Origin of the sequence: Sphingomonas sp., from assembly GCF_029239295.1 — a bacterium.
Taxonomy (GTDB): Bacteria; Pseudomonadota; Alphaproteobacteria; order Sphingomonadales; family Sphingomonadaceae; genus Sphingomonas.
On sequence record NZ_JAQZBC010000009.1, the window covers coordinates 1 to 57287 of the forward strand.

Genomic DNA, 57287 nt, shown 5'->3' on the forward strand with positions numbered 1-57287 from the left:
ACGGCGTGCGTGGTCGTGGCGCACCCATGACGAACCTGTCCCATACGGCTTCCTTCCATTCCAACGAAAGGATCGCACCATCAAATCGTGGGATCAAACTAGGTCGCGCGCTTACCGGCGAAGCGGCTGACGCTCGCTCAGCTCGTTGCGGATCGTCGTTGCCGCAACCCCGGCCTGACCCATGGCGTGGCTGATCTGATCGAGCCCCTTCACCACATCGCCGGCAGCATACAGACCGGGCAGGGTGGTGCGTTGATGTTCGTCGGTGACGATGCAGCCATCGTCGGTGCCCCGCGCGCCCGCGGCGAGCGCCAGTTCGGAGCGGATCTGGGAGCCGAGCGCCGGATAGACGCTATCGAAGCTCATCCTGCCGCGGGCGGTGTCAAAGGCGAGCTGATCGCCCTCCATCGAATAGTTGCCGCACGGCCCGTCAATGCGCGCGATGCCGGCCCTGTCCAGCGCATCGGCGCAGGAGGCGTCGAGCATGTGCTCCGCCTCTGGTGCGATCAGTGTGACGTCGCGGGTATAGCCGCGCAGGAATAGCGCCTCTCGCATTCCATGGGCGCCGGTGCCGATAACCCCCACTCGCTTGTCGGTCACTTCATAGCCGTCGCAAATGGGACAGTAGCGCAGCAGGCCACGCTGAAGCGCCTCGTCATGCAGCTCGTTCGGCATCTTGGGCCGGTTGTTCACTACGCCGGTCGCGAGGAGGATGGTCCGCGCCCTCGTCGTGCCCTCCGCCGTACGGACGACAAAGGTATCGTCGCCGGGCTCAATCGCGGTGACGACGGCGTTGTGCGATCTGGCGCCAAAGGCGGCGGCCTGCTGTCGCATACGGGCGAGCAAGTCCTTTCCGCTGATCCCGCCGGGGAAGCCGGCGTGATTGTGTGTGCAGGGGATCAGGGCCGCCCGGCTGTCGCCGCTGTCGAACAAGGCGATGTCGAGGTGGAAACGCGAGAGATAAATCGCTGCGGTGAGGCCCGCCGGCCCGCCGCCGATGATGACGCAGTCGTGCATGGCGTCCGGAGCGCATCTGCGGCTTTCTGGTTCCATAGCCGAAACGTTGACGCCGCCCTGAGGGACGGTATCGCTTGGTGAAATCTCTCGGGGGGACGACCATGAAGATCCGCGTGTTTTCTGCTGCCCTGTTACTGACCCTGCCCACTGCGGCAGCAGCGCAGGGCGCTGCCCCGACCACCGTCGGCGCACCTGAAAGCGTTAGTGCTGCTTCGGTCGAGGCCATAGAGCCGCAGATCACCGGCTTCTTTGACGCCTGGATGAAGAGCGCACACGTACCGGGTCTGGTCTATGGCGTGGTGAAGGATGGCAAGCTGGTGCTGGTGCGCGGATTGGGCGTGCAGGACACGGCGACACGCCGGCCGATCACCGCCGATAGCCAGTTCCGCATCGCCTCCATGTCCAAGGCATTCACTGCCATGGCGATCCTGAAGCTGCGAGATGAGGATCGGCTGTCGCTTGATGCCCCGGCGGAGCGTTATGTCCCCGAATTGCGCAACTGGCGCTATCCCACGGCCGACAGCCGGCGCACGCGGGTGGCGGACCTGCTGCATCACACCGCCGGGTTCGTGGAAGACAATCCCTGGGGCGATCGGCAGCAGCCGCTGTCGGAGCCTGCCTTCACCGCGATGCTGAAGGCCGGCGTGCCGCTGGCGCAGGCGCCGGGGCTTCGCATGGAATACTCAAACCTTGGTTATGCCACGCTGGGGCGGATCGTCAGCAACGTCTCCGGCCGGCGATATCAGGACTATATCCGCAGCAGCATCATGACGCCGCTGGGCATGACATCGACCGGCTATGACGTGCTGAACGGCCCGCAGGATCTGCGAGCGCTAGGTTACCGCTGGCAGGACGATGCATGGGTGCGCGAACCGGATATGGCGGACGGCGCCTTCGGCGCCATGGGCGGTGTCCAGACCACCGCCAACGATTACTGGCGCTGGGTGTCGTTCCTGCTGTCCGCATGGCCCGCGCGCGACGGCGCCGACAACGGTCCGATCAAGCGCGCGACGGTCCGCGAGATCGTTGAGGGCGCCAATTTCGTCAACACGGTCGAGCGCCCGGGTGCCTCTGGCAAGCCGTGCCGCGTGGCGAGCGCCTATGGCATGGGGTGGCAGGTGGTGAACGACTGCGACGTCGGCCGGATCGTGACGCACTCGGGCGGTTACCCCGGCTACGGATCGATCGTGATGATGCTGCCCGATGCTGGCGTGGGCGTGTTCGCCTTCGCCAATCGAACCTATGCAGGACCGGGGCTTCCAGTCTCGCAGACACTGTACGCGCTGCGCCAGGCAGGGCTGGCGAACGAGCGCGGGGTGCCGGTTTCGCCGGAACTGACGCGTGCCTATGACATCATGCGCGAGGTGTGGCGCAGCGGCGATCCGGCGCGCGCGCCACTCGCCAACAATGTCGTTCCCGATCGCGATCTCGCCCGTCGTCGCAAGGACATCGCCCACCTCAAGAAGCAGGTCGGGGCCTGCCGCACCGATGCCGCGATCAAGCCAATATCGGCGATGGAAGGCACCTTCACCTGGACCTGCGCCAACGGCAATGTCGCCGGGCGGGTGCAGCGCGCCCCGACACCGGCGTTGAGTCTTCAGGTGTTGAGCTTTACCGCCGCCAAGTGACCTTTCATGCTACCGTCCTGACGCTGTATCCCGAGATGTTTCCGGGACCGCTTGGTTTTGCCATTGCCGGTCGCGCGCTGGCGGAGGAGCGCTGGTCGCTCGATGCGGTGAACATCCGCGACTTCGCCACGGATCGGCATCGGACGGTCGACGATACCCCAGCAGGCGGCGGCGCTGGCATGGTGCTTCGGGTCGACATCCTTGCCGCCGCGCTGGACGCGCAGGGACAGGGGCGGCCGGTGCTGGCGATGACGCCACGCGGCAAGCCGCTGACCCAGGCGAGGGTACGTCAACTGGCGGCTGAGCCAGGCGCAGTCGTGCTGTGCGGCCGCTTCGAGGGCTTTGACGAGCGGCTGTTCGAAGGCCGCGACATAGAGGAAGTGTCGATCGGCGATTATGTCCTCTCCGGAGGCGAGACCGCGGCGCTGGTGCTGCTGGATGCTTGCGTTCGGCTGCTTCCCGGCGTAATGGGCGCCGCTTCAAGTGGGGTCGAGGAAAGCCATGAAAGTGGCCTGCTCGAATATCCTCATTATACCCGACCTGTTGAATGGGAAGGGCGCACGATTCCTGAAGTGCTGCGATCGGGGGATCATGCGAAAATCGCCGCCTGGCGTCAGCGCCGGGCGGAGGAAGATACACGGCTACGGCGGCCGGACCTGTGGGAGCGCCACGTCGGTGCTCGGGTCAACCGCCCTCTGGCGCGCGGCGACGATGGGAATGAGTTGAGATGAACCTGATCCAGCAGCTCGAAGCCGAGCAGATCGCGAAGCTGACCGCGAACAAGAAGATCCCCGAATTCCGTCCTGGCGATACGCTGAAGGTCGGCGTGAAGGTGGTCGAAGGTGAGCGTACCCGCGTCCAGAACTACGAAGGCGTGTGCATTGCGCGTTCGAACAAGGGCATGGGTTCCTCGTTCACGGTGCGCAAGATCTCCTTCGGTGAGGGCGTAGAGCGCGTGTTCCCGCTGTATTCGCCGAACATCGATTCGATCGACGTGGTCCGTAAGGGCGCCGTGCGTCGCGCGAAGCTGTACTACCTGCGTGGTCGTACCGGTAAGTCGGCGCGTATCGCCGAGCGTCGCGACAATCGTCCGGCCAAGACCGAAGCCGCCGAATAAGCGGTTAGATACCAAGTCAGGAAAGGCGCCCGCAGCTAAGCTGCTGGCGCCTTTTTTGTTTGCGTGATTTGCGAGGGTGCGCTCCGCTGCCGACCCGCAGTGGCTGCCGGTCAGATCTGCGCTGTTCCGCGCACGATCTCTACGATGCGGTCCCCGAGCTGCACCGATTCGGATTCCCGCTGGTCGAAGCCGATGCACACACCCGCGCGGAACATGCGAACGCCAAGGCCGGTGGTCAGCCCACTCAGTGGCCGGCCGACGTCCTCTGGCGTGGCGTCCCGCTCGCGCAACGCGACCCTGCCGTGGGCGGCGGCCAGATCGGTGAGATACTCAGCAACATGCGGCCCGTTGGTGGATCCCGCGAGCAACAGCCCGGCAAAGCTCGCCGGGTTGATGACGACGTCGGCGCCTGCCTGCCGGGCGAGCGGCTCGTTGTCGTCGGAGCGTATCACCGCGCTGATCCGAACATGTTCCGACAGTCGCCTCGCGGTCAGCACGATCAGGATTGTGGTGTCGTCGCGCCCAGCCGACACCATCAGGGTGGTTGCCTGCGCAACCCGGGCGATCTCCAGCGTCTTGTCGCGCGTCGCGTCGCCATCAAGCACGACGGCACCGCATTGTTCGGCATGGGCAAGCGCCCGCTCGTCACGGTCGATCACGACGATGTTGGCAGGATCACACCCGCGGCGTTGCAGCTCGCGCAGGGCTTCCGTCCCGCTGGTGCCGTAACCCGCAATGACGACATGGCCGGTCAGTTGGCGCTGAATGACTTTCATGCGCCACCGCTGCCATGTGCGCCGAAGAAGGAAGTCATAAGCGGTCCCCAGAAAGATCAACCAGACAAACAGCCGGATCGGCGTGACGACAAACGTGTCGAACAGACGGGCGCTGTTGGTCACGGGAACGATATCGCCATAGCCGACCGTCGTGACGGTGATCATGGTGAAATACAGCAGGTCGATGAAGCTGATATGCCCGTCGAAATTGTCGCGGAGCCCCTCGCGATCGAGCCAGTGGCCGGCGAGGGCAATGCCCACGAGCAGCAGCGCAATAACGATCCGCAGCAAGAGGCTGGCCCAATCGGGCAAGCGACTGCGCCGGCGTAGCTGAAGCTCCTCGTTCTGATTCTTCAGGCGCATGTCATGGCTGTAGAGCAAGGAGCGCGGACTGATCCAGTGAGAGCGCAACGGACTTTGCGCTGGACGACAGGTGCCGCTAACCGACGGGAACCAATCGAGCGGGACAAGTGAATGCGGATATGGATGGCGGCGGCCGGCATGGGACTGGCGCTGTATGCGATGAGCGCGGTGGCTGAGCCGGCCGGGAAAGGTACGCCGCTGACGTTGCAGCGCGTCTTTGCCAGCCCGGACCTGGGCGGCGGGCAGCCGCAGGCGCTTCGCCTATCGCCGGACGGAACGCTGCTCACGTCGGTGCGGCCGCGCGAGGACGAGCGCAATCGGTTCGACCTGTGGGCGATGGATACGCGCACTGGCCAGTGGCGCATGCTGGTCGACTCCAAGCGGATCGGTAGCGGCGCGGAGCTGTCCGAAGCCGAGAAGATGCAGCGCGAGCGTGATCGATCGAAGACCGGCAAGACGGGCATTCTCGATTACGATTGGTCGCCCGACGGCAAATCGATCCTGGTGCCGGTGGACGGCGAATTGTTCGTCGCCACGCTCGACGGCAATGTACGCAAGCTGGAAGGATCGAAGGGAGCGCTTAACCCGGTGGTGTCGCCACGCGGCGGGTTCGTCAGCTTCGTGCGCGATCAGAACCTGTGGGTAGGCGACGCCAATGGCGCGGCCCGAGCGATCACCTCCGAAGGCGGCGGCACGGTCCATTTCGGCGAGGCGGAATTCGTCGCGCAGGAGGAGATGCATCGTCGCACCGGTTATTGGTGGTCGCCCGACGATCGCCTGATCGCGGTGGAGCGGTTCGACGAGGCGCCGGTACGCGTGTTCACGCGCGCGTCGATCGGCGCGACCGGAACCAGCATCTACGAACAGCGATATCCCGCAGCGGGCACGCCCAACGTTCTGGTCGACCTGTTCATCATGAAGCCCGACGGTTCAGGTCAGGTGAAGGTCGATCTGGGGCCGGATCGCGACATCTACCTGGCGCGCGTGGACTGGACGCCGGACGGCTCGGCGCTGCTGGTGCAACGCCAGTCACGCGACCAGCGGACGCTGGACATGCTGGTTGTTGATCCCGCGACAGGGCAGTCGCGCGTGATGTTCAGCGAGCGTTCCGGCGAGAAGAGTTGGGTCAATCTGTCCGACGCTTACCGCCTGCTGAAAGACGGCAGCCTGATCTGGCGGTCGGAGCGGGATGGCTATGGCCATCTGTTCCGGTGGAAGGACGGGAAGTGGACCCAGCTGACCTCGGGTGAGTGGGTGGTCGACGCGCTGGTCGCGGTGAACGAGGCATCCGGACGGGTCGTCTTCACCGGCAATCGGGACGGCGTCCTGGAACGTCACCTTTACGCCGTGAACCTGAACGCGCCGGGCGCAATCATCAGGCTGACCGAACCTGGCTGGTCGTTGAGCGGCGCGGCAGCGGACGCCACCGGCACCCGCTTCATCATCAGCCGGTCGAACCCGACGCAGCCGCGGCAGACCTATCTGGCCGACACCAATGGCAAGCGGATCGCCTGGGTGAACGAAAATGCGGTGGCGGGGGATCATCCCTATGCGCCATACCTGCCGCTGCATCGCCCGACGCAGTTCGGCACGATCAAGTCCAGCGACGGCACGCCGCTCCATTGGCAAATGATCACGCCAGTATTGGAGAAGGGGCGGCGCTACCCCGTCTTCTTCATGCATTATGGTGGCCCCGGCAGCCAGGATGTCTCGCGAGATTGGCCAGGCAACATGCCGCTGCGCCAGTTCCTGGTGCAGCAGGGCTGGATCGTTTTCCAGATCGACAACCGCGGCTCGGATAACCGTGGCAAGAAGTTCGAGGATGCGATCTGGCATGCGATGGGCAGTGTCGAGGTCGAGGATCAGCTCGCTGGCGCGGCCTATCTCAAGACCCTGCCGTTCGTGGATCCTGCGCGGATCGCGACCTATGGCTGGTCATATGGCGGTTATCTGACGCTGAAGATGATGGAGCAGCACCCGGGCGTGTTGGCGGCGGGCATCTCGGGCGCGCCAGTGACGGACTGGTCGCTGTACGACACCCATTATACCGAACGCTACATGGGCGATCCGACGCGGGACGCGGCGGCCTATAACGCGGCGAGCGCCTTGCCCGACGCCACGCGGATCAGCGATCCATTGCTGCTGATGCATGGCATGGCCGACGATAACGTGTTCCTCGACAACGCGACTGCCTTTGCAGCGAAGATGCAGGCGGCGAACCGTCCGTTCGAAATGATGCTGTATCCCGGCAAGGCGCATGGCGCCGCGCGGGACATTCACCCGTGGACGACGATGCTCGACTTCCTCGATCGTCACGTGAAGAAAAGTGGCGGGAAGTAAAGCTTCGTTGGCACAATATGTCGCGGCCGGGTAAGTCGCCGCCGACATGAATGAAGGACGGTTGTGATGGGTTACCGGGTGGTTGTTGCTGGAGCGACCGGCAATGTGGGGCGGGAGATGGTCAATATCCTCGCCGACCGCGAATTTCCGGCGGACGAGGTCGCGCTGCTGGCGTCGTCGCGGTCTGTCGGTGAGCAGATCGAGTATGGTGAAACCGGCAAGATGCTCAAGGTGCAGAACATCGAGCATTTCGATCCGACCGGATGGGACATGGCGCTGTTCGCGATCGGTAGCGAGGCGACCAAGGTCTATGCGCCCAAGTTCGCCGCGGCTGGCTGCACGGTGATCGACAATTCGTCGCTGTACCGGATGGACCCGGACGTGCCGCTGATCGTGCCGGAAGTGAACCCGTCGGCAATCGACGGCTATCGGGCGAAGAACATCATCGCCAATCCGAACTGCTCGACCGCGCAGATGGTCGTGGCGCTGAAGCCGCTGCATGATGCGGCGACGATCAAGCGGGTCGTCGTGGCAACATATCAGTCGGTGTCCGGCGCGGGCAAGCAGGGCATGGACGAGCTATTCGAGCAGAGCCGCAACATCTTCGTCGGGGACCCGGCCGAGCCCAAGAAGTTCACCAAGCAGATCGCCTTCAACGTCATCCCGCACATCGACAGCTTCCTGGAGGACGGCTCCACCAAGGAAGAGTGGAAGATGGTGGTCGAAACCAAGAAGATCATGGACCCGAAGATCAAGGTCACCGCAACCTGCGTGCGAGTGCCCGTGTTCGTCGGCCATTCGGAAGCGATCAACGTCGAGTTCGAGAATGAACTATCGGCGGAAGATGCACAGCGGATCCTGCGCGAAGCGCCCGGCGTGATGCTCGTCGACAAGCGTGAGGACGGCGGATACGTCACGCCGATCGAGTGCGTCGGCGAATATGCCACCTATGTCAGCCGCGTTCGCGACGACCCCACCGTCGATAATGGCCTCGCGCTTTGGTGTGTCAGCGACAATCTGCGCAAGGGCGCGGCGCTGAACGCCGTTCAGATCGCTGAGCTGCTCGGCCGGCGGCATCTGAAGAAGGCTGCGTGACCTGATTGCTGCCCGTCCGTGACTCGCGTATCTAGGAGCATGGACGGGCAGCGACCTGGCTGGTCTAAGTGGTCAGCCCTTGTACAACCCGTTCAGACGCTCGCCATAAACCTGGCGTAGCACATGGCGCCGGATCTTCAGGCTGGGCGTCAGCTGTTCGTTTTCGATGGTGAACGGCTCATCGGCGATGATGAAGCGCCGCACCCGTTCGATCACGGACAGATCCTTGTTCGTCCGTTCCACTGCAGCGCTGATGACGGCCCGGAAATCCGGGTCCTTGGCCAATGAAGGCAGGTTGCAGCGCGTGTTCGTCGTCGCACAGAATTCCTGAATCCATTCCGGGTCCGGGACGATTACTGCGACCATATGCGGCTTGCGGTCACCCGCGATCATCGCCTGCATGATCTCCGGCTGGAGGGTCAGCATTCCCTCCACCTTCTGCGGGGCGATGTTGTCGCCCTTGTCATTGATGATCAGGTCTTTCTTGCGATCGGTGATCTTGATCCGACCATCGTCATCGAAGACGCCGATGTCGCCGGTATGCAGCCACCCATCGCGCAGGACCCGCTCCGTCTCGGCCGGGTTGCGCCAATAGCCGTGCATCACCAACTCGCCGCGCACCAGGATCTCGCCATCGTCGGCGATCCGCACCTCGGTATGCGGCAAAGGCGGCCCAACGCTGTCGACCGTGACGCCGATCTTCGGGCGATTGCACGAGACGACGGGGCCAGCCTCGGTCTGGCCATAGCCCTGGAGAAAGGTGACACCGAGCGATTGGAAGAAGATGCCGACTTCCGGCGTCAGCGGAGCACCGCCCGACACCATGGCTTTCATCCGCCCGCCGAACTTGGCGGCGATGCGTGGCTTGAAGACGCGGTCTACGACGAGCGCCGTTGGGCGGTCACGCAGTCGCAAGGTATTGGTCGCGCGTTTAGCGCCGATCGCCAGCGCGGCGTTCAGTAGCCTTTCCGACATGCCGCCCTGCTTTTCGATCGCCTTGGTGATGCGTGCGCGAAGCACTTCGAACAGGCGCGGCACGACGAACATGATTGTCGGGCTCACCTCCTCCATATTAGCGGCGAGCTTCTCCAGACTTTCGGCATAATAGATCTGTCCGCCCATCGCGATCGGCAGCATCTGGCCGCCGGTATGCTCATAGGCGTGGCTGAGCGGGAGGAAGGATAGAAAGACCTCGTCGCCCCAGCCAAGATCCTCGGAGATCACGTCGGCGCAGCCGCCGATATTGTGCAGGATCGCCCCGTGATGCTGCATGACGCCGCGCGGTGCACCCCCGGTGCCCGAGGTGTAGATGATGCAGGCGGTGTCGGTGCGGGTGAACGTCGCCTGCGCCGCGACGTGCTCTGGATCGGTGCGATGTTCGGCGATCAGCGCGGCCCAGTCGCAGCTTTGCACACCGAGCGGGCGGGGGCGTAGCTGGTCGAACGCGATGACGGTTTCGACATGGGTGGTGCGCAGCACGGCCTTGAGCAGCGTGTCGGCCAGCTTCTGGTTCGACACGATGACCGCGCGCGCACCGGAATTCTCGATCACATGGGCGTGATCACGGTCAGTATTGGTCGTGTAGGTCGGCACCGTGATGCAGCCCGCGGCCATGATCGCAAGATCGCTGATGCACCATTCGGGGCGGTTTTCGCTGACCAGCATCACCCGATCCCCGGGCTTCAGGCCCAGCGATTTCAGCGCGGTCGCGAGGCTTGCGACCTGCGCCGCCGCCTCGGCCCAGCTGATCGCGTGCCAGCTGCCCTGACGCTTCGCCCACAGGAAAGGCGCGTCGCGCAGCTCGGCAGCACGGGTGAAGAACATGGTGACGAGATTGGGGAAATGCTCAAGCTGGCGCATCAGGATCCTCTTCCTCGCCGTTCCTTACGCCTCCCGCTAGCTATTCGCTAAGTGCATTGCCAACCCCACGTGGATCAGCCGCGCCGACCCAGCCGGTGGCTGTCTTTTCCGCCGCATTGGCCTTTAGCCCAAGTCGAGCGACGGAAACCTTGTGGCCCATCGCCTCCAGCGCCGGCTTCATCGGCGCCAGAATGGTGCCCTGTTCCAGCACGATCCCGTCATTGTTGAAGAAGACAAGGCCAAGGCCAAGTGCGTCGCGTGCGGGCAGCTTCCAGTCGAAATGCGCAATAATCGCCTTGGCAACCTGCATGATGATCGTCTTGCCGCCCGCTGCTCCGACGGTGAAGACCGGTGTGCCGCTGGCATCATAGACGATGGTCGGCGACATGGAGGACAGTGGCCGCTTGCCCGGCTCGACGCGATTGGCGACGGGCGCGCCGTTCTTTTCAGGCGCGAGGCTGAAGTCGGTCAGTTCGTTGTTGAGGACGAAGCCGTTCGCCATCAACTGGCTGCCGAACGGCATTTCGATCGTCGATGTCATGGTCGCGACATCGCCCTTGCGGTCGACAGCGATGAAATGGGTCGTGCCATGCTCGTTGGGCTGATCACCCGCGGTGCGCGGCTGAGCACCCGGCGGGGTACCCGGCTCATAGCGGCCCAATGCGCGCGTCGGCGAGATCAGCGCGGAACGCTGCGCGATGTAGCCCTTGTCGATCAGGCCGGCGACCGGGACGTCGACGAAGTCGGCATCACCCAGGTACTTGTCGCGATCAGCGTAGGCGAGCTGCATCGCCTCGGCGATCAGATGCCACGATTCGGGCGAATCCTTACCCAGCTTGGCCAGGTCGAACCGTTCCAACATGCCAAGGATCTGCAGCACCGTTGTGGCGCCGGAGGAGGGCGGCCCCATCCCGCACACCTTGTAGGTGCGGTACGTTCCGCACACCGGCGCGCGCTCCTTGGCCTGGTAGGCGGTGAGATCAGCAGCGGTCATGTCGCCGGGCGCGACCTTTGACGTCGTAACCGCGGTCAGCAGCGCCTTGGCATTGTCGCCGGTGTAAAAGGCGTCAGGCCCCTCTGCCGCAATCTTGCGGAGCAGCTTGGCCAGAGTCGGGTTCTTGATCGTCTCACCTTGCGCCAGCGGCTTGCCGTTGCGCGAATACATGGCGGCGATCTGCGGGAAACGGCCCGCCGCGTCGGCGACGCCGGTGGAGGTGCCACCTTCCGGTCCGGCCACTGCTGTGCTGCCACCGCCCCACATCGGGGTCAGGTTGGTGCTGGCGGAAGCCATTGGACGGGTCACGGTATAGCCGTTCTCCGCCAGCCGGATCGCGGGGGTGAACAGTGCCTTCCACGGCAGCTTGCCCCATTTCTTGCTGGCCAGTGCGGCAAGCCGGATGTTGCCCGGCACGCCGACGGACTTGCCGCCCGGAAATGCCTGTACGAAAGGGATCGGCTTCCCATCGGCGCCTAGGAACCGGTCCGGCGTCGCGGCCATCGGTGCCTTTTCGCGCCCATCAATGGTCTCCAGCGGGCCCTTCGCCGGTTGATGAAGCAGAAATCCACCGCCGCCGATCCCGCTCGACTGCGGTTCGACCACGGTCAGCGCCAGCATCATGGCGAGGGCGGCGTCTGCCGCGGAGCCACCGGCACGCAGAATTTCCCGTCCGGCCTCAGTCGCGCGGGGATCGGCGGATGTCACCATTCCCTGGGCAAGCGCGGGAAGGGGAGCGAGCGCGGAAACGGGGGCGAGCAGCGCAGTGAGCGCCAGCAAGTTCTTCATGGCGCGCGACCCTATCGGCGGCGGCGGCTGCGTCAACCGCCGCCGACAGCCTCGGTTATCGAGCCATAGCCATCGCGCCGAAGCAACGCCGCGAGATCTGTAAGTATACGCACGGGCAAGCCGGGACCGGCAAAGACCATCGCGCTGTAAAGCTGCACCAGGCTGGCGCCGGCCCGGATACGCGCATAGGCTTCGACGCCGTTACCGATGCCGCCGACCGCAATAAGCGGGATCGCCCCACCCGTCGCCGTGCGAAACTCGGTCAGCTTCTGACGCGCAAGCACGGCCAGGGGCGCGCCGGACAGGCCGCCATTCTCGCCAGCGTTCGACGAGGCAAGCGGCGGGCGCGATATCGTGGTGTTGCCGATGATCAGCGCGTCTAGGCGGTGATCGATCACCGCCGCGGCGATGTCATCAATTGCGGCGTGATCAAGATCGGGCGCGACCTTCAGGAACAAGGGGCGGCTGCCGGCGGCCGAGCGGGTGGCGGCGAGCAGATCGCGCAGCGCGCTGCCGTGCTGGAGGTCGCGCAGGCCCGGCGTGTTGGGGGAACTGACGTTGATTGTCACATAATCCGCGACGCGAGCCGCCGCCGACACGCCGGCCACGTAATCGGCCACGCGGTCGGTCGTATCCTTGTTGGCGCCGACGTTCAGGCCCAGCACGCCGTGCCGCCTCGTCGGCAAGCGTTCGAGCGCGGCGCTTAGCCCGCCATTGTTGAAGCCCATGCGGTTGATGACGGCTTCGTCCTCCACCAGCCGGAACAGGCGCGGCTTGGGATTGCCGGGCTGGGGCACGGGGGTAAGCGTGCCGACCTCTACCGCGCCGAAGCCGAGCGCGTGGAGGCCGGTCACCGCCTCGCCATCCTTGTCGACGCCGGCGGCGAGGCCGAGGGGATTGGCGAAATTCAGGCTTGCCAAGGTCGTAGCCAGGATGGGATCGGATACGGATCGGCCGCCGGGCGCACCCATCCGGCCCCATAGCGAAAGAGCGCGAATGGTGAGGCGATGGGCGCGTTCGGCATCGAGGGCGAACAGGGCGGGGCGCATCGGAAAGGTCATGCCGAGCGGGTGCCCCCGATCGACCCTCAAGATCAAGGGCGGCCAAGCCGTCGCATCGGGGAAAATCGACGGTTGATTTCCGCTGCCTGCACGCCCATTTGCCAATCAGAACGATTTAGTCCGATTGAGAACCGCTCGCAATATGCGCCTGTCCAGCCTTGCCGATTATGCTGTCGTTATAATGACGGCAGCGGCACGCCATTGCGGCGGGCTGGCTCGGGTCAATGCGACAAGCCTGGCGCAGGAAACCGGCGTGCCGCTTCCCACTGCGCAGAAGCTGGTCAGCCGGCTGTCCTCTGCGGGCCTGATCGAAAGCACGCGCGGCACCGGTGGCGGGTTCCGCCTGTCGCGCCCGCCGGCAACGATCACGCTGGCGGACATCATCGAGGCAGTGGAGGGGCCGATCGCGCTCACCACTTGCGTCGACACCGCGCAGCATGATTGCGCGCTGGACGGCAGTTGCCGCGTGAAGCCGCATTGGTCGGTCGTGAACAATGCGGTGCGCGGCGCGCTCGCCGGTATCACGCTGACTCAACTCGCCGGCACTAATCCGATCGTCCCCGGCGCTGCCGAGGGACGCGCAATGACCGACATGAAAGTGGACGCCTGATATGGCCACCAAGAACGCCGAGGCGATCGCCGCGGTATCCAAGAAGTACGAATGGGGCTTCGCCACGGAGGTGGAGCAGGACTTCGCGCCCAAGGGGCTGAACGAGGATACCGTTCGCTACATTTCCGCCAAGAAGGGCGAGCCCGAGTGGATGCTCGACTGGCGGCTGAAGGCGTTCCGCAAGTGGCTGACGATGGAATCGCCGGACTGGGCGAAGCTCAGCATCCCGCCGATCGACTATCAGGACGCGTACTACTACGCGGAGCCGAAGCAGAAGAAGACGATCGCGTCGCTCGACGAGCTCGATCCGGAAATCCGCCGCACCTATGAGAAGCTGGGCATCCCGATCGCCGAGCAGGAAGTGCTCGCCGGGGTCGAGGGCGCGCGCAAGGTCGCGGTCGACGCGGTTTTCGACAGCGTTTCCGTGGCGACCACGTTCCGTGAGGAGCTGAAGGCCGCCGGCGTCATCTTCCTGTCGATAAGCGAGGCGATCCGCGAATATCCGGATCTGGTGAAAAAGTGGCTCGGCAAGGTCGTGCCGCAGCATGACAATTACTTCGCGACGCTCAACAGCGCCGTCTTCTCGGACGGGACGTTCGTGTACATTCCGGAGGGCGTGCGCTGCCCGATGGAGCTCAGCACCTATTTCCGCATCAATGCGGAGAATACCGGCCAGTTCGAGCGCACGCTGATCGTCGCGGATAAGGGCGCCTACGTCTCGTACCTCGAGGGCTGCACCGCCCCGATGCGCGACGAGAACCAGCTCCACGCCGCGGTGGTCGAGCTGGTCGCGCTGGACGACGCGGAGATCAAATACTCGACCGTCCAGAACTGGTATCCCGGCGACGAGAATGGCGTTGGAGGCATCTACAATTTCGTCACCAAGCGCGCGCTCTGCCAGGGCAAGAACAGCAAGGTCAGCTGGACTCAGGTGGAGACCGGCAGCGCGGTGACGTGGAAATATCCGTCCTGCGTGCTGCTGGGCGACGGCAGCGTCGGCGAGTTCTACTCGGTCGCGGTGACCAACAACCGCCAGCAGGCGGATACCGGCACCAAGATGATCCACCTCGGCAAGAACACCCGTTCGACCATCGTGTCGAAGGGGATCAGCGCTGGGCGTTCGGACAATACATACCGAGGGCTGGTGCGTGTCGCGCCGACCGCGGAGGGCGTGCGCAACTTCACCCAGTGCGATAGCCTGCTGCTGGGCGATCAGTGCGGCGCGCACACCGTGCCGTATATCGAGGTGCGCAACCCGAGTGCGCAGATCGAGCATGAGGCGACCACGTCGAAGATCAGCGAGGACCAATTGTTCTACGCCATGAGCCGCGGCCTCGACCAGGAAGCCGCCGTGGCGCTGATCGTCAACGGCTTCGCCCGCGAAGTGCTTCAGCAATTGCCGATGGAGTTCGCCGTCGAGGCGCAAAAGCTGCTTGGCATCAGCCTTGAGGGCTCCGTCGGATGAGCCGCGTTTCCGTCACCCACCTTTTCGGGTCGGCCGCTCCGACCGCAACCAGTTCTGTTCCGGAATGACCATGCTTAAAATCGAAAACCTCCACGCCGAAATCGACGGCAAGCCGATCCTCAAGGGCCTGAGCCTCACCGTGAATGCGGGCGAGATCCACGCGATCATGGGGCCGAACGGCGCCGGTAAGTCGACGCTCGGTTATGTTCTGGGCGGTCGCCCCGGTTACGAAGTGACCGAAGGCAGCATCACGTTCGATGGGCAGGACTTGCTGGAACTGGAACCGCATGAGCGCGCCGCAGCCGGCGTGTTCCTGGGCTTCCAGTACCCGGTCGAGATCCCCGGCGTATCGAACGTCCAGTTCCTCCGCGAGAGCCTGAATGCCCAGCGCGCCGGCCGCGGCGAGAAGCCGCTGTCGGGCGGCGAGTTCCTGAAGCTGGCGCGCGAGGAAGCGCGGAAGCTCGACATGGACGCCGAGATGCTGAAGCGCCCGGTCAACGTCGGTTTCTCTGGCGGCGAGAAGAAGCGCAACGAGATGGTGCAGATGGGCATCATCGATCCCAAGTTCGCGATCCTCGACGAGACGGACAGCGGGCTCGATATCGACGCGTTGCGCATTGTTGGCGACGGCATCAACCGCATCATGCGCAAGCCGGAGAAGGCCGTACTGCTGATCACCCACTATCAGCGCCTGCTGGATTACGTGAAGCCGGACTTCGTCCATGTCCTCGCCGATGGTCGCATCACCCGTTCGGGCGGCGCGGAGCTCGCGCATCAGCTCGAGCGTGAGGGCTATACGGAGGTTGCGGCGTGAGCGACGCCGTGCTTGATCTGCCCTCCAGCCGTGAAGAGGCCTGGCGCTGGGCCGACCTCGGCGGGCTGGCGGCGGCGGCGGCGCTTGCCCCGATCGCGGCGCCAGAGGCCGATTTCCTCGACCTGCCGGGTGCGAAGCTGCTGTTCGTTGACGGCGTCCTCGATGAGGGCCGCAGCGACCTTCACCGGGTGACGATCGGCGCGCTTGGCGCAGACCAGCACCCGCTGGGACGCCGCGCTGGGGGCACCGGCTGGTCGCTTCGCCTTGATGCGCAGGCAGCCGCCGATCCGGTTCAGATCGTCCATGTCGCGACCGGGCAGCAGAACCATGTGCCGTCCGAGATTATCCTCGCCGACGATGCCGCCGCCACGGTGGTGGAGACGTTCGTCGGCGCCGGCTGGCAGAACCGCTTCACGCGCACCCGGTTGGGCAAGGGCGCTCGGCTGATGCGGTCGGTGCGGCTGCTCCAGCCGGCGGGCTTCGTTTCGCTGCGCGAGGCAGCGGAGATCGGTGAGGCGGCGAGCCTCGTCTCCGTGTTCCTTGGCGCTGGCGGACAGGGCAGTCGGATCGACGCGCAGCTGACCATGATGGGCGATGGTGCCTTTGCTGAATATGGCGGCGCACTGCTGACGTCTGCCGACCAGAAGCAGGAATGTGCGGCTCGCGTGAACCATGCGCATCCGAACGGCTCGTCGCGCCAGGTGTGGCGCGCGGTGGCGGCGGATCGTTCGCAGGTCAGCCTGGCCGCTGCGGTCGAGGTGGCGCGTCATGCGCAGAAGACCGACGGCGAGCAGAGCCTGCGCGGCCTGCTGCTCGATCGCACTGCGACCGTGAATTTGAAGCCCGAACTCGAGATCTTCGCCGACGACGTGAAGTGCGCGCATGGCGCGACCGTCGGCGAGCTCGATCAGCGCGCGATGTTCTACATGCAGAGCCGCGGCATTTCGCCAGTGCGGGCCGAGGCGATCCTGACCCGTGCGTTCGTCGCTGATGCGCTGGAGCGGATCGGGGATGAGACGGTGCGCGCGGCGTTCGAGGCAGATGCCGACGCGTGGCTGGAGGCGGCGCTGCAATGACGCAGGCGGATGCGACCCTGACCGCTGCCCGTCCGCTCGACGTGCTGGCCGACTTTCCGGCGATCCCGGCGGGGTGGGCGTATCTCGATACGGCGGCGACGGCGCAGAAGCCGCGCCCGGTGATCGACGCGATCACCCGCGGTTATGACACGACCTATGCAACCGTTCATCGCGGCGTATATCAGCGCTCCGCCGACATGACGCTGGCTTATGAGGCTGCGCGGCGACGGGTTGCGGGCTTCATCGGTGGGCAAGAGGAGGAGATTGTCTTCGTTCGCGGCGCGACCGAAGCAATCAACCTTGTCGCCCAATGCTGGGCGGGGACGCAGCTGAAGGCGGGCGATCGCATCCTGCTGTCAGCGCTGGAGCATCATTCGAACATCGTGCCCTGGCAGATGGTTGCCGAGCGTGTCGGTGCCGCGATCGACGTTGTGCCGCTGACCGAGGATCACCGCATCGATCTGGATGCGATGGCGGCGATGCTGACGCCAGCCCACAAATTGGTCGCGCTTGGTCATGTCTCCAATGTGCTGGGTTCGGTGCTCGACGCGAAGCGCGCAGCGGCGCTGGCGCATGGTGTCGGCGCGAAGATCCTGATCGACGGGTGCCAGGCCGTGCCGCGGCTGCCAGTCGATGTCGTTGACCTCGATTGCGACTTCTACGTTTTCTCCGCGCATAAGCTCTATGGCCCGACCGGCCTTGGCGTGCTGTGGGGGAGGGCGGAGCTGTTGGACGCGATGCCGCCTTACCAGGGCGGCGGATCGATGATCGACCGGGTTACCTTTGCCAAGACGACCTACGCGCCGGCTCCAACGCGGTTCGAGGCGGGGACGCCGCATATCGTCGGCGTGCTCGGGCTTCATGCCGCGATCGATTATGTCGAGGGGATCGGGCTGGAGCGCATTCATGCGCATGAGACGGCGCTGGTTCGCGAGACGCGCGCGGCGCTGTCGGCGATCAACTCCGTGCGCCTTTTCGGGCCGGAGGACAGCGCGGGTATCGTGTCCTTCGTGATTCAAGGGGTGCATCCGCATGACATCGGCACCATCTTGGACGAGGCGAAGGTCGCAATCCGCGCCGGCCATCACTGCGCACAGCCGCTGATGGAAACGCTGGGGGTCGAGGCGACCGCGCGCGCCAGCTTCGGCGTCTATAACGGGCCAGCTGACGTCGAGGCGCTGGCCAGGGGCATTGAACGAGTGGGTCGGATTTTTGGGTAAGGATCTTCGGATGAGCAGCGAACCGATCCGGGTTGAGGAAGTGGACGCCGAGACGAAGGCGCCGCGCGCGCGCGTCGAGGACGCGGTGGAAACGCCGGCCGAAACCTCCGCCCGCAAGCGCGACTATCTCGATGGATTTCTGGCGCAGAAGCCGCAGGGCGAAGCGCCGAACCAGCCGGGCGGCGCGCTGTACGAGGCGGTCGTCGATGCGTTGAAGGAGATCTACGATCCCGAGATTCCGGTGAACATCTATGAGTTGGGCCTGATCTACAATGTCGAGGTCACTGATGATGGTCATGCGGCCGTCACCATGACGCTGACGACGCCGCATTGCCCGGTGGCCGAATCGATGCCCGCAGAGGTCGAGCTACGCGTCAGCTCCGTGCCGGGGATCGCGATTGCGGACGTGAACCTTGTCTGGGATCCGCCATGGGATCCTGCAAAGATGTCGGACGAGGCCCGGCTGGAACTGGGGATGTTGTGATGACGACGACTGTTCGGGAGCGCCCGGCGGCGCTGATCCTGACCGACACGGCCAAGGCGCGGGTCTCCTCGCTGATGGCTAGGGCACCGGCGGACGCGATCGGCGTCAAGCTGTCGACGCCGCGCCGCGGCTGTTCGGGTCTGGCCTATTCGGTTGATTATGTGACCGAAGCAAAGCCGTTCGACGAGAAGATCGAGACGCCGGGTGGCACGCTGTTCGTCGACGGCGGGTCGATCCTGTATCTGATCGGATCGACGATGGACTGGGTGGAGGACGATTTCACCGCCGGCTTCGTGTTCAACAATCCCAACGCCAAGGGCGCGTGCGGGTGCGGCGAGAGCTTCACCGTCTGATTTGAAGCAAGCTGCGGTGCAGCATCGCTGCGTGACTCTGGCGCCACTGGCGTTAAGCTCACGGGTCGATGACCGACGCCGATCCTTCGCCCGCCGTTGACCGTTCGCCGCTGGCGAACCGTATCGTCGACACCCTCATCCACCGCATCGGCAAGGACGAACGCGCCGCGCGCCAGCATGACTGGCTTGCCGCGACGATCCTGACGCTGCGCGACGAAATCATCGACAAGTGGATGGAATCGACCCGCGCGGCGCACGCCGCGGGTGCGAAGCGGGTCTATTATCTCAGTCTTGAGTTCCTGATCGGCCGTCTGCTGAGGGACGCGCTGTCCAACCTGGGCCGCAATGCCGAGGTTGGCGCGGCGCTCGCGTCGCTGGGTGTCGATCTGGCAGAGATCGAGGAGATCGAGCCAGACGCAGCGCTCGGCAATGGCGGGCTGGGGCGCTTGGCGGCCTGTTTCATGGAAAGCATGGCGACGCTGGAGCTGCCGGCCTATGGTTATGGCATCCGCTATATGAACGGCATGTTCCGCCAGCGCATCGACGATGGCTGGCAGGTGGAATTGCCGGAAACGTGGCTCGCCCATGGCAACCCCTGGGAATTCGAGCGCCGCGAGAGCGCCTATTTCATCGGCTTCGGTGGCGAAGTGACCAGCAACGAGTCCGGTCATGTGCATTGGAAGCCGGCGGAGGCGGTCGAGGCGGTCGCTTATGACACGCCGGTGGTCGGTTGGCGCGGGAAGCGGGTCAACACGCTTCGGCTTTGGAGCGCGCGCGCGTTCGACCCGATCCATCTCGATGCCTTCAACGCGGGCGATCACATCGGCGCGCTTTCGGGGCAGGTCCGGGCCGAAGCGCTGGTGCGCGTCCTCTATCCGTCCGATGCAAGCCCGGCCGGCCAGGAGCTAAGGCTGCGGCAGGAATATTTCTTCTCCTCCGCGTCGATCCAGGATGTGGTGCGGCGGCATACCCAGTATTTTGGCGATATCCGCACCTTGCCCGACAAGGCTGCGATCCAGCTGAACGACACGCATCCGGCAATCTCGGTCGCCGAGCTGATGCGGCTGCTGATCGATCACCATGGCCTCGACTTCGTTGAAGCGTGGGACATCACGCGGCGGACCTTTGGCTATACCAACCACACGCTATTGCCCGAGGCGCTGGAGAGCTGGCCGTTGCCGCTGTTCGAACGCCTGCTGCCGCGCCACATGCAGATCGTCTATGCGATCAACGCACAGGTTCTGCGCGAGGCAGCGCGCACGACCGGCGCGGACAGCCATGCCATTGCCTCCATCAGCCTGATCGATGAGAATGGCGAGCGGCGGATCCGCATGGCCAATCTCGCCTTTGTCGGCAGCCACAGCGTCAACGGAGTCGCCGCGCTTCACACGGAGTTGATGAAGCAGACGGTGTTTGCTGACCTGCACCGCCTGTATCCTGAGCGGATCAACAACAAGACCAACGGCATCACGCCGCGGCGCTGGCTGATGGAATGCAACCCGCGGCTGACCGCGCTGATCCGAGATGCGATCGGCCCCGAGTTCTGCGACGACGCGGAGCGGCTCAAGTCGTTAGAATCTTTTGCAAACGACCCCTCGTTTCGGGAGCGTTTTGGAGAGGTGAAGCGTTCCAACAAGGTGGACCTGTCGAACTATCTCCGGGAGCATCAGGGGCTGCGGCTTGATCCCGACGCGATGTTCGACGTCCAGATCAAGCGGATTCACGAATATAAGCGCCAGCTGCTGAACATCATCGAGACGGTGGCGCTGTACGACCAGATCCGCAGCCATCCGGAGCGCGACTGGGTGCCGCGGGTCAAGCTGTTCGGGGGCAAGGCGGCGTCCAGCTATCATAACGCCAAGCTCATCATCAAACTTGCGAATGACGTGGCGAAGCGGATCAACAGCGACCCCTCGGTCGGTGGCCTGCTGAAAGTATCGTTCATTCCCAATTACAACGTCAGCCTGGCCGAGCGGATCATTCCCGCGGCGGACCTGTCCGAGCAGATCTCCACCGCGGGGATGGAGGCGTCGGGTACCGGGAACATGAAATTCGCGCTGAACGGCGCGCTCACGATCGGCACGCTGGACGGTGCCAATATCGAGATCAAGGATCGCGTCGGCGACGATCACATCGTCATTTTCGGCATGACCGCCGGCGAAGTGGCCGAGACGCGCAGTGGCGGCTACGCGCCCCGCGCGATCATCGAGAACAGCCGGGAATTGTCGCAGGCGATCAACGCGATCGCGTCGGGCGTGTTCTCGCCCGATGACCCCGACCGCTACAAGGACCTGATGAACGGCCTGTACGACCATGACTGGTTCATGGTTGCGGCCGATTTCGAGGCATATTCGTCGGCGCAGCGTGAGGTGGACGCACGCTGGTCGGACCGGGCGGGCTGGCAAGCGTCCGCGATCCACAATGTCGCGAATGTTGGCTGGTTTTCGTCGGATCGGACGATCGGCGAATATGCGCGCGATATCTGGAACGTGATGTGAAGCCGCCGCCCAGCGCAATCGCTGCCTTGCTCGCTGGGCGTCATGACGACCCGTTCTCGCTATTGGGCGTATATCCCGGCCCGACGGGTACCTTTGCCCGCGCGCTCATTCCCGGTGCCGAGCATGCCGAGGCGACGACGCTGGCGGGCGAGAGCCTCGGCGAACTGATCCGGGTTGACGATCAGGGCCTGTTTGAAGGCGTGATCGCCGGCGATCCGCAGCCCCTGCGTTACCATGCGCAGGGCGGCGGCGCGGAGTGGTGGGTCACCGATCCGTACACATTTGGCCCGGTGCTTGGCCCGGTCGACGACCTGCTGATCGCGCAGGGAACCCACTTTCGCCTGCACGACAAGATGGGCGCGCACCTGATTGAGCACGAAGGCGCCTCGGGTGTTCATTTCGCCGTGTGGGCTCCGAATGCCCAACGCGTGTCGGTGGTCGGCGACTTCAACGACTGGGATGGCAAGCGCCATGTGATGCGCCGCCGGGCGGACGTGGGCGTGTGGGAGATCTTCATCCCGGACATCGGCGAAGGGCGGCACTACAAGTTCGAGATCGTTGGGCCGACCGGGCAGTTGCAGCCGCTGAAGGCCGACCCTTACGCCTTTCGCACCGAGCTGCGGCCCAGCACCGCCTCGATCACCGCCGCGCCGCTGGCCCATGAGTGGGGCGATGCGGACCATGTGGCGCATTGGGCGTCGGTCGACCCGCGCCACGTGCCGATCAGCATCTACGAGGTTCATGCCGGTTCTTGGGACCGCGATGAAGATGGCTGGTTCCTGACCTGGGATGCGCTGGCCGAACGGCTGATCCCCTATGTCGTCGACATGGGGTTCACCCACATCGAGTTCATGCCGATTTCAGAACATCCCTATGATCCGTCATGGGGATATCAGACCACCGGCCTGTACGCGCCCTCTGCCCGGTTTGGCGATGTGGAGGGTTTTGCCCGCTTCGTCGACGGGGCGCACCGCGCTGGGCTGGGCGTCCTGCTGGATTGGGTACCGGCGCATTTCCCAACTGATGCGCATGGCTTGGCCCGCTTCGACGGCACGGCTCTGTACGAGCATGAGGACCCGCGGCTCGGCTACCATCCCGACTGGAACACCGCGATCTACAATTTCGGGCGGCGGGAAGTGTCCGCTTTCCTGGTCAATAATGCTCTGTTCTGGGCCGAGCGGTTTCACGTCGACGGTCTGCGCGTGGATGCCGTCGCCTCCATGCTGTATCGCGATTACAGCCGGAAGGCGGGCGAATGGATCCCCAATACCGAGGGCGGGCGCGAGAATTGGGAGGCGGCGTCCTTCCTTCAATCGATGAACCGCGCTGTCTATGGCGCACACCCCGGCATCTTCACGGTGGCGGAGGAATCGACTGCCTGGCCGGGCGTGACACATCCGGCGCATGACGGCGGACTGGGCTTCGGCTTCAAATGGAACATGGGCTTCATGCACGATACGCTGAAGTACATGGCGCGCGAGGCGATCCACCGGCAGCACCACCACCACGACATCACCTTCGGCCTCGTCTATGCCTTCAGCGAGAATTACGTCCTCGCGCTCAGCCATGACGAGGTTGTGCACGGCAAGGGATCGCTGCTGGCGAAGATGAGCGGCGATGACTGGCAGCAGTTCGCCAACCTGCGCGCGATGTATGCGATGATGTGGGGTTACCCCGGCAAGAAACTGCTGTTCATGGGGCAGGAGTTCGCCCAGCGCCGGGAATGGAGCGAAGAACGCGCGCTCGATTGGGATCTGCTGCACTCGACGGCGCATGAGGGCATGCGCAAGCTGATCCGCGACCTGAACCGTGTGTATCGCGAGAAGCCGGCGCTTCATGCGCGCGATTGCGAGCCCGAAGGATTCCAGTGGCTGGTCGCCGATGACGCGGCCAATTCAGTGTTCGTGTGGCTGCGTACGGCACCTGGCGCTGCGCCGATCGCGGTGATCTGCAACATGACGCCGGTGGCGCGTGCGCCCTACCGTATTCCGCTGCCGCATGACGGCCGCTGGCGTGAGATCCTGAATTCCGATTCCAGTTTCTACTGGGGATCAGGGCTCGGCAACATGGGCGGCGTGGAGGCGCGCAATGGCGCGGCGATGGTGACGCTGCCCCCGCTGGCGACGATCATGCTCGAGTTCGAAGGATAGCGTTTCTCTCTCGCGTGGAGGCGGTGCGGGGGCGTCCTTCCCCGGCCTTCGAGAGACCCAGGGGAGGGCCTGTTCTCCTGGCACGATGACAAGGGGGAGACAGGCCCTCCCGACATACTCCCCGCCGGGTGGCGCAAGGAAGGCACGATGGACCATAGAAGAGGACAGCCGCTGGCCCGCGACGCGATGGCTTATGTGCTTGCCGGCGGACGCGGGAGCCGCCTGCACGAAATGACCGACACGCGCGCGAAGCCGGCGGTCTATTTCGGCGGCAAGAGCAGGATCATCGACTTTGCGCTGTCGAACGCGATCAATTCCGGCATCCGGCGGATCGGCGTGGCGACCCAGTATAAGGCGCACTCGCTGATCCGGCATCTTCAGCGCGGCTGGAACTTCCTGCGGCCCGAACGCAACGAAAGCTTTGACATCCTGCCCGCGTCGCAGCGGATCAGCGAATTCCAATGGTATGAGGGCACCGCCGATGCGGTGTTCCAGAACATCGACATCATCGAAAGCTACGATCCCGAATATATGGTGATCCTGGCTGGTGATCACATCTACAAGATGGATTACGAGCTGATGCTCCAGCAGCATTGCGATTCCGGCGCGGACGTGACGGTCGCCTGCCTGGAAGTGCCGCGCATGGAGGCTGTCGGCTTTGGCGTGATGCATGTGGACGAGAGTGGCCGAATTCTCGATTTCGTGGAGAAGCCGGCCGATCCCCCCGCAATGCCGGGCCGGCCGGATGTCGCGCTGGCCTCGATGGGTATCTATGTCTTTCGCACCGCGCTGCTGATCGATCAGTTGCGTCGCGACGCCGCCACGCCTGATTCGAACCGCGATTTCGGGCGGGACATCGTTCCCTGGCTCGTCAAGAACGGCAAGGCGGTGGCGCACCAGTTCACCGATTCCTGCGTTCGATCGTCGAACGAGGCGTCTGCTTATTGGCGCGACGTGGGCACGGTGGATGCCTATTGGGAAGCGAACATCGACCTTACCGATGTGGTGCCTGCGCTGGACCTTTATGATCGCACCTGGCCGATCTCGACCTATTCGGAACTGACGCCGCCGGCGAAGTTCGTCCATGACATCGATGGTCGCCGCGGCTCCGCGGTGGCGAGCCTCGTGTCGGGGGACTGCATCGTGTCGGGATCGTCCATTTACCGCTCGCTGCTGTCGACCGGCACGCGCACGCACAGCTTTGCGATGCTGGACGAGGCGGTGGTTCTCCCCTTCGTGAAGATCGGCCGCGGCGCGCGGCTGCGTAAGGTAGTGATCGATCGCGGGGTGGAGATCCCTGATGGGCTGGTGGTCGGTGATGATCCGTTGCTTGATGCCAAGCGGTTTCGCCGCACCGAAAGCGGCGTGTGCCTGATCACGAAGCCGATGATCGACCGGTTGTGAGCCGATTGTGAAGGTACTTTCTGTTGCTTCCGAAGCCTATCCGCTGGTCAAGACGGGCGGGCTTGCCGACGTGGTCGGGGCGCTGCCTGCCGCGCTGAGCGAGCAGGGCGTTCAGGTTACCACGCTTCTCCCCGGTTATCCGGCTGTCATGAAGGCGGTGTCGGGCAAGCCCGTTCATCGCTGGCGGGATCTGATGGGCGGCGGAGAGGCGCGGCTGCTGCGCGGTGAGATCGCCGGCCGCCCGCTGCTGGTGCTGGAGGCGCCCGGATTGTTCGCGCGTGAGGGCGGATTGTACGCCGCGGCTGCGGGTGCCGAATGGCCCGATAATTGGCAGCGGTTTGCCGCCTTCGGACAGGCCGCGGCGCAGATTGCCAGCGGCGCGGTGAAAGGGACGCGGTTCGATCTGCTGCATGCGCACGACTGGCAGGGTGCGATGGCGCCGGTCTATTTGCGCTATGCCGGCGCACCGGTAAAATCGGTGCTGACCGTCCACAACATCGCTTTTCAGGGACAGTTCGGCGCCGAGGTGTTCGCGCGGCTTCAGCTGCCGCCGGAGGCGTGGTCGATCGACGGGGTGGAATATTATGGCGGGGTCGGCTTCCTGAAGGCCGGCCTGGCGGCAGCGACCGCGATCACCACGGTCAGCCCGACCTATGCCCGCGAAATCTTGCGGCCGGAATTCGGCATGGGCTTGGAGGGGCTGATCGCCGGACGAGCCGCGCAGTTGACCGGCATCGTCAACGGCATTGACCCGGCCGTATGGAACCCGCGCACCGACGCGTCGCTCAGCGCGCGTTATGACGAGGCGGACCTTGCGCGGCGGGCGCAGAACAAGCGCGCGATCGAACGGCTGTTCTCGCTGGACGAGGATGAGGGGCCGCTGTTCACCGTGGTCACCCGGCTGACCTGGCAAAAGGGGATGGACGTCCTGGCCGGTGCACTCGACGCGCTGGTCGACATGGGCGGGCGGCTGGCGTTGCTCGGATCGGGCGACGAGGGGCTGGAGCAGGCGTTTTTGCTGGCCGCGTCCCGCCACCCGGGACGGATTGGCGTGCGCATCGGCTATGACGAGGCACTGTCGCATCTGTTGCAGGGCGGCGCCGATGCGATTGTCATCCCCTCGCGGTTCGAGCCGTGTGGCCTGACGCAGCTTTATGGGCTGGCCTATGGCTGCGTGCCGATCGTGGCGCGCGTCGGCGGGCTGGCCGATACCGTCATCGATGCCAACCCCGCCGCGCTGGCCGCCGGGGTGGCGACGGGCATTCAGTTCGACGATGTCTCGCATGAGGGCCTGACCTACGCGCTACGCAAGGCGGTATCATTGTATGCGCAGCCGGCGCGCTGGCGACGGATGCAGCAGCGCGGGATGGCCGCCGACTTTTCGTGGAAGACCAGCGGCGCGGCCTATGCGGCGCTTTACCGGAGCCTAGTGAACGCATGATCCAGACGGTGGCCACCACGCCTTACGGCGATCAGAAGCCCGGCACTTCGGGCCTGCGCAAGAAGGTGAAGGTATTCCAGCAGCCGCATTATGCCGAGAACTTCATCCAGTCGGTGTTCGACGTGGTGGAGGGGCGCGAGGGGGCGACGCTGATCATTGGCGGTGACGGTCGCTATCTGAATCGCGAAGTGATCGGCAAGGCAATCCGGATGGCGGCTGCCAACGGCTTTGCGCGGGTGATCGTCGGGCAGGGCGGTATCCTGTCGACCCCGGCGGCATCGCACCTGATCCGCAGCCGGCAGGCGATCGGCGGGTTGATCCTGTCGGCCAGCCACAATCCCGGTGGCCCCGACGAGGATTTCGGGATCAAATACAATGTCGCAAACGGCGGCCCGGCGCCGGAAAAGGTGACCGACGCCATCCTGGAGCGTACACGCACGATCGAGGCGTATCGGATCGTGGAGGCTCCCGATCTGGCCATCGACACGCTGGGCGAGCAGGACGTCGCTGGAATGACGGTGGAAGTCGTCGATCCGGTTGAGGCTTATGCCGATCTGATGCAGTCGCTGTTTGATTTCACCGCCATTCGCGGCGCGGAGCTCACGATGGCGTTCGACGCGATGAGTGCCGTGACCGGTCCCTATGCGAAGGAGATCCTCGAACGGCGACTAGGGTTTGAAGAAGGGACCGTGCGCAATGGCACGCCGCTGGAGGATTTCGGTGGCCATCACCCGGATCCCAATCTGGTGCACGCCCGAGCGCTGTACGACCTGATGATGAGCGCCGACGCGCCCGATTTCGGCGCCGCGTCCGATGGCGACGGCGACCGCAACCTGATCATCGGCCGCGACATCTTCATCACGCCGTCCGACAGCCTGGCGATGCTGGCCGCCAATGCGCATCTGGCCCCGGCCTATGCCGAAGGGCTGAAGGGGATCGCCCGCTCGATGCCCACCAGCGCAGCCGCCGACCGTGTCGCCGCCGCGCTGAACATCCCGGTCTATGAAACACCAACGGGGTGGAAGTTCTTCGGCAATTTGCTCGATGCCGGGATGGTGACAATCTGCGGCGAGGAAAGCGCGGGCACCGGATCCGATCACGTGCGCGAAAAGGACGGGCTGTGGGCGGTACTGCTGTGGCTCAACATCCTGGCGGCGACCGGTAAGTCGGTGAAGCAGATCGCACAGGACCATTGGGCGCGCTTCGGCCGCAATTATTATGCTCGGCACGATTATGAAGGCGTCGACAGCGATGCGGCGGCGGCCCTGATGGACGAGCTGCGCGGGAAGCTCAGCGATCTGCCCGGGCAGCAGGTTGGCGGCATGCGCATCGAGGCGGCCGACGAGTTCGCCTATGAGGATCCGACCGATGGCTCGATCAGTCGTCAGCAGGGTCTGCGAATCCTGTTCGAGGGCGGCAGCCGCGTGGTGTTCCGCCTGTCAGGCACAGGCACGAGCGGCGCCACGCTTCGCGTCTATCTGGAGCGCTATGAACCTGTCGGCGGCAAGCTGGATTGCGATACCGGCGAGATGCTGGCCGACATCGCCCGTGCTGCCGATGATATTGCCGGCATCGCTAGTCACACCGGACGGTCGCATCCCGACGTTGTGACGTGATGCGGCCGGGGGGCTGATCGTCGCCGATGCGCGAGGCGCCGGATCATTGGTTTCGTGTACGATCACCCGACGCGGCGGCCGTCTGGCTCTGCGTGTTCGACGAAGACGATCGCGAGAACCGTCACCTCATGCAGCAGGAAGGCGACGACTGGGTCGTGGAGCTGCCGGTGCCCGTCGGCACACGCTACGGCTTTCGGGCAGACGGCGGGGCGCCGTTCGACCGGTCGAAACTGCTGGTCGACCCGCGGGCTGCAGAGCTTGATCGGCCGTTCGCCTATGATCCACGGCTCGGCACGCGCGGTGAGGATACCGCGGCACTCGTGCCCAAGGCTCTGGTCACTCTGCCGCTCCCGCCGCTTGCCCACCGGCCACTGGTGTTCCGCGCCGGACAGTTGATCTACGAGATCAACGTGCGCGGCTTTACCATGCTGCACCCCGACGTTCCGGCCACGCAGCGCGGCACGGTCGCGGCGCTGGCGCATCCTTCGATCCTGGCGCACCTGACGAAGCTGGGCGTGGGAGCGGTCGAGCTGATGCCGATCGTCGCCTGGATCGATGAGCGGCATTTGCCACCCCTAGGCTTGGGGAATGCCTGGGGATACAACCCTGTAGTACCGATGGCGCTCGACCCGCGGCTATGCCCGGGTGGCATGGAGGAGCTTCGCGCGACGGTGAACGCGCTGCGCGCGCACGGGATCGGCACGATCCTCGATCTCGTTTTCAACCACACCGGCGAAAGCGATCTGCACGGGCCGACACTGTCATTTCGCGGGCTCGACGATCGTTGTTACGCCCGGGCGCCCGACGGCACGCTGATCAACGACGCGGGCACCGGGAACACGCTTGATTTTGGCTATCCACCCGTCCGCGATCTGACGCTGGACGCGCTGCGCCACTTTGTCACGCAGGCCGGGGTCGACGGATTCCGTTTTGATCTGGCGCCCGTGATTGCGCGTTCACCGGGCTTCGATCCCGGCGCGCCGATCTTTGCGGCGATTGCTTTCGATCCTGTTCTCGCTGATCGGATCATGATCGCCGAGCCTTGGGACGTTGGGCCGGGCGGCTATCAGCTTGGCCGCTTTCCGGGCGACTGGCTGGAGTGGAATGACCGGTTTCGCGATGATGTTCGACGGTTCTGGCGCGGAGACGGCTCGGCCGGGACGCTCGCTACGCGGCTGGTGGGATCAACCGACATCTTCGGCGACGATATGACACGCAGCGTCAACTTCATCGCGTCGCACGACGGATTCACGCTGCGTGACGCCGTCACCTTCAAGGAACGCCGCAACCACGCCAATGGAGAGGACAATCGCGACGGCCACCATGACGAGGTGAGCTGGAACTCCGGCGACGACGCAGCGCGCCAGCGTGACGCGAAGGCGCTGCTGGCCACGCTGTTTGCCGCGCGCGCCACCATCATGCTGACCGCGGGGGATGAATTCGGCCGCACCCAGCGCGGCAACAACAACGCCTATGCGCAGCACAACGACGTTACCTGGCTCGACTGGGCGTCGCGCGATCGTGATCTGGAGGATTATGTCGCCGGGCTATCGGCGTGGCGGCGACGCCATCCGGAACTCGCCGATCCTGCCATTCGCCACGATCTTCACTGGCATCGGCTGGATGGCGGCGCGATGCAGCCGGATGACTGGCATGAGGCCGCCGGATTCGTGATGGAGGTGCCGGATGGGGCGGGCGTCCGGATCAACCGTGACGCCCGCACCGTCGATATCACCGACTGACCGGCCGGCGTGTCACCGTCACGCTTGCGGCGTGACCAGATACTTCTCGCCGGTCGCGCGCTTGCCGTAAGCGGCGATGTTCGCCGGATCGAGCACGCCCGACAGCGGGATACGCTGGGTGTACTTGCTGGCGAAGGTGGTCTTCAGTTCGCGCGCGACGCGCTCGCGCAGCGCCTTTGCCTCTGTCGCACCGACATCTTCCAGGAAGTAGGTAAGCAGCCATCCGCCCATCCGCCAGCGCATGCCGAACCCGCGATTGAACTCGGTCGGCGCCGACGAAAGCCCGCCATAGATGTAGACCTGCTTCATCTGACGCGAGCCGTAGGGGCCATCTGCGCGCTGGGTGCGCAGCGCAGCCTGTTCCATCGCCGCCAGGATCTGCCCGGCGAGCTTGCCACCGCCGACCGCATCGAACGCGAGAAAGGCGTTGGTCGCGGCGATCGCATCGATCAGCGACGGGATGAAATTGTCAGCCGTCATGTCGACGACATGCTCGGCGCCCAGGTCGCGCAGCAGCTTGGCCTGCGCCTCGCTGCGAACGATGTTGACCAGCGGAATACCATCCGCCTTGCACAATTTGACGAGCATCTGGCCGAGGTTCGATGCTGCCGCAGTGTGGACAAGCCCCTGATACCCCTCACGCTTCAACGTGCCGACCATGCCAAGCGCGGTGAGCGGATTGACGTAGGAGGAGGCGGCTTCCTCTGCGCTGGTGCCGTCGGGCACGATCATGCACTCGCTGGCGCGTACCTTGCGATATTCGGCGTAGAAGCCACCGCCCGCGAGCGCGACCGTCTTGCCCAACAGCGCCTGCGCCGCTTCCGACGCACCGGCCGCCACCACGACCCCGGCGCCTTCGTTGCCGACCGGCAGGTCGACGCCCTTGCGCGCGGACAATGCCCGCTGGACCGGAGGGGAGAGGGGGGCCACCGCGGCATCGCCGTCGCTGGTGAACGCATCCCCCTCGGTCAACGCCAGCAGCACGCCTAGATCCGACGGGTTGATTGGCGACGCTTCGACGCGGATCACCACATCGTCGTCCGCCGGGGTCGTCATCGGTACGCTTTGCAGCGACAGGCGCACCTGGCCCTCGGGCGTTACAGTCGAAACCAGCCGGCGATATGTGTCAGGCAGATCAGTCATCCAACTTCCTCTCTTTTGCCGAACAGCTGTGCGCAACTCTGTTGCGCGTGTCGAGGGCGGTCGTGGAGAAGAACGACGGCCGGGGAGCGCTCAGCGGCGAACCCCGGCCTGATCGGACCTTGATACAGGTACGCCCGGCTGTCAGGCGAGCGTCAGTCCCTTCATGCTGCCTTCGTCACGCCACGCCTTGATCGTGTTGAAGAAGGCGACCGGTCCTTTGCCGTAGCTGGAGAAGCTGGCGGCCTTGGGGCTGAGCTGGCCTTCCCCATTGTAATAGCCGGGAGTGCATTCCTCGAGGAACTTGCGGCGATCCAGCACGGACGAGAGGATCTCGTCCGTCCACGCATTCTCCGCCTCTTCGGTCGCCTCGACGCGCGATTTCTGCGCCCGCATCGCTTCACCGATGATGTGCGCGGCATGGCCCGCCTGCTCCAGCAAGGCGTGCGGGTAATTCGCGGTGAAACCCGACTGGATCACCGAAAAGATGAACATGTTGGGGAAGCCGTTGACGGTCATCCCGTGCAGCGTCCGGCCGCCGTCAGCCCATTTCTCCTCGAGCGAGCGGCCGCCGGTGCCGTGAACGTCATAGCCGGCGCGCCGGGCATAGCTGGTGCCGACTTCGAAGCCGGTGCCGAAGATCAGGCAGTCGAGCTTGTACTCGGTGCCCGCCACGACCACGCCATCACGGGTGATCCGTTCGACCCCCTGACCCTGCGTATCGACCAGCGATACGTTGGGGCGGTTGAACGTCGCCAGATAATCGTCGTGGAAGCAAGGTCGCTTGCAGAACTGGTTGTACCACGGCTTCAGCGCGTCGGCAGTGTCCATGTCCTGCACCACTTCATCCACGCGCGCGCGGATCGATTCCATTTTCTGGAAATCTGCGAGCTGCACCAGCTCATCCGGGTTCTGCGCGCCTGACTTTGCCGCCTTCATCCGGGCGATGATGCCCAGATTGCGGATGATGTCGGTCCAGCCGTCGTTGACCAGATCCTCTTCTGCCCAGCCGCCCGAGACCAGGGTGTTGAAATTTTCCATTCGCTGCTGGTGCCATCCCGGCGTCAGCGACTGCGCCCATTGCGGGTCGGTCGGCCGATCGCCGCGCACGTCGATCGACGACGGCGTGCGCTGAAACACGAACAATTGCTTCGCGGTCGCGCCGAGATGCGGGACGCATTGCACCGCGGTCGCACCGGTACCAATGATTCCGACGACCTTGTCGCCGAGCTTGTCCAGCCCGCCATTCTGGTCGCCCCCGGTATAGTCATAGTCCCACCGACTGGTGTGGAACGTGTGCCCCTGAAACTCCTCGATGCCGGGGATGCCGGGCAGCTTCGGCCGGTGCAACGGCCCGTTCGCCATGATGACGAAGCGAGCACGGATCGCGTCACCACGATTGGTCGAGATGATCCAGCGCCGGTCCTCCTCGTTCCACGTCAGGTCAGTGACCTCCGTCTGGAACACGGCATCGCGATAAAGATCGAACCGCTCGGCGATGCGGCGCGAATAGGCGCGGATCTCAGGACCCTGGCTGTACTTGCGTTCCGGGATGAAGCCGGTTTCCTCGAGCAGCGGAAGATAGACATAGCTCTCGATATCGCAGGCCGCGCCGGGGTAGCGGTTCCAATACCAGGTGCCGCCGAACTCGCCGCCCTTTTCGATGATGCGGACGTCTGCAATCCCCGCCTCACGCAGCTTCGCGCCCGCCAGCAGCCCGCCGAAGCCGCCGCCGATCACGACCACGTCCTTCTCGTCTGTGAGCGGCGCGCGATCGAGCGGTTGTTCGATGTACGGGTCTTCGAGGTAGTGGGCGAACTTGCCTGCCATTTCGACATATTGTTCATTCGCATCGGCGCGTAGCCGCTTGTCGCGCTCGGCCAGATATTTCGCCTTCAGCGCGGCCGGATCGAAATCAAACCCGGTGTCGGGCGCAGCGTGGATCGCTTGCGACTCGAGTGTCATCTGCCTCTCCTCGTCCCATATTCTTGGAACGCATTATGACTCGGAGTGAGGCAGAGGTGTAGAGTGCAACCGAACTAAAGTTACGGAATGTTGGGGATCAGCGTTCGAGGCGCCCGTCGCCGATCGCGCTCGCCTCGAAAGTGAAGAGGGTGTCGGGATCGGGCTTGTGGACATCGTTGGCGATCGAAGCGGGTGCCAATTCGTGCAGCAGATGCTGAATAATCGCGCGGCGGGCGCGCTTCTTGTGATCCGCGCGGACGCACACCCACGGGGCGATCGGCGTGCTGGTGCGCGTCAGCATCGTATCCCGCGCGGTCGTGTACCCGTCCCACTCCTTCACCGCGACCTTGTCGAGTGCGGAGATCTTCAGCGCCTTCAGGGGATCGCTACGACGTGATTCGAGCCGCTTGGCCTGTTCGTCATGCGAGATATCCAGCCACAGTTTCACGATCCTGATGCCCGACCCAATCAGCATCGCCTCGAAACCGGGAACATCTTTCAGGAAGCGCGCCTGTTCCTCGGCGGTGGAGAAGCCGTTGACAACCTCCACGCCCGCGCGATTGTACCAGCTGCGATTGAAGATCACGAGCTCGCCGGCGGCGGGCAGATGCTCGACATAACGCTGGAAATACCATTGCGAGCGCTCTTGCGCGGTCGGCTTCGGCAGCGCGACGACGCGGGTGTGCCGCACTGCCAGGTGCCGGGTGATCTGGCGGATCGCGCCATCCTTGCCGGCGGTATCGCGGCCTTCGAGGATGACGAGGGCGCGCTCACCGGATTCGGCGGTCCATTGCTGGTAGCGGACCAACGCTACCTGGAGGTCATGATCCTCCTGCTTGTGGTCCGCTCCCATCGGGTCAGACCAACTCGACGGCGAGGGCGGTTGCCTCGCCACCACCGATGCAAAGGCTGGCGATGCCGCGCTTCTTGCCCTGGTTCTTCAGCGCCGCGACCAGTGTGGTGATGATCCGCGCGCCAGAGGCGCCGATCGGGTGACCGAGCGCGGTGGCGCCGCCGTTCACGTTGATCTTGTCGTGCGGGATGCCGAGGTCCTTCATCGCGAACATCGCGACGCAGGCGAACGCCTCGTTGATCTCGAACAGATCCACGTCGTCGATCGACCAGCCCGTCTTCTTGAGCAGCTTCTCGATCGCGCCGACCGGGGCGGTGGTGAACGCCGCCGGCTCCTGCGCATGTGCGGCGTGGGCGACGATGCGCGCCACCGGCGTCTGGCCATTCGCGCGGGCAGTGCTTTCGCGGCTCAGCACCAGCGCGGCCGCACCGTCGGAGATCGAGGAGCTGGTCGCCGCCGTGATCGTGCCGTCCTTGGCAAAGGCAGGACGAAGGGTGGGGATCTTGTCCGGCATGCCGCGGCCTGGCTGCTCGTCGGTATCGACGACCACCTCACCCTTGCGGGTGGCGACCGTCACCGGGACAATTTCGTCGGCGAAGGCGCCCGACTTGATCGCCGCCTGCGCGCGGCGCAGCGATTCGATCGAATAATCGTCCTGCGCCTGCCGCGTCAGCTGATAGCCGTTGGCCGTATCCTGCGCGAAGGTGCCCATCGCGCGGCCCGCCTCATAAGCGTCTTCGAGCCCGTCCAGGAACATGTGGTCATAGGCCGTGTCATGGCCGATCCGGGCGCCCGAGCGATGCTTCTTCAGGATGTAGGGCGCGTTGGTCATGCTCTCCATGCCGCCCGCCACGATCAGGTCGGCGGATCCGGCCGCGATCGCCTCTGCGCCCATGATCACGGTCTGCATGCCCGAACCGCACACCTTGTTCACCGTCGTTGCCTGCACCGACTTGGGAAGGCCCGCCTTGATCGCCGCCTGCCGCGCCGGTGCCTGGCCGAGACCCGCGGGCAGGACGCAGCCCATGTAGATCCGCTCCACTGCCGCGCCGTCGACACCCGCACGCTCCACTGCCGCCTTCACGGCCGTCGCCCCCAGATCGGTGGCGGAGACGTCGGCCAGTGCCCCCTGCATGCCGCCCATCGGCGTACGGGCGTAGGAGAGGATGACGACGGAATCGGTGGTCATGGAAATGAAGCTCCGGGACAAAATCGTATGCCAATCGATCTAGTGTCGATCGCAAGCGAATACAAAGGGCAAGCCAGCGCGTTGGGCGGCGATGGACAGCATGATCGATGTGTTGAAGTGGGCAGCGGCGATCAGTGGAATGATTGCCGCCTTCATGGTCTCGCTGGATCTGGGGCGGCGAGTGACCGGCTGGGGCTTCGTCCTGTTCGTCGGTTCGTCGATCTGCTGGATCAGCGGCGCCTTGCTGACCGATGACTGGGCGCTGGGCACGCAGAACATCGTGTTGTTCGGGATCAACCTGTTCGGCGTCTATCGTTATCTGATACGAAAGAAGGGTGTCTGACCCCTTCTGGCCGCTCGCGCTCGCCGCTCTGGGCGCAATCCTCGGCAGCTTTCTCGCAACCGTGGCGATCCGCTGGCCGGCTGGCCGATCGGCGCTGACCGGCCGGTCGGCGTGCGACGCCTGCGACCGGGCGTTATCGGCTGTCGATCTGATCCCGCTGATCAGCTTTGCCGCGAACCGAGGCCGCGCACGCTGCTGTGGCGCGGCGATCCCCGCGTTGCACTGGCAGGTCGAGGCCGGGTGCGCGCTTGCGGGGTTGCTCGCCGGACTTGTCGCGAGCGGGGGCGCGGCGCTGCTGATCGCATCGTTTGGTTGGTTGCTGGTGCTGGTCATCGCGCTCGATGCGACAGAATTGTGGATACCCGATCCGCTTTTGATCATCCTGGCCGCGCTTGGCATCATCGCTGCCGCCGTGCTGACGCCCGCTATGGGAGAGCGGATCATCGGCGGCATCGCCGGTTTCGGTTCCTTGTGGCTGATCGGCTTTATTTATCAGCGGCTGCGCGGCATCGAAGGGCTGGGCGGCGCCGACCCCAAATTGTTCGGCGTGATCGGGCTATGGCTCGGATGGCGGATGCTGCCGCCTGTCCTGCTGCTGGCGGCAATGGTGGGACTGGGTGTGGTCGCGTGGCGGATGATGACGGGCAGGGCCGTGGCGCGCGATGATGCGCTTCCGTTCGGGGCGTACCTCGCCGTGGCGGCTTACCCGGCACTGCTGCTCATGGTACGTCTTTCGGCATGATCGCGTTGCTCTTCGCACTGGCCATTGCCGATCCGCCCAGGACCGTATCGCCCACGAACGGCCTGCCGCTCGCGCCGCTGCCGCGCCAGGCGCTGCCGGCGCAGGGCTGTGCGGCCTTTCTCTTCACCGGCGGTCAGGCGCGTACATTGGTTGGCATGGCAAGTGCCGCGCCGGGAACCTTGCGGATCGCGCTCGACGGCCAAGTCGCCGATTACGCACGACAGAGCCAGACCGGCAGCGCCGGCTTCGGCTTCGCCACGACCACCGTGTACCAGGCGGGCAACGTCACCGCGACGCTTGAGCTAGCCGTGCAGACGCGCCGTGACCTGTCACAAGGAGCAGTGGTGGATAGCGGCACGTTGCGTATCGATCGGACCGGCCAGGATACGGTGATCCTGCCGGTCGCTGGCCTGATCGGATGCGCCGCCTGACGAACAACGACAATAAACGGGGAGAGGATAGATGAAGGACATTCTGAGCGCCCAGCGCGAAAGCTTCATGGCGGCGCTGCCTGAGCCGATCTCCGTTCGGAAGGACCGGCTCAAGCGCGCCGCCGCGATGATCCGAGACCATGCCGATCGCTTCTGCGATGCGCTGAGCGAGGATTTCGGTCACCGCAGCCGTGAACAGTCGATGGTCACCGACATCGGCGGGTCGATCAGCCCGATCAATCATGCGCTGAAGCACCTCGACAAATGGGCTAGGCCGGAGAAGCGGCCGGTCCAGTTCCCGCTCGGCCTGCTCGGCGCAAAGGCGTGGGTGGAATATCAGCCGAAGGGCGTGATCGGCGTGATCGCGCCGTGGAATTTTCCGGTGAACCTGGTGATGTCACCGCTGGCGGGGGTATTTGCCGCCGGCAACCGCGCGATGGTCAAGACCAGCGAATTCACCCCCGTGACGGCAGCCTTGTTCGAGGAGATCGTCGGCCGCTATTTCGATCCGACCGAGCTGGCCTTCGTGTCGGGCGGGCCGGAGATCGGCAAGGCTTTTGCCGAACTTCCATTCGACCATCTGCTCTTCACCGGTGCGACCGGGATCGGCCGCCATATCCTTCATGCCGCAGCCGATAATCTGACGCCCGTAACGCTCGAGCTTGGCGGCAAGTCGCCGGTCATCGTCGGCAAGGGCGCCGACGTGAAGCAGGTGAGTGAGCGCGTGGCGATGGGTAAGATGCTGAACGCCGGGCAGATCTGCCTCGCGCCGGACTATATCCTCGTCCCGTCGGATCAGGAGGGGGCCGTCGTGGAAGGGATCAAGAACGCAGCCACCGCGATGTACCCGACGCTCCTCTCCAACCCCGATTACACCAGCATCGTGAACGACCGCCATTTCCAGCGGCTCAACGAATGGGTGGAGGATGCACGCGCCAAAGGGGCGACGGTGGACGTCGTCAATCCGGCGGGCGAGGATTTCGGCAGCACCAACAGCCGCAAGATGCCGCTGCACATCGTTCGCGACGTGACCGACGACATGACGCTGATGCAGGAGGAGATCTTCGGCCCGATCCTGCCGGTCCGCCGCTATGACGGGATCGATGCCGCAATCGGTGAGGTCAATCGACGCGATCGCCCGCTGGGCCTTTACTATTTCGGCAAGGAAGAGGGCGAGCGGCGCCGTGTGCTAGACCGCACCATCTCGGGCGGCGTCACGATCGACGACGTGATTTTCCATGTGTCGATGGAGGACCTGCCATTTGGCGGCGTCGGCCCGTCCGGCATGGGATCATACCACGGCCTCGATGGCTTCCGCACGTTCAGCCATGCTAAGGCGGTTTATCAACAATCGAAGCTGGATGTGGCGAAAATTGCCGGTCTGAAGCCGCCCTATGGCGATGCGGCGCGCAAGGCGGTGGCCCGCCAGATCGGCGGATGATGGGCTTGGCGCGCGGCAAATGCCCGCGCGCCAAACCGCAAATTGGCGTTAGTGCGCTTGGGAGATTTCCTCCTTCAGCCGCAGCTTCTTTTTCTTTAAATCCGCGATGAGCATTGCATCGGGCATAGGCCGATGGGTTTCTTCACTGATGCGCTGATCCAGCGTGGCATGCTTGGCCTCCAGAGCCGAACGATGCGTGGTCTGCATACAGGAATCTCCTTGCTTTGGTTGCGGGGACAAGGAGTAGAACACGCGACGGCGCGATTGTCTCATCGGAAAAGCACGCGTCTGCGGCCGATCGCACGTGTCGTGCGATGTCACGCAGTTGTAACGAGTTTTCCCACCATCCCCCGATGACCTCTGCTACAGGGGCGTCGCCGGAGGGAGGGCGACGTGACGGACGATGGCCAGCTGATTGTGCGACTCGGCGAGCTTCGCACCGAACATCGCGATCTCGACGCAGCAATTGTGGCGCTTGGCGAGGGCGGCGTGGCCGACCAATTGCAGCTCGCCCGGCTGAAGAAACGCAAGCTGCGGCTGCGCGACGAGATCGCGCAGATAGAGGATCAGCTGATCCCCGACATTATTGCCTGACGGTAACAAGGGCGCCGGTTCCGCAATGGGACGATGCCGCCTGCATCACTCGATAACGCGCTGTCGCCCCGCAGCCTGGCCGATGTAACGTTGCCGCATGCAGGCATCACGACATGATTCCATAGTCTACCGGCGCTTGATCGACGCCCTGTACGTCGAAGCGATGGTTCTCGCCGACGATGCGCGCAGCTATTTTGACGATGGTGGGCGCGGCGATCGCGACGCGCTCGATCCGCTCACGCGGGTGACGTTCAGCTGTGAATCGCTGAAGCTGACGACTCGCTTGATGCACGTCATCGCCTGGCTGCTGACACAGCGCGCGGTGTTGTCAGGTGAACTCTGCGCCAGCGCCGCGCTCGATCCTTCGCGGCGCCTGATCCCGTCTGCCGACGATCCGATGCTCGCGGCTGCCCAATTACCGGAGAAGGCGCGGCGGCTGGTCGCGACGAGCGTCGATCTGCACCGCCGCGTGGCCCGGCTCGATGACGTGCAGGGCGCGACGGTGCCGGAGGAGAGCCCGGCCCGTCAGATGTTCCAGCGATTGTCGATGGCGTTCTGATCACCGCGGCACCGCGGAGCGCCGGCGATCTGGAACGAAGTGGTAGCGGTGGGCGCCTAGATCAGGCTACCACTCGCTCCCAATGCCCGGCTTCGAACCCGTCCACCGCCAAGGCAGCGATCCGGTCAGCCACCACCTCGGGTGGCTTCACCGATGCGGGGTCCTCCCCGGGATAGGCGCGGGCGCGCATCTTGGTCCGCGTGGCACCGGGATCGACAATGGCGGTACGAACCCGGCTGATTTCAGCCATTTCGTCGCCGTATGCGCCCAGCAACGTCTCGAACGCCGCCTTCGACGCACCATAAGCGCCCCAATAGGCGCGCGGCTTGCGGCCGACGGATGACGTGACGCCGATGACACGCGCATCCTTCGAACGGCGCAGCATTGGATCGAACGCCTGGATCAGCGCCACCTGTGCCGACACGTTCAGCGTCAGCACGTTGGCAAACTCCTTGGGGTCGATCGATGGCACCGCGGCCAGCGTTCCCAGCGTGCCGGCGTTCAGTACCATGACGTCGAGCGCCGACCAGCGTTCGCTGATCGCCACGGCGAGGCGGGCGATCGCATCATTCGCCGCCAGATCAAGCGGCGCGATGGTGGCCGAGCCGCCCGCGTCGAAGATCGTCTGTTCGACTTCCTCCAGCGCCGTGGCGGAGCGCGCGGTCAGGATCACGTGCGCGCCCTTGGCGGCCAGTGCGATGGCGGTCGCAGCACCGATCCCGCGGCTCGCGCCGGTGACGAGGGCTAGTTTGTTCTCGAGAGGCTTGGTCACGTTCATCATCCCGGATTAGTCCCGGGACGCGCTCTCCCGCAACTCCATGGTGCCGCCGCAGCGACAGATTGAAGCCGAAGGTCGGCGACGAAGGCGGTTCAGGCCACCCGTTCTTCCAGCATGGCGAACTGGTCCACCGCACCCGTATCGTCGTGATCTGTCAAAGTGGTGGGGTAATCGCCCGTGAAGCAGGCGTCGCAATAGCCAGGGCGGTACTGCGACCGCTCACTGCGACCCAGTGCCTTGTAGAGCCCGTCGATTGTCACGAACGCGAGGCTATCGGCATGGATAAACTCGCGCATCGCCTCCAGGTCGTGGGTGGCAGCGAGAAGCTTCGCGCGCTCGGGCGTATCGACGCCGTAGAAGCAGCTGTGCTTGGTCGGCGGGCTGGCGATGCGCATGTGCACTTCGGCGGCCCCCGCATCGCGCATCATCTGCACGATCTTCAGGCTGGTCGTGCCTCGAACGATCGAATCGTCGATCAGCACCACCCGCTTGCCCTTGATCAGCGCGCGATTGGCGTTGTGCTTCAACTTGACGCCGAGATGACGCACCTTGTCGCCCGGCTGGATGAAGGTGCGGCCGACATAATGCGAGCGGATGATACCCAGTTCGAACGGAATGCCGCTTTCCTGCGCATAGCCGATCGCCGCAGGTACGCCGGAATCCGGCACTGGAATGACAAGGTCGGCGTCCACCGGCGCTTCGATCGCCAGTTGCTGGCCGATGCCCTTGCGCACCGAATAGACCGAATGATCGTCGACAATAGAATCAGGGCGCGAGAAATAGACCCATTCGAAAATGCATGGGCGCGGCGCGACCGGTCCGAACGGGCGGATCGACCGCATCTCGGTACCCTGGACGATCACCAGCTCACCCGGCTCGACCGAGCGGACGAATTCGGCGCCGACCACGTCCAGCGCCACGGTTTCGCTGGCGAAGATAATCGCGTCGTTCAGCTTGCCCATGACCAGCGGGCGGATGCCCAGCGGATCGCGGCAGGCGATCATGCCCTCGGGTGTCATCACGATCAGCGCATAGGCGCCCTCGACCTGCTTCAGCGCGTCGATGAAGCGATCCATCAGCGTGCGATAGTTCGACGTGGCGACCAGGTGGATGATCGTCTCGGTATCGCTGGTCGACTGGAAGATCGATCCGCGGCGAATCAACTCACGGCGGACCTTCATCGCGTTGGAGATATTGCCGTTATGCGCCACGGCGAAGCCGCCGCTTGCCAACTCGGCGTACAGCGGCTGCACGTTGCGCAGCGCGGTTTCGCCGGTGGTGGAATAGCGCACGTGGCCGCACGCGACGCTTCCGGGCAGCGAACCGATCACGGCCTCGCTGTCGAAATTGCCAGCGACGTGACCCATCGCCTTCTTGGTGTGGAAGTTCGCGCCGTCAAAGGACGTGATGCCAGCGGCCTCCTGTCCACGGTGCTGGAGCGCATGGAGGCCAAGGGCGACAAGCGCCGCAGCGCCATCGGAGCCGGACACTCCGAAGATGCCGCACTCCTCGTGCAGATGGTCGTCGTCGAAAGGATTAGTCGTCAGCATGGCGTGGGGGCTCGCGTCGTGCGCCGTCCATATAGCGACTGTCGCGGATTTGTCATGGGGCTTGGGAGCAATCGTTGCACCTTCACGTTTTTGCGCGCGAGGAGAATGGCGATGGCAAAGAGCCACGGATCGCAGATCAAGGACGACAAGCTGTACGAGGAACTGCGCAAGCAGGGAGAATCAAAAGAGAAGGCGGCGCGCATCGCCAATGCCCGCGCCAACGGCTCGCTCGATCACCGCAGTGACCGGCTGGAGGACCGCTCAAAGGACGAACTGTACGAGGAAGCGCGCAAGATCGGCATCGAAGGCCGGTCCAAGATGAACAAGAGCGCGCTCGTCGACGCTGTTCGTAATCACAAGTAGCGACGGCAGGAGACTCGCGCCGCGGCCAGCGCGGGCTGGCAGAAAGCCACGACGCTGCGCTACAGCAGCCCGCATGACCGATCCGCGCGAACATGGCCTGACGCTTGAACCGAAATTTGACGCCGCCGGACTGATCACAGCGGTGGTCACCGCCGCCGACGGTGGTGAGGTGCTGATGGTCGCGCACATGAATGAAGCGGCACTGCAGGCCACCCGCGCGACAGGGAAGGCGACTTTCTGGTCGCGCAGCCGCCAGGCCTTGTGGGTCAAGGGGGAGACATCGGGACACTTCCTGATTGTGCGCGAGATGCGGATTGACTGCGATCAGGACGCCATCTGGGTGATAGCGGAGCCGGTCGGCCCCGCCTGCCACACTGGCGCGCGATCCTGCTTCTATCGCCGGATCGTGCCGGGCGGGTTGGAACGGGTCGACTGATGCGCAAGCCGGCGGCGCTGGCCGTGGCAGCGATCCTCGCGGGGTGCGGTCAGCAGGCGAGCGCACCAGCAGAGGCGGCCGGCGCTGGCGCGATCCTGGAGACGGCCGCGATCACACGCGGCGTTCTGGCCGATCCCGCGGTGCTGAACCCGGTCGGCGCCTTCTCCTCTGACAGCGACCGGCTGTGCGTCGTGCCTGAAGGGAACGGCTATCGTATCGGGGTAACCGTCGATTACGGCCCACAACAACGCTGCGCGGCGCGCGGGCACGCCAGCGGTAGCGGAACGCTGAAGATCGATCTGGGCGGTGAATGCCGGCTGGAGGCGAAGTTCGATGACGAGCGGATTGTGTTTCCGCCCGCGCTTCCTGCTGGGTGCAACCAATATTGCAGCGGACGCGCCACCCTGTCGGCAGTGAACGCGACGCGGCTGAGCAGTACGGCGACCGAGGCGCGCGCGATGCGAAGCGCGAAGGGTGACCCGCTGTGCGATTGACGTTCACGTAAGCGGAAGATAGAGCGGCGGCATGACGGTCGCCGGCCTCTTTGGTTCGCTCCCGCCTCGCGCGGATCGCACGCATTTCAGCATCACGGATCTCGCGTCGGAATTCGGGGTAACGGCGCGCGCCTTGCGATTCTACGAGGATGAAGGGCTGATCGCCCCCGAACGGCGGGGCACGGCGCGGATCTATTCGCATCGCGACCGAGCCCGGCTTGCCTGGATTTTGCGCGGCAAGCGCGTCGGCTTCAGTCTCGCGGAAATCCGCGAGATGATCGACCTTTATGACATCGGCGACGGGCGCAGCACGCAGCGCAACGTCACCATCGCGCGTTGTCGTGCCCGGATCGAGGCGCTGACGGCGCAGAAACGCGACATCGACGACGCCATTGCCGAACTGGACGAGTTCGTCTCCCTCCTTGAAAAACCCGATCAGAAGGACTGATCCCATGCCGCAATATACTCCGCCGGTGCGCGACACCCGCTTCGTTCTGGAGCACGTGGTTGGCCTCTCGCGCCACGCCAACGTGCCGGGCTTTGCCAATGCTACCCCGGACACCGTGGACGCCGTGCTGGAAGAAGGGGGGCGCTTCGTCGCCGAGGTGCTGTTCCCGCTGAACCAGTCGGGCGATCAGGAAGGCTGCACCCGGCATGAGGACGGTTCGGTGACAACGCCGGCCGGCTTCAAGGAGGCGTACAAGCAGTTCGTGGAATCGGGCTGGGGCACGCTGTCGGCGCCGGAGGCATTCGGCGGCCAAGGCATGCCGCACGTCATCTCCACCGCGTTCCAGGAATATATGATCTCCTCGAACATGGCGTTCGCCATGTACCCTGGCCTTGCGCACGGCGCGATCGCCGCGCTGGTGGCGAAGGGCTCCCCCGAGCAGCAGGAGAAGTACCTTCCCAAGATGGTGTCCGGCGAATGGGGCGGCACCATGAACCTGACCGAGCCGCAGTGCGGCACCGACCTTGGCCTCATCCGCACCCGCGCGGAGCCGCAGGCGGACGGGTCGTACAAGATCACCGGCACGAAGATCTTCATTTCGGCCGGCGAGCATGACCTGACCGACAACATCATCCACCTGGTCCTCGCCAAGACGCCGGGCGCACCCGACAGCTCGAAGGGGATCAGCCTCTTCGTGGTGCCCAAGGTGATGGTGAACGACGATGGTTCGCTGGGAGAGCGCAATGCCGTTTCCTGCGGTTCCATCGAGCACAAGATGGGCATCCACGGCAACGCCACCTGCGTGCTGAACTATGATGGCGCGACCGGCTGGCTCGTCGGTGAGGAGATGAAGGGCCTCGCCGCGATGTTCATCATGATGAATGCGGCGCGTCTTGGAGTTGGCCTGCAGGGCTTGGCCGTGGGCGAGACGGCGTATCAGAACGCGGTTCAATATGCCGAGGATCGCCGTCAGGGCCGCGCGCTGACCGGGGCCGCCGAGCCGGACGAGAAGGCGGACACGCTGTTCGTCCACCCGGACGTTCGCCGCATGCTGATGAACGGCAAGGCATGGTTGGAAGGCCTTCGTGCGCTCTGCCTGTGGGGCGCGCTTCAGGTCGATCTGGAGCATCATGCCGAGGACGAGGCCGCGCGGCAGGAAGCGGCCGACCTGATCGGTCTGCTGACTCCGGTGATCAAGGGCGTCGGCACCGACAAGGGCTATGCGATCGCGACCGACGCACAGCAGGTCTATGGCGGCCACGGCTACATCCAGGAATGGGGGATGGAGCAGTATGTCCGTGATGCGCGTATCGCGATGATCTACGAAGGCACCAATGGCGTGCAGGCGATGGACCTTGTTGGCCGCAAGCTGGCGATGAACGGTGGCCGCGCGATCCAACTGTTCTTCAAGATCGTGGCGCAGGAATGCGCGGGAGCCAAGAGTGGCCCCGCCGCCGACTTCGCCACCCGGCTTGAGAAGGCGCTGGGTGAGCTGCAGGCCGCGACGATGTGGTTCATGGGGAATATCTCGAACCCCAACAACATCGGCGCTGGCGCTGTACCCTACATGCACCTGCTGGGTGTCGTGTCGGTCGGCCTGATGTGGCTGCGCATGGCAGTTGCCGCCGCGGCGCTGAAAGACGCAGGCGAGGGCGACGCCGCCTTCCTCGACGCGAAACTGGTCACCGCGCGGTTCTACGCCGAGCGCGTGCTGCCGGAGGCGGGCTCGTACCGCCGCCAGATCGAGGGCGGTGCCGAGGCGCTGATGGCGCTTCCGCCTGAGATGTTCCGCGCCGCCTGATCGGAGGCTGCCCTGTTCCTGGCTCATCGCGCATGTCGCGGTGAGCCGGGGGGGAGCGGATCGTTAAACCTTGCGAGCGACCGTTATTCCACGCCGCTGCTATTGCCGATTGCTGGCGGTGCCGGTTCCGCCGCGGACTTTCGCCGGACGCCATCGAGCGGCTCGGGACCCTTGACCGGGATCTCCGCTTTGGGGACGGGCACCGCCCGCAGCATCATCCGCTTCATGCACGCGCCGCGGCTTTTGAACTCGTCGCAATTCCAAAGAACGCGCTCGAAGTTGCTGTCCCGATCACGGATGTAGCTGAACGACATGGCGTGCATCTGGTCGGCGGTCAGCGGCACGGTCGTCGCTGCGGCGGCGGGGGAGGTCCAACCCATGAAGCGGCACCGGGGGCGATCACCGCAGGCTGCCAGGGCCATCGCCGGATAGCTATCCGCCTGCGCCGGGTTCAGCCGCGTCAGGAATACCTCGCCGTCGCTGCTCAGTGGCGATGGCGTCGTACCACGATAGGGCGCGCCCGCCACCGCGAGTGCCGTACCCGCCGCCGCCGATCCCATCCGGTGAACGTCGGACACCGCCGCGAGCTTCGCTACGGGCTGCTCGCCCGGCTGCTGGCCGCGATTGAAGGCGGGACCGGTGCCCCACCACCCCGTCCAGCGGAAGAACAGATGGGTGTGAAGCTCAGCGATCTTGTCTAGGCTGGAACTCCAATAGGGCACCACCCAGTCGGTGTGATAATGCGTCGCCCAGCCGACCGGCTTGTACACACTGCCGCGCAGCGCTTTTGCGGCCACGTCTCGTGCCCGCTTCCATGCGGCGGGGGAGGGTGTGCGTGCTAGGGCGCCATCACAGGTGAAGGTGAACTGGCACCCTGTCGATCGCTCGGCTCCTTGGAACACCACGCTGCACACCGTCTTTGGAAAGGCAGGGTGCCGCAGCCGATTCAACACGACCTGCGCGACAGCGCGTTGTCCAGGCGGATCATCACCTGCCTCATAGAAGGCGGCTGCGGCGAGGCAGTCGGCGGCGCGCGAGAAATCATCCGATCCACCGACAAAGTGGAACGGCCGCGCAGGTGGGACCGGTCCTTTGGCGAAAGGCACCGCCGCATTGACGGCGCGGGCATCCTCGGGATCGATCGTGGCATATTCGACCGGCTCAACCGGTGGCGGCGGCACCTTGGGTGCGCGCATCGGTCGCGTGACCTGCGGCGTTTCCACCGCGCGTGCGGGCGGGGCTGGCACCAGTCGTACGACCACCAGCGGCAGCACGATAGCGATGCCCGCGATGAGAATCAGGATGAAGTGCAGGGGGCGAAGCGCTGGCACGGGGTCCGATCGCTATTCGGCTCTTGTCGGACGAACGGCGCCCGGGGGCCGCCGTTGCATCCAGAACGGCCGTGCCGTGGCACCATGCCCGGCACGGCCTGCCATGTCAGGCTTCCGGCAGGAAGTCGGGCACGGAGAGGTACCGCTCGCCCGTGTCATAGTTGAAGCCCAGCACCCGCGCATTGTCGGGCAGGTCGGGCAGCTTCTGGAGGATCGCCGCCAGCGTCGCGCCGGAGGAGATGCCCACCAGCATTCCTTCTTCCCGTGCGGCGCGCCGCGCCATGTCCTTGGCGACATTCGCGTCCACCTCGATCACCCCGTCCAGCGCCTGGGTGTGCAGGTTTGCCGGGATGAAGCCGGCGCCGATTCCCTGGATCGGGTGCGGGCCTGGCTGCCCGCCATTGATCACGGGTGAGGCCGAAGGTTCGACGGCGAAGACCTTCAGGTTTGGCCATTCCTTCTTCAGCGTCTCGGCCACGCCGGTGATGTGCCCTCCAGTTCCGACACCTGTGATGACCGCATCCAGCGGCGCATCGCGGAAATCGTTGATGATCTCCTGCGCCGTGGTGCGCACGTGAACGTCGATGTTCGCAGGATTCTCGAACTGCTGCGGCATCCAGGCGCCCGGCGTCGTCTCGACCAGCTCCAGCGCGCGCTCAATCGCGCCCTTCATTCCCTTTTCACGCGGCGTCAGGTCGAACGTCGCGCCATAGGCCAGCATCAGCCGGCGCCGTTCCAGCGACATGCTCTCCGGCATGACCAGCACCAGCTTGTATCCCTTGACCGCGGCGACCATCGCCAGACCGATGCCGGTGTTGCCGCTGGTCGGCTCGATGATCGTGCCGCCGGGCTGCAGATCGCCGTTGGCTTCCGCCGCTTCGATCATCGCCAGCGCGATGCGGTCCTTGATCGAGCCACCCGGGTTCGACCGTTCCGACTTGATCCAGACTTCTGATCCGGGGAACAGTCGCTGCATCCGGATATGGGGCGTGTTGCCGATCGTCTCGAGGATCGTGTTCGCCTTCATGGCTGAGCTACTCCGTGCTGTGTTTCGGGCGGTATTACCGAAAGTGGGGTCTCGGGCGGATCAAAGGTCTTGGCCTGCTTCAGTTCCGGAAACAATCGCGACCACAGCAGCGTGACCGCCATCGCGCCCACGCCGCCGACGACCACCGCACCGACCGGGCCGATCAGTGCCGCCATCAGGCCGCTTTCCGCCTCGCCGAGTTCATTGGAGGCCGAAATGGTCAACTGGCTGACCGCGCTGACGCGCCCGCGCATCTCGTCCGGCGTATGAAGCTGGATCAACGATCCGCGAACATACATCGACACCATGTCCGCGCTTCCCGCGACGATCAGGGCGATCAGGCTCAGCAGGAAGTTTGTGGAAATGCCGAAGGTCAGGATCGCCACGCCAAAAATCATGACCGCGACCAGCATCTTGCGCCCGACGTCGGTCTTCATCGGTCGGAATGACAGGAAGATGCCCGTCGCCGACGCGCCGATCCCCATTCCCGCGGCAAGCAGCCCCAGCCCAATCGGCCCCACGTGCAGAATGTCGCGCGCATAGATCGGCAACAACGCCGTCGCCCCGGCCAGCAGCACCGCGAACAGATCAAGCGTGATGGCCGCCTGAACCAGCCGGTTGCGCTTCACATAAGCGAAGCCGTCCACGATCCGCGCCAGGGGGCGGCGGTCCTTCTGGGCCGGCGGCTGGGCCACCGGGCGGATCGTCAGCAGCATGACGAGCGCCAGCAGGAACATCGCCGCCATACCCGCATAGGCGGTGAGCGGCCCGATGGCGAACAGCAGGCCGCCGACGCTTGGCCCAGCAATGAATCCGACCTGCATCGCGATCGAACCCAGTGCGATCGCGCTGGGCAGGGACTCGCGCGGGACGAGGTTGGGCGCCAGCGCGCCATAAGCAGGTCCGGCGAAGGCGCGGGCGATCCCGACCAGTACGGCGGCCGCGAACAGCACGGGCAGGCTGATCCATCCTTCCCATGTGGCGAAGCCGAGCAGCAGCACATTGGCAGCAAGCAAGGTCGTGGTACCGCGCACGATCCAGCGCCGGTCGATGCTGTCAGCGATCAGACCGACGACGGGTGTCAGAAGAAACAGCGGCAGGAACTGGGCGAGGCCGATCATGCCGAGAAGAAACGCCGCCTCCCGAATATCCATGGTCTCGCGTGCAATACTGTAAACCTGCCAGCCAAGTACGATGGCAAGCGCCGATTGAGCGATGGTACTAGCCAGTCTGGCCAACCAATAGCTACGGTAGTTTGGGATGCGGAGCGGGTGAACGGCGGCTGACATACAGCGTTCGACTTAGGTCGACGCTGAGAGCGGCACAACGGGAATTCCACGACATTGCGCCTGCTGCCTGTTGAGGCTTATAGGCCGCGTTCTCCCTTTCCCCTAGGAACCTGCGAGGTCCAACCCCGTGGCAAAAACAGCCCGCGCGAAGAGCGTCGAACCCCCCGTACCCAATCGCGAGCGGCCTAATGAGCCGCAGCCCTATGAGGCGTCGAAGGACGAGCTGCTGCAGTTCTACAAGGACATGCTGCTCATCCGCCGCTTCGAAGAGAAGGCTGGCCAGCTATATGGCCTCGGCCTGATCGGGGGCTTTTGCCACCTGTACATCGGCCAGGAGGCCGTGGCGGTAGGTTTGCAGTCCGCGCTGACCGAAAAGGACAGCGTGATCACCGGTTATCGCGACCACGGCCACATGCTGTTATGCGGCATCCCGCCCAAGGACGTAATGGCGGAGCTGACTGGGCGTCAGGCCGGCATCTCCAAGGGGAAGGGCGGCTCGATGCACATGTTCAGCGTGGAACATAAGTTCTACGGCGGACATGGCATCGTGGGCGCGCAGGTGTCACTGGGCGCGGGCCTCGGCTTTGCGCACAAGTACAACAATGACGGCGGCGTGTGTCTTGCCTATTTCGGCGACGGCGCAGCGAACCAGGGTCAGGTGTACGAGAGCTTCAACATGGCGGAGCTGTGGAAGCTGCCCGTCATTTTCGTCATCGAAAACAATCAATATGCGATGGGCACGAGCGTCAACCGCGCCTCCGCCGAAGATCAGCTGTATCGACGCGGCGAAAGCTTCCGCATTCCCGGCATTCAGGTCGATGGCATGGACGTGCTGGCGGCCCGTGGCGCTGCTGAAGAGGCGATCGCCTGGGTGCGTGCTGGCAAGGGCCCGATCATCCTTGAGATGAAGACTTACCGCTATCGCGGCCACTCCATGTCCGATCCGGCCAAATATCGCAGCCGTGAGGAAGTGCAGGCGGTGCGCGACAAGTCCGATCCGATCGAGCACGTGAAGAAGCTGCTCGATGCGCAGGGCGTCAAGGAAGACGAGCTGAAGGCGATCGAGAGCGAGATCCGCAAGGCAGTCAACGAATCTGCGGACTTCGCGGAAAGCACACCTGAGCCCGATCCCAAGGAACTGTATACCGACGTGCTGGTGGAGAAGTATTGAGATGGCGATCGACATCAAGATGCCGGCGCTCTCCCCAACGATGGAGGAGGGCACGCTCGCCAAGTGGCTCGTCAAGGAAGGCGATACCGTGAAGTCGGGCGATATCATGGCCGAAATCGAAACCGACAAGGCCACGATGGAATTTGAGGCCGTGGACGAAGGCGTCGTGGGCAAGATCCTGGTTGCCGAGGGCACCGACAATGTGAAGGTCGGTACGGTGATCATGCAGCTGGAAGGCGAGGGCGATGACGCTGCCCCGGCCGGCTCCAACGATCCGGTAGCGACCAAGGAAGACACCGTGGCGCCTGAGGCCAAGGCGGACGAGAAAAAGGCCGACAAGGTCGAGGATTCGGCTCATCCTGCGCAGGAACGCGTCGATACTGGTGCGCGGCAGATGTTCGGAGCGGCCAAGCACGACGCCGAGGTCAGCGATCCCGCGATTCCGGCCGGCACCGAAATGGTGAAGCAGACGGTCCGCGAGGCGCTGCGCGATGCCATGGCCGAGGAAATGCGCGCCGACGAGCGCGTGTTTGTAATGGGCGAGGAAGTCGCGCAATACCAGGGCGCGTACAAGGTTACGCAGGGCCTGCTGGACGAATTCGGCGACCGCCGCGTGATCGATACGCCGATCACCGAATATGGCTTTGCCGGCGTCGGCACCGGCGCGGCTATGGGTGGACTTCGCCCCATCGTCGAGTTCATGACGTTCAACTTCGCCATGCAGGCGATCGACCATATCGTGAATTCGGCTGCCAAGACGAACTACATGTCGGGCGGCCAGATGCGTTGCCCGATCGTGTTCCGTGGCCCGAACGGCGCCGCCAGCCGCGTGGGTGCCCAGCACTCGCAGAACTACGGCCCGTGGTACGCCAGCGTGCCGGGCCTGATCGTCATCGCGCCTTATGATGCAGCGGACGCAAAGGGCTTGCTGAAGGCCGCGATCCGGAGTCAGGATCCTGTCGTGTTCCTCGAGAACGAGCTTCTCTACGGTCGTTCGTTTGAAGTGCCCAAGCTTGACGACTGGGTTCTGCCGATCGGCAAGGCTCGCGTCATGCGCGAAGGCAAGGACGTGACGATCGTCAGCTATTCAATCGGCGTCGGGCTTGCGCTCGAAGCAGCGGAGAAGTTGGCCGGCGAGGGCATCGACGCCGAGGTGATCGACCTACGTACGCTGCGCCCGCTCGACAAGGAAACGGTGCTCAAGAGCCTTGCCAAGACCAACCGCATGGTGGTGGCCGAGGAAGGCTGGCCAACCTGCTCGATCGCAAGCGAGATCATCGCGATCTGCATGGAGGAAGGCTTCGATGACCTCGACGCCCCGGTCGTGCGCGTGTGCAACGAGGACGTGCCGCTGCCTTACGCCGCCAACCTCGAAAAGCTGGCGCTGATTTCGTCCGACAAGATTATCGAGGGCGTGAAGAAGGTGACTTACACGAAGTAAGCATATTTGCGGGGCCGCCATGACCATGGCGGTCCCGCATCAGTCTAGGCGCTGTAGACGGTGCACAGATTTGCCTTGGTGCCTGTGAGCGTTTCCGAGTTCCGCTCACGCACGGTGAATGACGCTTCGGAGCGCAATATCGGCGTTCCAAGGATCGTCGATGAAACCAGAGGTTTGTACAGGTACGTCACCTCTGCAAAGATCATGGCAGAGCCTGGCGTGGCCGCAATCTGGCGGTCGCTCGCTCCCATGGAGGGGAGGCTGTTATCGCTCACACCTTTGCCTTCGCGTCCATATTGCGGCTGAGACTCGGTGTTGTTGAGCGCGCCCGTACACCGCTGCCACTGTATCTTCTGATAAACGATCAGGGATGAGCCTGATCCGCTGGTGTTGCCGTTGGGCAGGACGTCACTCAAAACGATGCGACCGCGGGTGCCGAAGTCCATCCTTTCACCAACGATCTTGCCGCCCATCAGCACTTCGGACACATCGGCCTCGTTAATCGAGTCCCGGACACGTGCCGCATTGTCGGCCGACGTGGCGGCGATCTGATGAACACGCAGGATCGAGAGACCAAGGTTCGCCGTTTCGAGCCCGTACAGCAGCAGAACAAGGACAATCGGCAGCGTAAGGGCGAATTCGATGAGCGCCAAGCCGCGCTGATCGCGCTTCAGTCGTAGCAGTAGCGGGAATACGCGCATCAGTCGCACCTGACTGTCGGTTGGGCACGAGAGGTGAACGGCTGGTTACGTAGCACCGTGCTGGAGGTAATCGTCTGCTTCGCGCCCAACCCGACCATCGCGTTCACCGGCATGATATTTGGGTATTCGACGGTCACCGTATAGCGCACGATGTCGTCGGCGGTACCAAGGCCCGTGTCGAAGTTTGTATCGTACACGCCGTTATTGTTTGCGTCCTCGTAGCAGTCACCCTTGTTGTAGACGCCGATGGGATCAATGTCGGACGTGATCTTCTCTGGCTTCCCAACATTGGAGAAGTTGAAGAACCGTTCCTTCTTGATATCCTTCACGTAGGCAGGATTGGACAACATGGCGACGCGATCCTTGACGATCTGATCGATCTGGCTCTCCGACCGGTCGCCCACCGTTGCCCGCCTCGACGCCTCAAGCAGGGCGCCTTGGATAATCGCGGTGAAATAAGCACGGTACGCGAGTTCGAGGCCGCCTGCGAGAAGCGTGCACAGAACAGGGATGATGATCGCAAATTCCACGACCGTGGCGCCGCGCCGATCCTGCTGAAAACGATGTATCACTGGCTAAGCCTCAGCGATCCGATCTTTGAGCCGATTTCCTGGAATTTGGCGATCAGTTCGGGCGTCGTTGAAATGCCTGCCGCCTTGCTATCATCAGAAGCGCATTTCTTCATGGCGTCGGTCAGCGTAGTGGAAAATGCTATCACCCAAACCTCTACATTCTGGCTCTTTGCAGCGTTGCAGGCCATGCGAAAACGTTGGAGGTGTCGCGCCGACTGGGTGTTGCCGTTTGCTGCTCCAATGACGCGACGATCCTGGCTCTCCACTCCATAGCTCGAGTAACTCTCGAGCGATGGTTGAAGATCACCGTCGGTCATAAAGATAATGTACTTACGAATATTGAATCCCCGCAGTTTACGAGGATTATCGGGATCATTGGGATCATTTGTCTCGGGGGTGTTCGATCGGAAGATGCCATCCGGGGATATGAAGCGAGCACCCCATATCATCCCGATGTCATGATAGGTGTTCCCGGCCGGCTTTAGGGAATTCAGATAGCTAACGAAGCTGTTGCGATCATTATAATATTCCCGGAGCCGCGAGGCCTGGCTCGCGCAGTAGCGGGGGGCGTTGTACAGGGCTCCATTCGGCGCAACCGACACTTCCGGCCACCAGGGTGCCCAGCGACTATCGTCCGAATCCGGTATGCGATTGATGTCGAGATCCCGCGCGTCCTGGGGCGCAATCGTCGAAGACCCGCCGTTGATCTCGCTATTGTTCGTCCTGCGTTCTTCAATGCAACCAGCCCAAGTCGACCGGTCAGTGACATTGAAGCTTGTCGGCGTGCGGACAGAGGCGCCGGTCACATAAGCAGAAATATCTTGCGTATACTTGCCGTAAGTCCAGTCTGTCGTGGACGCAGTCGTGTAGCTGCAGGCGCCGATGATATTGCCAATGATCGGGTTGTAGGATCCGCCGATGCCGTCACACGATGACTTGCCGATATAGTCGGTGCGAGGTACTTGCTTCGGTACACGCGTGTTGTAGAGATATAATCCGGTGCGAATGTAATCCGGATTCTTGGCGTACACCTGCTTGCCAACGTTTACCGTCGCATTGTAAGGAACGAAGCCATAGCGTAGTCGCAAGTTGTTGTTGTGCAGCTGATCCTGCGCGTCCTTCAGCGTGTCGTACAGGGATGTCGCAGCGGAGCGGAGCGCTACCATCTTGCTGTTCGATGCTTCAACTTCGCCGCAATTGCCTCCGGAACCCGGTGCGCAGTTCATCGATCCGGACATGTCAACGACAAGCACGATGTCCGTGCCGACGAAATCCTGAGTTGCAGAGCAGGACGCGGTGATCGGGAGTGTGGCAAAGCCAAACATCTTCATGATCGTCGTCGGGATGGTGGTCTCGCTCTGCACCTTAAGCGTGCCGAGAGCCGGAATGGAGATGTTCAGGTTATAGTTCGCCGCTTCGAACTGCCCCTTTGGGAAGTTGAACTGATAGTACTTCGTCACCTCTCTCACGACGTCTGGCGAGACCGTCGTTCCGCTGAGCAGCCGGCGACCGGCCAGGGCCCCCGCGTCGCACGCCTGTTGAAAACGGTTCTGCGCCATATAGGCGCGCGTCATGTCCACGCCCGAACCAACCATGCCGATCAGGGGGATCATCGCTGCCGCCATGATAGCCAGCGTGTTTCCGCGCACGTCCCGGCGCAGTTGCCCCAGCAGCGTCACGAAACCCGTACCTTTCACCTGCGTCTGATCCTGCTAAAACAAACTTCTCCAGGCATCGCTTTGGGCCGGGAGCCGCTAAGCCAGCCTCAAACGATATGGTTAACGAGACACAGTTCTTTGGCATCGATCCCGCCGCCGGACATCCGGAGCGCGCGCTTGCGCTCGCGTATGCGCATGCCGATGCCCGTCAGGGATTGCTGGCCGTATTCGCACTGGACCAAACTCTCGCCCGCCTCACGCTTGGTACGCGCGATTCGATGGTCGCTCAGCTACGTCTCACGTGGTGGCGGGAGGCGCTCTGCGCGCTGGCCAACGAGCCTACCCCTTCGCAGCCGATCCTGCAGGCATTGTCGGCCGCGCGAGCGAACGGCGTGACGCTGGCGATCGCGGAGGATGGCTGGGAACGGTTGCTGCGGCCGATGGACGAGGCCGATCTTCTGCACTTCGCGAACGAGCGGGGCGTGATTTTTGTTGAGGCCGCGCGACTGGCGGGGGCACCTGATGACGTTGGCTCAGCCGGTTCCGGGTGGTCGCTAGCCGATCTGGCGCAGACGACCGCTGACCCTGACCTTGCGCGACGCGCCACGTCGCTTGCCATCCCGTTGCTCAAGCAGGCGGCGGCGCAACGCTGGAGCCCAGCCGGGCGGTTTCTGGGCGCCATGGTTCATGTCGCCGCAGCTGACCTGCGGAAACAACGAACGGCAGGGTCGCCGGTGCGCGTCGGGCGCCTAGCCTGGCATCGGCTGACCGGCCGTTAGGCTTGAAGTCGTCACCTCTTTCGTTAGCATCATGGTTAACGGGGGAGCGCGGGGCGATGTGGCGATATCTGGCGGGTGGCGTTGCGGCGCTACTGATGATCGCGGCGGGATGGATGTTGTTCTCCAGCCGCGCAACAACCGAGCCTGTGCTACCTGGGATGCCACAAAGCGCTCCCGCATCGTCATTGGGCGTGCCGGAAGATGCCGAAGCAGCTGTACCCGAGGCCAGCGATCGAACGCGGGAGGAGAAGCGGTTTGATCGATATGACAAGAACCGCGACGGCGGGATATACAAGGAAGAGTATCTGGCGTCCCGTCAGAAGGCCTTTGGGAAGCTCGATAGCAACGGCGACGGACGGCTATCCTTTGACGAGTGGAGCGCCAAGACCGTCGCGAAGTTCACTGCCGCGGACAAGGACAAGTCAGGTGTCCTCGACCGCGCGGAGTTTTCCACGACGGCGGTCAAGCGGAAGGCGAAGCCACGCTGCTCTTGTCCTTCCCCCAAGACCGCCGACGATGACAATTAAGCGGCGATGATCACGCCGCTGCAAGCCACGTAGCAAGGGCGGCCCGGGCGCGATCGGTGTACATTCGCTTGCGATCGGCCTTTTTGGTCCGCCCCTCAATCGGTGGGAACAGCCCGAAGTTGACGTTCATCGGCTGGTAGGTTTCCGCGACCGCCGCACCGGTGATGTGACCCAGCAAAGCACCGAGCGCGGTCTCCGGCGGGGGCGGCAGTATCTTCTTGCCCACGAGCTCGGCCGCGGCGAAGCGCCCGGCCAACAGGCCAATTGCGGCACTTTCTACATAGCCTTCACACCCCGTGATCTGCCCGGCAAAGCGGACATTCGGCCGCGACTTCAGGCGAAGCTCGGGATCCAGCAGTTCCGGCGAGCGAAGGAAGGTATTGCGGTGGAGGCCGCCAAGTCGAGCAAACTCGGCACGTTCCAGGCCGGGAATCGTTCGAAACAAACGCACCTGTTCTGCGTGCTTCAGCTTGGTCTGGAAGCCGACGATGTTCCACAATGTGCCCGCGGCATTATCCTGCCTCAGCTGAACGCAGGCATAGGGCCACCGCCCGGTTCTCGGGTCATCTAGGCCGACGCCCTTCATGGGGCCGAAGCGCAACGTCTGCGGGCCGCGCTCCGCCATGACTTCGATCGGCATGCAGCCTTCGAAATAGGGCACGTTCTCCCACTCGCGATATTCGGTCTTCTCCCCCGCGACGAGGCCGGCAACGAAGGTTTCATATTGCTCACGGTCGAGCGGGCAGTTGATATAGTCTGTCCCGTCCCCCTTATTCCAACGGGATTGGAACCAGGCCACGTCCATATCGATGCTGTCACGGTGAACAATGGGCGCGATCGCGTCGAAAAAGGCGAGCGCGTCCTTGCCCGTTTCTTCTGCAATCGAGCTCGACAGGCCCGCGGCGGTAAGGGGGCCAGTCGCGATGATCGTAGGTCCTTGGGGCAAGGCATCGACCCGCTCGCGAACCACGTCAATATTCGGGTGCGCTACCAACCGGGCAGTCACGCCTGCGGAAAAGCCGTCGCGATCCACTGCCAACGCCGACCCGGCGGGGACACGATGACGATCTCCCTCGGCGAGGATCACCGAACCCAGAGTGCGCATCTCCTCGTGGATCAGCCCGACGGCATTGCTGGTCGCATCATCCGACCGGAAGCTGTTCGAGCACACCAGTTCGGCAAGGTGGTCCGTATGATGGGCAGGGGTATTGTCGCCGCTGCCGCGCATTTCGGACAGGCGGACCGACAACCCTGCTTCCGCCAATTGCCAAGCCGCCTCGGATCCTGCGAGCCCGCCACCGATAACGTGGATATCGTAAGTCATGACGGCCGATTAGGCGGTCCGTGGCGTAATTGGAATGCGGAGGAGCGCCTCAGCCTTCACTCTCCACCACGCGATCGTCGAACATCCCGAACGCGAGCGTGGAAGCGTATAGGGCAATCGCGCGCTCGCTCGGCATCGACCAGGCCCATTTGCGCATGTCAAACGCCGCATTGAGGAACGCCATGACGAGCTGGCTGGCGACGAGTGGATCGACCGGGCGGATCGTTCCTTCTGCAATCCCGTCGGAGATGGTGCCGGCGAACCGCCGCGCGATCCGGTTGGACCGCTCCACCATCGCCTGACGGACCGTGCCGGGCAGGCCGCTGAGCGCCGTGGTCCGCAGCAGCGGGCCAAGCTGGGAGAACTGGACCCCAAGCAGTGTCGCGAACATCGAAGACAGCCTGTCCCACTGCGTGCCGCCCTGCTC

The 57287-nt window shown here is 64.1% G+C and carries 53 protein-coding genes (1 of these 53 running past the window's edge); 33 read left to right on the forward strand and 20 right to left on the reverse strand.

Annotated features, from left to right (window positions below; genetic code table 11):
• Positions 1 to 111: 111 nt before the first annotated feature.
• A complete protein-coding gene (locus K0S66_RS10255) occupies positions 112 to 1017 on the reverse strand; it encodes an NAD(P)/FAD-dependent oxidoreductase (RefSeq protein WP_301075279.1) in 906 nt (301 codons plus the stop codon).
• A gap of 101 nt (positions 1018 to 1118) precedes the next feature.
• Between K0S66_RS10255 and K0S66_RS10260 the strand changes: the two genes are divergently transcribed.
• The 3 genes from K0S66_RS10260 to rplS are packed head-to-tail and all read left to right on the forward strand — an operon-like array spanning position 1119 to position 3762.
• Positions 1119 to 2645: a serine hydrolase domain-containing protein gene (locus tag K0S66_RS10260; protein ID WP_301075280.1), complete on the forward strand. Its 1527-nt coding sequence runs from the start codon at positions 1119 to 1121 to the stop codon at positions 2643 to 2645.
• Positions 2642 to 3376: a tRNA (guanosine(37)-N1)-methyltransferase TrmD gene (gene trmD / locus K0S66_RS10265; RefSeq protein ID WP_301075281.1), complete on the forward strand. Its 735-nt coding sequence runs from the start codon at positions 2642 to 2644 to the stop codon at positions 3374 to 3376. Before K0S66_RS10260 ends, trmD begins: the two co-directional genes overlap by 4 nt.
• Positions 3373 to 3762 (forward strand): 50S ribosomal protein L19, encoded by a 390-nt coding sequence (gene rplS, locus K0S66_RS10270; RefSeq protein ID WP_301075283.1) that lies wholly within the window; start codon positions 3373 to 3375, stop codon positions 3760 to 3762. Before trmD ends, rplS begins: the two co-directional genes overlap by 4 nt.
• Positions 3763 to 3872: 110 nt before the next feature.
• Here rplS and K0S66_RS10275 read toward each other — a convergent pair whose 3' ends face one another.
• On the reverse strand, positions 3873 to 4901 hold the full coding sequence (locus K0S66_RS10275) for a potassium channel family protein (protein WP_301075284.1): 1029 nt from the start codon (positions 4899 to 4901) through the stop codon (positions 3873 to 3875).
• A gap of 111 nt (positions 4902 to 5012) precedes the next feature.
• Between K0S66_RS10275 and K0S66_RS10280 the strand changes: the two genes are divergently transcribed.
• Positions 5013 to 7241, forward strand: a complete 2229-nt coding sequence (locus tag K0S66_RS10280) for a S9 family peptidase (RefSeq protein WP_301075285.1) — start codon at positions 5013 to 5015, stop codon at positions 7239 to 7241.
• Positions 7242 to 7307: 66 nt separating this feature from the next.
• Positions 7308 to 8336 carry an aspartate-semialdehyde dehydrogenase gene (locus tag K0S66_RS10285; protein ID WP_301075286.1) on the forward strand — a complete coding sequence of 343 codons (1029 nt, stop codon included), beginning with the start codon at positions 7308 to 7310 and terminating at the stop codon, positions 8334 to 8336.
• A 72-nt stretch (positions 8337 to 8408) separates the two neighbouring features.
• On the opposite strand, the gene K0S66_RS10290 is transcribed toward K0S66_RS10285, so the two are convergent.
• Genes K0S66_RS10290 through K0S66_RS10300 form a run of 3 tightly spaced genes read right to left on the reverse strand, consistent with a single transcriptional unit; the run spans position 8409 to position 13040 of the window.
• On the reverse strand, positions 8409 to 10196 hold the full coding sequence (locus tag K0S66_RS10290) for a long-chain fatty acid--CoA ligase (protein ID WP_301075287.1): 1788 nt from the start codon (positions 10194 to 10196) through the stop codon (positions 8409 to 8411).
• A gap of 40 nt (positions 10197 to 10236) precedes the next feature.
• Positions 10237 to 11979, reverse strand: a complete 1743-nt coding sequence (locus K0S66_RS10295; protein WP_301075288.1) for a gamma-glutamyltransferase family protein — start codon at positions 11977 to 11979, stop codon at positions 10237 to 10239.
• A gap of 32 nt (positions 11980 to 12011) precedes the next feature.
• A complete protein-coding gene (locus tag K0S66_RS10300; RefSeq protein WP_301075289.1) occupies positions 12012 to 13040 on the reverse strand; it encodes a quinone-dependent dihydroorotate dehydrogenase in 1029 nt (342 codons plus the stop codon).
• A 142-nt stretch (positions 13041 to 13182) separates the two neighbouring features.
• Here K0S66_RS10300 and K0S66_RS10305 point away from each other — a divergent pair, with 142 nt between their 5' ends.
• The 13 genes from K0S66_RS10305 to K0S66_RS10365 all read left to right on the forward strand — a co-directional run bounded on the left by K0S66_RS10305 (position 13183) and on the right by K0S66_RS10365 (position 29913).
• Positions 13183 to 13650 (forward strand): SUF system Fe-S cluster assembly regulator, encoded by a 468-nt coding sequence (locus tag K0S66_RS10305; protein WP_301075290.1) that lies wholly within the window; start codon positions 13183 to 13185, stop codon positions 13648 to 13650.
• A gap of 1 nt (position 13651) precedes the next feature.
• Positions 13652 to 15115 (forward strand): Fe-S cluster assembly protein SufB, encoded by a 1464-nt coding sequence (sufB, locus tag K0S66_RS10310; protein WP_301075291.1) that lies wholly within the window; start codon positions 13652 to 13654, stop codon positions 15113 to 15115.
• A 70-nt stretch (positions 15116 to 15185) separates the two neighbouring features.
• Positions 15186 to 15929 carry a Fe-S cluster assembly ATPase SufC gene (gene sufC, locus K0S66_RS10315; protein WP_301075400.1) on the forward strand — a complete coding sequence of 248 codons (744 nt, stop codon included), beginning with the start codon at positions 15186 to 15188 and terminating at the stop codon, positions 15927 to 15929.
• A complete protein-coding gene (locus K0S66_RS10320) occupies positions 15926 to 17005 on the forward strand; it encodes a SufD family Fe-S cluster assembly protein (protein ID WP_301075292.1) in 1080 nt (359 codons plus the stop codon). Before sufC ends, K0S66_RS10320 begins: the two co-directional genes overlap by 4 nt.
• Positions 17002 to 18225, forward strand: a complete 1224-nt coding sequence (locus K0S66_RS10325) for a cysteine desulfurase (RefSeq protein ID WP_301075293.1) — start codon at positions 17002 to 17004, stop codon at positions 18223 to 18225. Before K0S66_RS10320 ends, K0S66_RS10325 begins: the two co-directional genes overlap by 4 nt.
• Positions 18226 to 18235: 10 nt before the next feature.
• Positions 18236 to 18709, forward strand: a complete 474-nt coding sequence (locus K0S66_RS10330; protein ID WP_301075294.1) for an SUF system Fe-S cluster assembly protein — start codon at positions 18236 to 18238, stop codon at positions 18707 to 18709.
• Complete coding sequence (locus K0S66_RS10335; protein WP_301075295.1) at positions 18709 to 19062, forward strand: iron-sulfur cluster assembly accessory protein; 354 nt, start codon at positions 18709 to 18711, stop codon at positions 19060 to 19062. The genes K0S66_RS10330 and K0S66_RS10335 overlap by 1 nt, the downstream gene beginning before the upstream one ends.
• 68 nt (positions 19063 to 19130) lie before the next feature.
• On the forward strand, positions 19131 to 21560 hold the full coding sequence (locus K0S66_RS10340; protein ID WP_301075296.1) for a glycogen/starch/alpha-glucan phosphorylase: 2430 nt from the start codon (positions 19131 to 19133) through the stop codon (positions 21558 to 21560).
• The gene (gene glgB, locus K0S66_RS10345; RefSeq protein WP_301075297.1) at positions 21557 to 23710 is read left to right on the forward strand and encodes a 1,4-alpha-glucan branching protein GlgB; all 2154 of its coding nucleotides are present in this window, start codon (positions 21557 to 21559) and stop codon (positions 23708 to 23710) included. Before K0S66_RS10340 ends, glgB begins: the two co-directional genes overlap by 4 nt.
• Before the next feature lie 147 nt (positions 23711 to 23857).
• Positions 23858 to 25114 (forward strand): glucose-1-phosphate adenylyltransferase, encoded by a 1257-nt coding sequence (glgC, locus tag K0S66_RS10350; RefSeq protein WP_301075298.1) that lies wholly within the window; start codon positions 23858 to 23860, stop codon positions 25112 to 25114.
• A gap of 7 nt (positions 25115 to 25121) precedes the next feature.
• A complete protein-coding gene (gene glgA / locus K0S66_RS10355) occupies positions 25122 to 26555 on the forward strand; it encodes a glycogen synthase GlgA (RefSeq protein WP_301075299.1) in 1434 nt (477 codons plus the stop codon).
• Positions 26552 to 28171 carry an alpha-D-glucose phosphate-specific phosphoglucomutase gene (locus K0S66_RS10360; protein WP_301075300.1) on the forward strand — a complete coding sequence of 540 codons (1620 nt, stop codon included), beginning with the start codon at positions 26552 to 26554 and terminating at the stop codon, positions 28169 to 28171. The genes glgA and K0S66_RS10360 overlap by 4 nt, the downstream gene beginning before the upstream one ends.
• A gap of 26 nt (positions 28172 to 28197) precedes the next feature.
• Positions 28198 to 29913, forward strand: a complete 1716-nt coding sequence (locus tag K0S66_RS10365; protein WP_301075301.1) for a glycogen debranching enzyme — start codon at positions 28198 to 28200, stop codon at positions 29911 to 29913.
• An 18-nt stretch (positions 29914 to 29931) separates the two neighbouring features.
• On the opposite strand, the gene K0S66_RS10370 is transcribed toward K0S66_RS10365, so the two are convergent.
• From K0S66_RS10370 to K0S66_RS10385, 4 genes are all read right to left on the reverse strand, one after another.
• Entirely contained in the window at positions 29932 to 31056 is a 1125-nt protein-coding gene (locus K0S66_RS10370; protein ID WP_301075302.1) for a zinc-binding dehydrogenase, read from the reverse strand.
• Positions 31057 to 31197: 141 nt separating this feature from the next.
• Positions 31198 to 33018, reverse strand: coding sequence for an NAD(P)/FAD-dependent oxidoreductase (locus K0S66_RS10375; protein ID WP_301075303.1), 1821 nt, complete (start codon positions 33016 to 33018; stop codon positions 31198 to 31200).
• Between the two features lie 97 nt (positions 33019 to 33115).
• Positions 33116 to 33871: a polyphosphate kinase 2 gene (ppk2, locus tag K0S66_RS10380; protein WP_301075304.1), complete on the reverse strand. Its 756-nt coding sequence runs from the start codon at positions 33869 to 33871 to the stop codon at positions 33116 to 33118.
• 4 nt (positions 33872 to 33875) lie between these two features.
• Positions 33876 to 35060: an acetyl-CoA C-acyltransferase gene (locus tag K0S66_RS10385; protein ID WP_301075305.1), complete on the reverse strand. Its 1185-nt coding sequence runs from the start codon at positions 35058 to 35060 to the stop codon at positions 33876 to 33878.
• A gap of 100 nt (positions 35061 to 35160) precedes the next feature.
• Between K0S66_RS10385 and K0S66_RS10390 the strand changes: the two genes are divergently transcribed.
• From K0S66_RS10390 to K0S66_RS10405, 4 genes are read left to right on the forward strand one after another with little or no spacing between them, the layout of a single operon-like run.
• Positions 35161 to 35403 (forward strand): hypothetical protein, encoded by a 243-nt coding sequence (locus K0S66_RS10390; RefSeq protein ID WP_301075306.1) that lies wholly within the window; start codon positions 35161 to 35163, stop codon positions 35401 to 35403.
• A complete protein-coding gene (locus K0S66_RS10395) occupies positions 35396 to 36145 on the forward strand; it encodes an A24 family peptidase (protein ID WP_301075307.1) in 750 nt (249 codons plus the stop codon). Before K0S66_RS10390 ends, K0S66_RS10395 begins: the two co-directional genes overlap by 8 nt.
• Complete coding sequence (locus tag K0S66_RS10400; RefSeq protein ID WP_301075309.1) at positions 36142 to 36576, forward strand: hypothetical protein; 435 nt, start codon at positions 36142 to 36144, stop codon at positions 36574 to 36576. Before K0S66_RS10395 ends, K0S66_RS10400 begins: the two co-directional genes overlap by 4 nt.
• Before the next feature lie 31 nt (positions 36577 to 36607).
• Positions 36608 to 38017 carry a coniferyl aldehyde dehydrogenase gene (locus K0S66_RS10405; RefSeq protein WP_301075310.1) on the forward strand — a complete coding sequence of 470 codons (1410 nt, stop codon included), beginning with the start codon at positions 36608 to 36610 and terminating at the stop codon, positions 38015 to 38017.
• Between the two features lie 48 nt (positions 38018 to 38065).
• Here K0S66_RS10405 and K0S66_RS10410 read toward each other — a convergent pair whose 3' ends face one another.
• Complete coding sequence (locus tag K0S66_RS10410) at positions 38066 to 38224, reverse strand: DUF465 domain-containing protein (protein ID WP_301075311.1); 159 nt, start codon at positions 38222 to 38224, stop codon at positions 38066 to 38068.
• Between the two features lie 207 nt (positions 38225 to 38431).
• Between K0S66_RS10410 and K0S66_RS10415 the strand changes: the two genes are divergently transcribed.
• Together K0S66_RS10415 and K0S66_RS10420 are read left to right on the forward strand one after the other, a co-directional pair.
• On the forward strand, positions 38432 to 38611 hold the full coding sequence (locus tag K0S66_RS10415) for a DUF465 domain-containing protein (RefSeq protein WP_301075401.1): 180 nt from the start codon (positions 38432 to 38434) through the stop codon (positions 38609 to 38611).
• 136 nt (positions 38612 to 38747) lie between these two features.
• Entirely contained in the window at positions 38748 to 39170 is a 423-nt protein-coding gene (locus tag K0S66_RS10420) for a DUF1465 family protein (RefSeq protein ID WP_366520813.1), read from the forward strand.
• Positions 39171 to 39231: 61 nt separating this feature from the next.
• Here K0S66_RS10420 and K0S66_RS10425 read toward each other — a convergent pair whose 3' ends face one another.
• Both K0S66_RS10425 and purF read right to left on the reverse strand, forming a co-directional pair.
• Positions 39232 to 39951 carry an SDR family NAD(P)-dependent oxidoreductase gene (locus K0S66_RS10425; protein ID WP_301075313.1) on the reverse strand — a complete coding sequence of 240 codons (720 nt, stop codon included), beginning with the start codon at positions 39949 to 39951 and terminating at the stop codon, positions 39232 to 39234.
• Positions 39952 to 40040: 89 nt separating this feature from the next.
• Complete coding sequence (gene purF / locus K0S66_RS10430; RefSeq protein WP_301075314.1) at positions 40041 to 41498, reverse strand: amidophosphoribosyltransferase; 1458 nt, start codon at positions 41496 to 41498, stop codon at positions 40041 to 40043.
• A gap of 111 nt (positions 41499 to 41609) precedes the next feature.
• Between purF and K0S66_RS10435 the strand changes: the two genes are divergently transcribed.
• From K0S66_RS10435 to K0S66_RS10455, 5 genes are all read left to right on the forward strand, one after another.
• A complete protein-coding gene (locus tag K0S66_RS10435; RefSeq protein ID WP_301075315.1) occupies positions 41610 to 41861 on the forward strand; it encodes a Rho termination factor in 252 nt (83 codons plus the stop codon).
• A 73-nt stretch (positions 41862 to 41934) separates the two neighbouring features.
• Positions 41935 to 42297, forward strand: coding sequence for a phosphoribosyl-AMP cyclohydrolase (gene hisI / locus K0S66_RS10440; protein ID WP_301075316.1), 363 nt, complete (start codon positions 41935 to 41937; stop codon positions 42295 to 42297).
• Positions 42297 to 42791 carry a hypothetical protein gene (locus tag K0S66_RS10445; protein WP_301075317.1) on the forward strand — a complete coding sequence of 165 codons (495 nt, stop codon included), beginning with the start codon at positions 42297 to 42299 and terminating at the stop codon, positions 42789 to 42791. Before hisI ends, K0S66_RS10445 begins: the two co-directional genes overlap by 1 nt.
• 31 nt (positions 42792 to 42822) lie before the next feature.
• Positions 42823 to 43239: a MerR family DNA-binding transcriptional regulator gene (locus tag K0S66_RS10450; protein ID WP_301075318.1), complete on the forward strand. Its 417-nt coding sequence runs from the start codon at positions 42823 to 42825 to the stop codon at positions 43237 to 43239.
• 4 nt (positions 43240 to 43243) lie between these two features.
• Positions 43244 to 45040, forward strand: coding sequence for an acyl-CoA dehydrogenase C-terminal domain-containing protein (locus K0S66_RS10455; protein WP_301075319.1), 1797 nt, complete (start codon positions 43244 to 43246; stop codon positions 45038 to 45040).
• Between the two features lie 83 nt (positions 45041 to 45123).
• Here the strand turns inward: K0S66_RS10455 and K0S66_RS10460 are convergent, their stop codons facing one another.
• The 3 genes from K0S66_RS10460 to K0S66_RS10470 all read right to left on the reverse strand — a co-directional run bounded on the left by K0S66_RS10460 (position 45124) and on the right by K0S66_RS10470 (position 48687).
• Positions 45124 to 46371 carry a cell wall hydrolase gene (locus tag K0S66_RS10460; RefSeq protein WP_301075320.1) on the reverse strand — a complete coding sequence of 416 codons (1248 nt, stop codon included), beginning with the start codon at positions 46369 to 46371 and terminating at the stop codon, positions 45124 to 45126.
• Between the two features lie 106 nt (positions 46372 to 46477).
• Positions 46478 to 47398 (reverse strand): cysteine synthase A, encoded by a 921-nt coding sequence (gene cysK, locus K0S66_RS10465; RefSeq protein ID WP_301075321.1) that lies wholly within the window; start codon positions 47396 to 47398, stop codon positions 46478 to 46480.
• A complete protein-coding gene (locus K0S66_RS10470) occupies positions 47395 to 48687 on the reverse strand; it encodes an MFS transporter (RefSeq protein ID WP_301075322.1) in 1293 nt (430 codons plus the stop codon). Before K0S66_RS10470 ends, cysK begins: the two co-directional genes overlap by 4 nt.
• 127 nt (positions 48688 to 48814) lie before the next feature.
• Between K0S66_RS10470 and pdhA the strand changes: the two genes are divergently transcribed.
• Both pdhA and K0S66_RS10480 read left to right on the forward strand, forming a co-directional pair.
• The gene (gene pdhA / locus K0S66_RS10475) at positions 48815 to 49858 is read left to right on the forward strand and encodes a pyruvate dehydrogenase (acetyl-transferring) E1 component subunit alpha (protein ID WP_301075323.1); all 1044 of its coding nucleotides are present in this window, start codon (positions 48815 to 48817) and stop codon (positions 49856 to 49858) included.
• A gap of 1 nt (position 49859) precedes the next feature.
• Positions 49860 to 51299, forward strand: a complete 1440-nt coding sequence (locus tag K0S66_RS10480; RefSeq protein ID WP_301075324.1) for a pyruvate dehydrogenase complex E1 component subunit beta — start codon at positions 49860 to 49862, stop codon at positions 51297 to 51299.
• A gap of 44 nt (positions 51300 to 51343) precedes the next feature.
• Here the strand turns inward: K0S66_RS10480 and K0S66_RS10485 are convergent, their stop codons facing one another.
• Genes K0S66_RS10485 through K0S66_RS10495 form a run of 3 tightly spaced genes read right to left on the reverse strand, consistent with a single transcriptional unit; the run spans position 51344 to position 54269 of the window.
• A complete protein-coding gene (locus K0S66_RS10485; RefSeq protein WP_301075325.1) occupies positions 51344 to 52000 on the reverse strand; it encodes a pilus assembly protein in 657 nt (218 codons plus the stop codon).
• Positions 52000 to 52572, reverse strand: coding sequence for a TadE/TadG family type IV pilus assembly protein (locus tag K0S66_RS10490; RefSeq protein ID WP_301075326.1), 573 nt, complete (start codon positions 52570 to 52572; stop codon positions 52000 to 52002). The genes K0S66_RS10485 and K0S66_RS10490 overlap by 1 nt, the downstream gene beginning before the upstream one ends.
• Entirely contained in the window at positions 52569 to 54269 is a 1701-nt protein-coding gene (locus tag K0S66_RS10495) for a TadE/TadG family type IV pilus assembly protein (RefSeq protein ID WP_301075327.1), read from the reverse strand. Before K0S66_RS10495 ends, K0S66_RS10490 begins: the two co-directional genes overlap by 4 nt.
• 77 nt (positions 54270 to 54346) lie before the next feature.
• Between K0S66_RS10495 and K0S66_RS10500 the strand changes: the two genes are divergently transcribed.
• A complete protein-coding gene (locus K0S66_RS10500; protein ID WP_301075328.1) occupies positions 54347 to 55009 on the forward strand; it encodes a hypothetical protein in 663 nt (220 codons plus the stop codon).
• A gap of 95 nt (positions 55010 to 55104) precedes the next feature.
• Positions 55105 to 55536 (forward strand): EF-hand domain-containing protein, encoded by a 432-nt coding sequence (locus tag K0S66_RS10505; protein ID WP_301075329.1) that lies wholly within the window; start codon positions 55105 to 55107, stop codon positions 55534 to 55536.
• 10 nt (positions 55537 to 55546) lie between these two features.
• On the opposite strand, the gene trmFO is transcribed toward K0S66_RS10505, so the two are convergent.
• Together trmFO and K0S66_RS10515 are read right to left on the reverse strand one after the other, a co-directional pair.
• Positions 55547 to 56860 carry a methylenetetrahydrofolate--tRNA-(uracil(54)-C(5))-methyltransferase (FADH(2)-oxidizing) TrmFO gene (gene trmFO, locus K0S66_RS10510; protein ID WP_301075330.1) on the reverse strand — a complete coding sequence of 438 codons (1314 nt, stop codon included), beginning with the start codon at positions 56858 to 56860 and terminating at the stop codon, positions 55547 to 55549.
• 49 nt (positions 56861 to 56909) lie between these two features.
• A protein-coding gene (locus tag K0S66_RS10515; RefSeq protein ID WP_301075331.1) for a TetR/AcrR family transcriptional regulator crosses the window boundary here: on the reverse strand, positions 56910 to 57287 show its end. The gene runs 873 nt beyond the window's last position; the window shows 378 of its 1251 coding nt (coding positions 874-1251); its start codon lies beyond the right edge, outside the window; it ends in the stop codon at positions 56910 to 56912.

Bases quoted from the DNA above. Each gene is read 5' to 3' on its own strand.
- K0S66_RS10255 (WP_301075279.1), bottom strand. From the start codon at position 1,017: ATGCACGACTGCGTCATCATCGGCGGCGGGCCGGCGGGCCTCACCGCA.
- K0S66_RS10260 (WP_301075280.1), top strand. From the start codon at position 1,119: ATGAAGATCCGCGTGTTTTCTGCTGCCCTGTTACTGACCCTGCCCACT.
- rplS (WP_301075283.1), top strand. From the start codon at position 3,373: ATGAACCTGATCCAGCAGCTCGAAGCCGAGCAGATCGCGAAGCTGACC.
- K0S66_RS10275 (WP_301075284.1), bottom strand. From the start codon at position 4,901: ATGCGCCTGAAGAATCAGAACGAGGAGCTTCAGCTACGCCGGCGCAGT.
- K0S66_RS10280 (WP_301075285.1), top strand. From the start codon at position 5,013: ATGCGGATATGGATGGCGGCGGCCGGCATGGGACTGGCGCTGTATGCG.
- K0S66_RS10285 (WP_301075286.1), top strand. From the start codon at position 7,308: ATGGGTTACCGGGTGGTTGTTGCTGGAGCGACCGGCAATGTGGGGCGG.
- K0S66_RS10290 (WP_301075287.1), bottom strand. From the start codon at position 10,196: ATGCGCCAGCTTGAGCATTTCCCCAATCTCGTCACCATGTTCTTCACC.
- K0S66_RS10295 (WP_301075288.1), bottom strand. From the start codon at position 11,979: ATGAAGAACTTGCTGGCGCTCACTGCGCTGCTCGCCCCCGTTTCCGCG.
- K0S66_RS10300 (WP_301075289.1), bottom strand. From the start codon at position 13,040: ATGACCTTTCCGATGCGCCCCGCCCTGTTCGCCCTCGATGCCGAACGC.
- K0S66_RS10305 (WP_301075290.1), top strand. From the start codon at position 13,183: ATGCGCCTGTCCAGCCTTGCCGATTATGCTGTCGTTATAATGACGGCA.
- sufB (WP_301075291.1), top strand. From the start codon at position 13,652: ATGGCCACCAAGAACGCCGAGGCGATCGCCGCGGTATCCAAGAAGTAC.
- sufC (WP_301075400.1), top strand. From the start codon at position 15,186: ATGCTTAAAATCGAAAACCTCCACGCCGAAATCGACGGCAAGCCGATC.
- K0S66_RS10325 (WP_301075293.1), top strand. From the start codon at position 17,002: ATGACGCAGGCGGATGCGACCCTGACCGCTGCCCGTCCGCTCGACGTG.
- K0S66_RS10330 (WP_301075294.1), top strand. From the start codon at position 18,236: ATGAGCAGCGAACCGATCCGGGTTGAGGAAGTGGACGCCGAGACGAAG.
- K0S66_RS10335 (WP_301075295.1), top strand. From the start codon at position 18,709: ATGACGACGACTGTTCGGGAGCGCCCGGCGGCGCTGATCCTGACCGAC.
- K0S66_RS10340 (WP_301075296.1), top strand. From the start codon at position 19,131: ATGACCGACGCCGATCCTTCGCCCGCCGTTGACCGTTCGCCGCTGGCG.
- glgC (WP_301075298.1), top strand. From the start codon at position 23,858: ATGGACCATAGAAGAGGACAGCCGCTGGCCCGCGACGCGATGGCTTAT.
- K0S66_RS10360 (WP_301075300.1), top strand. From the start codon at position 26,552: ATGATCCAGACGGTGGCCACCACGCCTTACGGCGATCAGAAGCCCGGC.
- K0S66_RS10365 (WP_301075301.1), top strand. From the start codon at position 28,198: ATGCGCGAGGCGCCGGATCATTGGTTTCGTGTACGATCACCCGACGCG.
- K0S66_RS10370 (WP_301075302.1), bottom strand. From the start codon at position 31,056: ATGACTGATCTGCCTGACACATATCGCCGGCTGGTTTCGACTGTAACG.
- K0S66_RS10375 (WP_301075303.1), bottom strand. From the start codon at position 33,018: ATGACACTCGAGTCGCAAGCGATCCACGCTGCGCCCGACACCGGGTTT.
- ppk2 (WP_301075304.1), bottom strand. From the start codon at position 33,871: ATGGGAGCGGACCACAAGCAGGAGGATCATGACCTCCAGGTAGCGTTG.
- K0S66_RS10385 (WP_301075305.1), bottom strand. From the start codon at position 35,060: ATGACCACCGATTCCGTCGTCATCCTCTCCTACGCCCGTACGCCGATG.
- K0S66_RS10390 (WP_301075306.1), top strand. From the start codon at position 35,161: ATGATCGATGTGTTGAAGTGGGCAGCGGCGATCAGTGGAATGATTGCC.
- K0S66_RS10400 (WP_301075309.1), top strand. From the start codon at position 36,142: ATGATCGCGTTGCTCTTCGCACTGGCCATTGCCGATCCGCCCAGGACC.
- K0S66_RS10405 (WP_301075310.1), top strand. From the start codon at position 36,608: ATGAAGGACATTCTGAGCGCCCAGCGCGAAAGCTTCATGGCGGCGCTG.
- K0S66_RS10410 (WP_301075311.1), bottom strand. From the start codon at position 38,224: ATGCAGACCACGCATCGTTCGGCTCTGGAGGCCAAGCATGCCACGCTG.
- K0S66_RS10425 (WP_301075313.1), bottom strand. From the start codon at position 39,951: ATGATGAACGTGACCAAGCCTCTCGAGAACAAACTAGCCCTCGTCACC.
- purF (WP_301075314.1), bottom strand. From the start codon at position 41,498: ATGCTGACGACTAATCCTTTCGACGACGACCATCTGCACGAGGAGTGC.
- K0S66_RS10435 (WP_301075315.1), top strand. From the start codon at position 41,610: ATGGCAAAGAGCCACGGATCGCAGATCAAGGACGACAAGCTGTACGAG.
- hisI (WP_301075316.1), top strand. From the start codon at position 41,935: ATGACCGATCCGCGCGAACATGGCCTGACGCTTGAACCGAAATTTGAC.
- K0S66_RS10445 (WP_301075317.1), top strand. From the start codon at position 42,297: ATGCGCAAGCCGGCGGCGCTGGCCGTGGCAGCGATCCTCGCGGGGTGC.
- K0S66_RS10450 (WP_301075318.1), top strand. From the start codon at position 42,823: ATGACGGTCGCCGGCCTCTTTGGTTCGCTCCCGCCTCGCGCGGATCGC.
- K0S66_RS10455 (WP_301075319.1), top strand. From the start codon at position 43,244: ATGCCGCAATATACTCCGCCGGTGCGCGACACCCGCTTCGTTCTGGAG.
- cysK (WP_301075321.1), bottom strand. From the start codon at position 47,398: ATGAAGGCGAACACGATCCTCGAGACGATCGGCAACACGCCCCATATC.
- K0S66_RS10470 (WP_301075322.1), bottom strand. From the start codon at position 48,687: ATGTCAGCCGCCGTTCACCCGCTCCGCATCCCAAACTACCGTAGCTAT.
- K0S66_RS10480 (WP_301075324.1), top strand. From the start codon at position 49,860: ATGGCGATCGACATCAAGATGCCGGCGCTCTCCCCAACGATGGAGGAG.
- K0S66_RS10485 (WP_301075325.1), bottom strand. From the start codon at position 52,000: ATGCGCGTATTCCCGCTACTGCTACGACTGAAGCGCGATCAGCGCGGC.
- K0S66_RS10500 (WP_301075328.1), top strand. From the start codon at position 54,347: ATGGTTAACGAGACACAGTTCTTTGGCATCGATCCCGCCGCCGGACAT.
- K0S66_RS10505 (WP_301075329.1), top strand. From the start codon at position 55,105: ATGATCGCGGCGGGATGGATGTTGTTCTCCAGCCGCGCAACAACCGAG.
- trmFO (WP_301075330.1), bottom strand. From the start codon at position 56,860: ATGACTTACGATATCCACGTTATCGGTGGCGGGCTCGCAGGATCCGAG.